Raw genomic sequence first — 55,142 nt, forward strand, 5'->3', positions numbered from 1 at the left:
GTGCGTCTGGCCAACGGCGCGGTGCTGAAGGCGAAGACGATCATCCTCGCGACCGGTGCGCGCTGGCGCGAGATCAACGTGCCGGGCGAGCGCGAGTATCGCAATCACGGTGTCGCGTACTGTCCGCACTGCGATGGCCCGCTGTTCAAGGGCAAGCGCGTCGCGGTGATCGGCGGCGGCAACTCGGGCGTCGAGGCCGCGATCGACCTCGCGGGTCTCGTGCGCGAAGTGACGTTGCTCGAATTCGGTGCGACGCTGCGTGCCGACGAAGTGCTGCAACGCAAACTGCGCAGCCTGCCGAACGTGACGGTCGTCACGCAGGCGCAGACCACAGAAATCACCGGCGACGGCAATAAGGTCAACGGTCTGGTCTACAAGGACCTCGCTTCGGGCGAAGTGAAGAACGTCGAGCTCGAAGGCGTGTTCGTGCAGATCGGTCTCGTGCCGAACACCGAATGGCTGAAGGGCACGGTCGAGCTGTCGAAGCATGGCGAGATCGTCGTCGATGCACGTGGCGCGACGTCGGTGCCGGGCGTGTTCGCCGCCGGCGACGTGACCACGGTGCCGTTCAAGCAGATCGTCATTGCCGTGGGCGAAGGCGCAAAAGCATCGCTCTCCGCATTCGACCACCTGATCCGCAACAGCGAAGAAGTCGCGGCGGCGAGCGAGGCGGAAGCGGAAGCTGAGGCAGCGGTTTGATCCGGTAGATCAGAGACTCAAACGGCGGCCCGCGGGTCGCCGTTTCGGTTTGCGCATGCAACAAGGCCCGCATTCGTGCGGGCCTTGTTCGTTAAAGGACGGAAATCGGTATCAACGCCGGTCGAACGAATATTTGCCGGGGCCGGTCACGCACAACAACAGCAAGCCGCCGATGATTCCAATGTTCTTGTAGAAATGAATCATGTTGTCGTACTGCATCGCGCCCGTCATGTTCCAGTAGTGATGGCCGATGATTGCGGTGCCGAGCGTATACAACGCTAGCAGCAGCGCGAGCGGTCGCGTGAAAAATCCCACTAGCAGCGCGACGCCCACGACCAGCTCCATCACCACTGCGATAACAGCCGACAACGCCGGCACGGGCGCGCCTGTCGATGTCATATAAGCGACGGCGCCAGAAAAGCCGATCAATTTCGACCAGCCGAACATCACGAACAGCACCATGAGCAGGATTCGAGCGACGAGAACGACGACGTCTTTCTGGTTTTCAAACAGCGTGTAGCGCATGATTTTTCCCGATAGCGTAGAGGGGCGAAGCTCGCTGGAAATCGTCGTCCAGCGAGCCGCGTTCAGATTAGCTTGTAGCGGTGCAAGCGGAGCTTATGCCCACAACGCCGAGGTTTCGATGTTGCGCAGATCGAACACCAGCACTTCCGCGTCGCGGCCTTGCGTGAACGTCAGCGCTTGTTCGCCGCGCACCCGCGCGCCGTCACCCTCGCCAAGCTCGACGCCATTCACCGTGACGCTGCCGCGCGCCACTTGAACATACGCATAGCGGTCGTTCGCGAGTTCGAGCCGCGCGGTTTCGTCGCCGTTGAACAGACCGGCGTACACGCGCGCGTCCTGCCGCAACTGCAGCGAACCGTTCGCACCGTCCGGCGACAGCACGAGCCGCAGCACCCCGCGCTTGTCGGCCGCGCCGAAGTGCTGTTGCTGATAGCGCGGCTTCGCGCCTTGCTCAGCCGGCGCGATCCAGATCTGCAGGAAGTGCACCGGCTCGCTGTTCGAATGGTTGTATTCGCTGTGCGCCACACCGGTGCCCGCGCTCATCAACTGGATGTCGCCCGGCACGATCACCGAGCCCGTGCCCATCGTGTCCTTGTGTTCGAGCGCGCCTTCGAGCACATACGAAAAAATCTCCATGTCGCGATGCGGATGCTTGCCAAAACCCTGCGCCGGCGCGACACGGTCATCGTTGATCACGAGCAGGTCGGAGAAGCCGTTCTGCTTCGGATCGTGATAGTGCGCGAACGAAAACGTATGACGCGAGCTGAGCCAGCCGTGTTCCGCGCGGCCACGTTGGTTGGCGTGTCTGACTTCGAGCATGCTGTTTCTCCTTGAGTTTTGTCGCGTGATCCGGGCCAGATGTTTGGCTGCGATCCATGAACGACAGTGTAGGTCAATCCAGATGGCTATAATCATGAAAAAACCGGAAACACTGTCGCGATGGGATGGACAATAGGATGCAACTCGATGACATGCGGATCTTCGTCGCGACCGTCGACGCCCACAATTTCACCGCCGCGGCGAACCGGCTGTCGCTGTCCAAACAGTTCGTGAGCCGCCGGGTGATGGCACTCGAGGAAGCGCTCGGCGTGCAACTGTTGATCCGCAATACGCGCAAGCTGGCGGTGACCGATCTAGGCCAGGAGTTTTACGAGCGCGCGAAGCGCATCCTCGGCGAGGTCGAGGACGCCGAGCAGGCTATGTCGCTGCGCCGCGCCGGGCCGCGCGGGCTGCTGCGCGTGAGCGCGCCGATGTCGTTCGGCATGATGCATCTGTCGCCTCTCGTCGCGGCGTTTCTGCGCGAGCATCGCGACGTGCGCTTCGACATGGAACTGAGCGACCGCGCCGTCGATGTGGTCGGCGAGGGCTTCGACATGGCGATCCGCATCGGCACGCTGGCGGACTCGTCGCTGATCGCGCAGAAGTTGATCGATGTGAAGATGGTCGCGTGTTGCAGCCCCGGTTATCTACGTCGGCGTGGCAGCCCGACCGTGCCGGCCGATCTCGCGAAACACGAGTGTCTGCTGTACGGTCACGGCGGCGCGGTGAGCTGGGAGTTCAGCATCGACGGCGCGATCAGGAGCGTCGAGGTGCGAGGGCCGTTGCGGGCCAATAACGGCGACCTGATTCGCGATGCGGCGGTGGCGGGGCTTGGAATCGTTCGGCTTCCCGATTTCATCGTCGCCGATGCGCTGGCAAACGGCCAGCTCGTGCCCGTGCTCGAAGCGTTCCTGCCGACCACGACGGGTGTCTATGCCGTCTATCCGCAGCATCGGCAAAGCTCGGTGACGATCCGGGTCTTCGTCGAGTTTCTGCGCAAGCATCTGAGGAAGAAGCTCGCGGGTTGATGTGCAAGCTGAAGTCCAGGCGGAAGTCGAACCCGAAGCCGAACCGCGGACACATGTCGTCTAAACCCCGTCAGCCATCGCGGAAAATAAAGCTGTACGCGCTCAACGCCGGCACACCGCCCAGATGCGCATACAGCACGCGCGAGCCGGCCGGAAATTCGCCGTTGCGCACCTTGTCGATCATGCCGTGCATCGACTTACCTTCGTACACCGGATCGGTCAGCATGCCTTCGAGCCGCGCGCACAGACGGATCGCCTCGAGCGTGCCGTCGTTCGGCAGACCGTACTCCGGGCCGCCGAAGCGCTCATCGAGCACGATGTCTTTCGCCGTGATGTCGCGGCCCAGTTCGACGCGCTCGGCGGTCCGCTTCGCGATGCGCGTGATCTGCTCGCGCGTCTGTGCCGGTTTCGCCGAGGCGTCGATGCCGATTACCCGATCGGCGCGGCCGTCCGCGGCAAAACCGACGACCATGCCCGCCTGCGTGCTGCCCGTCACCGAGCACACGACGATGTAGTCGAACCTGAAGCCGAGTTCGGCTTCCTGCTGACGCACCTCGTCGGCAAAGCCGACGAAGCCGAGCCCGCCCAGCGGATGATCCGAGCAGCCGGCCGGAATCGCGTACGGCTTGCCGCCGGCCGCGCGCACGCTGTCGAGCGCGTCTTCCCAGCTCTTGCGAAAGCCGATGTCGAAGCCATCCGGCACGAGCCGTACGTCGGCACCCATCATGCGCGACATCTGGATGTTGCCGACGCGGTCGTATACCGCATCCGAGTAGTTGACCCAGTTCTCCTGCACGAGCACGCATTTCAGGCCGAGATGCGCGGCAACCGCCGCGACCTGGCGCGTCTGGTTCGACTGGATGCCACCGATCGACACGAGCGTGTCGCAGCCCTGCGCGAGCGCGTCGGGGATCAGATATTCGAGCTTGCGGGTCTTGTTGCCGCCGAACGCGAGGCCGCTATTGCAGTCCTCGCGCTTCGCATAAAGCTCGACCTTGCCGCCGAGATGTTCGCTCAGACGCTTGAGCGGCTGGATCGGCGTCGGTCCGAAGGTGAGCGGGTGGCGGGGGAATCGTTGCAGGTTCATCGCGGCTCCGGTGGTGAGTGGTTTCCGTGAGTTCATGGTAAGAAAAACGGCCAGAAATGAGCTTGCGAAAAAAATGGCTTGCACGTATTTTTAGAAATCGAACGATGTCCGGTCCCTAACAAAACTTCGTAAATACTCCGATGAACGCAACAAAAGTTCGTGCTGGATCGAAACCTTCAGGCACAACCCAGACTCCTCCCGCATCGCCGGCCAATCCCCGCCACGGGCTGGACCGCATCGATCGCGCGATCCTGCGGCAGTTGCAAACCGACGCGTCGATTTCGAACGTGGCGCTCGCCGCGAAAGTGAAGCTGAGCGCGCCGGCGTGTTTGCGGCGCGTCGAACGGCTGAAGGAGTCGGGGTTGATTCGCGGCGTGGTCGCATTGCTCGATCCGAAGGCGGCCGGCGCGGGCATGCTCGTGATCATCGGCGTGGTGCTCGATCGCTCGACGCCCGAGTCGTTCGCCGAGTTCGAAAAGGCCGCGCAGAAAGTGGCCGGCTGCATGGAGTGCCACGTGGTGACCGGCGAGTTCGACTATTTCATGGTGATCCGCACGCGCGACAGCGACAGCTTCAATCGCCTGCACGCCGAGCAGTTGCTCTATCTGCCTGGCGTGCGACAGATCCGCTCGTTCATGGTGCTAAAGGAAATCCTGTCGACCACCAAATTTCCGCTGTGAGCCGCGCGGCCGCGGCCGCGCAGCCGGCGGCGAAAACGCGCATGCTGTCATAAACGCCGCGCCCGCGCGACCAAGCTTCGGCGCACCCGCATGCGGCCGTGGCAACACCGTGCGACGGCGGGCTGGCGTCGGCACTTTCCCGGAGCGACCATCATGACTCGCAACAGACGGCAATTCTTTACATCGTTCGACGACATCCCGAAACGCTCACGTGTGGCCGCGCTGTCGTTGCTGCTAGGCGTGGCCGCGCTCGCGTTGCCGCTCGCGCAGCGCGTCGCGTTCTCGGCCGAGAGCGCCGTCGCGATCGCGCCGCCCGCGCTCGACGAACCGATCCAGGCCAGCACTGCGCACGAGGAAACCGCCGTATTCGCGGGCGGCTGCTTCTGGGGCGTGCAGGGCGTGTTCCAGCATGTGCGCGGTGTCACGCGTGCGGTATCGGGCTACTCGGGCGGCTCACACGACACCGCGCAGTACGAGACCGTCAGCGGCGGCGAGACGGGGCACGCCGAATCGGTGCAAGTCACGTTCGATCCCGGCAAGGTGACGTACGGTCAACTGCTGCAGGTGTACTTTTCGGTGGTTCAGGACCCGACCGAGCTGAATCGTCAGGGGCCCGACAGCGGCACGCAATACCGCTCGGCGATCTTTCCGCTGAACGACGCGCAGCGGCGCGTCGCGCAAAGCTACATCGCGCAGCTCGACAAGTCGCACGTGTTCCCCGCGCCGATCGTCACGAAGACGGAGCCGTACAAGGGCTTCTATCCGGCCGAGTCGTATCACCAGAACTATCTGACGTTGCATCCCGATTCGGCCTATATCGTGTTCAATGACATGCCGAAAATCGCCAACCTGAAGCACCTGTTTCCCAACCTGTATCGCGACAAGCCGGTGCTCGTCGAAGCCGGGCAATGACGCCTGTGAGCGGCGGCGCCAGCCGCGCCGCTGCATCGCCCGAGCCGTCGTCGCGTTGCTCCTCGAGCGCTCGTCATCAATCCTCCACAGAGATGGCGCATATCTTGCACACCAATGCGACGTTGGCCATTGTCCGCGTCACCGCGGCGTGGTCACGCGGGCTCGCCGCGCCTCGTGCGCACCGCGCAGCCCGCGTCATTGGCTAGAAAAATTACACGCCGTAAGTAACAGTGCGGCGGTCGTCCGGGCTTTTGGGTCCGCACTGGACCCCGGACGGGAACCTACCTCTTCGCGACGAGTGAGATCGGAGGCTTCCGGTGTTGAACAGCCGTAGAAAGAAGCGGGGCGCCACGCCTCGCCACCAACAAACCGGCATCGCGGCGGGCTCGCTCGTCGCCGCGATTTTGGGAGCGATGGGCTGCGTGCCCGGTGTGGTTTTCGCGCAGACGCCATCGCCGCTCGGCGAATGGCAATACTCGGTGGGTATCCCGCTGCAGAAGATGTGGCAGCCGAACATTCCCGACTGGCAACTGCGCTTCGGCGTGGCGACGTCGTTCCAGCCGCGCTTCGAGGGATCGGACCGCTATCACGTCGTGGCCGGCCCGAGCATCGACGTGCGCTACAAGGATCTGTTCTTTCTGTCGAGCGGAGAAGGCCTCGGCGTCAATTTCGCGCAAGGCGAGAACTGGCGCATGAGTCTCGCGGCCGTCTACGACCTCGGGCGGCGCGCGCAAAACGATCCCCAGGAACTCAACGGGCTTGGCAACATCAATCCGGCGCCGGGTCTGAAACTGTCGGGCGAGTACGTCGTGTCGAAGGATTTTCCGCTCGTGCTGCGCGCCGATATCCGCCGCTATTTCGGCGGTTCGAACGGCTGGATCGGCGATCTCGGCGCCTACATGCCGATGCCCGGCAGCACGAAGCAGTTGGTCTGGTTCGCCGGCCCGAACGTGACGCTCGCGGACTCCAATTACATGAACAGCTGGTTCGGCGTCAATCAGGAGCAGGCCGCGCACTCGCAGTATCCGCGGTACCACGCGAGCGCGGGCTTCAAGTCGGTGGGGTTCGGCGTCAGCGCGATCTGGCTGCTCAGCAAGCACTGGTTCGCGACCGCCGACGGCGCGTTCGAGCAGCTCGTCGGCAGCGCGGGCAACAGTCCGATCACACGCAGCCGAGCGACCGGCGTCGCCGACGTGTCGATCAACTACCGGTTCTGACGCAACGCCGCTGCGCAGCATCTCGCCGCGACCGACGACCGACACTCATGCGGAATCGACTTGGCCCGGCAAACCCGCTTAGACTTGAGGTTTGCCCGTCGTCCCGCGCCGCGCCGACGACCGCGACAACAGGCCTGCAGAGGCCGTCTTCAAGGACCCGTCATGTTCGAGCATATTCCCGCCTATCCGGGCGACCCGATTCTGAGCCTGAACGAAGACTTCCAGCTGGACCCCCGCCCGAACAAGGTCAACCTCAGCATCGGCATCTATTTCGACGACGCCGGCAAGCTGCCGGTGATCGACGCGGTGCGCCGCGCCGAAACCGCGCTGCTCGACGCGATCGGCCCGCGCTCGTATCTGCCGATGGCGGGTCTGCCGCTCTATCGCGACACCGCGCAGGCGCTCGTGTTCGGCGCCGACAGCGCGGCGCGCGCCGAAGGCCGCATCGCGACGCTGCAAACGCTCGGCGGCTCGGGCGCGCTGAAGGTCGGCGCCGATTTCCTGAAGCGCTATTTCCCCGGCTCGCAGATGTGGATCAGCGATCCGAGCTGGGAAAACCATCGCGTCGTGTTCGAAGGCGCGGGGCTGACGGTCAACACGTATCCGTACTACGACCCGCAAACCGGCGGCTTGCGCTTCGCCGGCATGCTCGCCGCGATCGACGCGTTGCCGGAAAAGAGCGTCGTGCTGCTGCACGCGTGCTGCCATAACCCGACCGGCGTCGATCTGAGCCCGGCGCAATGGGCGGAACTGGTGCCGGTTTTGCAGCGCCGCAAGCTGATCGCGTTCGTCGACATGGCCTATCAGGGTTTCGGCGCGGGCCTCGAAGAAGACGCCGCACCGGTGCGCCTGCTCGCCGACGCGAACGTGCCGCTGATCGTCGCGAACTCGTTCTCGAAGAATTTCTCGCTGTACGGCGAGCGCGTCGGCGCGTTGAGCGTAGTCTGCAAGAGCGCCGACGAGGCGGCGCGCGTGGCGGGCCAACTGATGTCGGCGGTGCGCGCGAACTACAGCAACCCGCCGACGCACGGCGCGCGCCTGGTCGCCAACGTGCTCGCCGATGCGACGCTGCGCGCGTCGTGGGAAGCCGAGCTCGGCGCGATGCGCGAGCGCATTCTGGCAATGCGCAAGGTGATCCACGCGGGGCTCGCCGGGCGCGTCGATGAAGTGATGCGCGCGCGCTATGTCGCGCAGCGCGGCATGTTCACGTACACGGGCCTGTCCGAAAGCCAGGTCGAGCGTCTTCGCAACGAATACGCGGTGTACGTGCTGCGCTCGGGCCGCATGTGCGTCGCCGGGCTCAACGCGCGTAACGCGGACTATGTTGCGTCGTCGATCGCGGCGGTGGTGTCGGGCGCCTGAAGCCGTGCGGCGCTCCGGCCGCTGTTGCAACCCGCGTGAATAAGGGTGGGCGGCGCGCACCGGCGCGCCGTCACAACGACAATCATGGAGACAGCGACGATGGCCACGACCCTCGAAGCGCAACCGGCAAGCCCACCCAGGTCGGCCACGATGCATGCCGACGAATGGCAAGCTCGCGTGCAACTCGCCGCGTGCTACCGGATCTTCGATCTGCTCGGCTGGACCGAGATGATCTACAACCACATCACGCTGCGCGTGCGCGACAGCGTCAGCGGCGCCGGGCGCCAGTTCCTGATCAACCCGGCAATGATTGAAGCCATGCGTAAAAGAGCGCGGCAATCAACGCTGCGATAACCCCCCAACAGGCAAGGATTCAGGCGATGAAAGTAGCGATCTACGGCGCCGGCGCGATCGGCGGCTGGATAGGAGTGAAGCTCGCGCAGGCGGGGCATCAGGTCAGCGTGGTCGCGCGCGGCGCGACGCTCGACGCGGTGCGCCAGCATGGTCTGCGGCTGATCGAAGGTGGCGTGATCTACGCCGAGCAGGTGAAGGCGAGCGACAAGCCGGCCGATCTCGGTGTGCAGGAGCTCATCGTGATCGCGGTGAAGGGCCCGGCGATGGCGGCGGTGGCCGCGCAGATCAAGCCGCTGCTGGGCCCCGAGACGATCGTGCTGACGGCGATGAACGGCGTGCCGTGGTGGTTCTGTGACGGCCTCGCCGGCGAGCTCGGCGGCCAGCGCCTGAAGACGATCGATCCCGACGGCGCGATCGCTGCCGCGATCCCGGCCGCGCAGACGGTCGGCTGCGTCGTGCACGCTAGCTGCCTGACCGACGCACCCGGCGTGATCCGGCATCACCAGGGCAACGGGCTTATCGTCGGCGAGGCGTCGGGCCGGCCGAGCGAACGCGTCGAGCAGCTCGCCGCGCTGCTGCAGGCGGCGGGCTTCCATGCGACGGTCTCGGCGCAGATCCAGCGCGACGTCTGGTTCAAGCTGTGGGGCAACATGACGATGAACCCGGTCAGCGCGATCACCGGCGCAACGACCGACCGGATCCTCGCCGACGAACTCGTGCGCGGCTTTGTCACGCACATCATGCTGGAGGCGAAGGAAATCGGCGCGCGCTTCGGCATCCCGATCGACCAGCCGCCCGAGGACCGTCACGCGGTCACGCTGAAACTCGGCGCGATGAAGACGTCGATGCTGCAGGACGTGCAGGCCGGCAAGGCGGTCGAACTCGATGCGCTGGTCGGCGCGGTGCGCGAACTAGGGCAGCTGACGCGCGTGCCGACGCCCTATACGGATGCGTTGCTCGGACTCGCGCGGCTGCATGCGAGTACGTTGGGCTTGTATCCGAGGACCAGCTCGAAGGGCTGAACGATCTCGTCGCAACGTCCGTTCGGGTGCTGGCGCGTCGCGCCGATGGAGTATCTGATCCAGCGTCGCGTTCACGCGTCATGTCGGCCTGCCGCCGACGCAGTATGCTCGAGATGCAGCGGACATCGTTGCTCAATAGCGATTCAGATTCGATCCACAGACGTTTTCGCCCCGGCGCCCGCGTACGAGAGAAAGGGCAGCTTCATCATCGGTTGTGAGCAGGTTTGCTCCCACGAGCTTTTCCCTACACACGGCTGTAGCCAGGCTCTGACCTCGCTTCTGCATCAGCCATCGAATAGGCCATACCCGCGCGGTCTGATCCGCGGACGCGGTCACGACGCGCCGGCCGTCCGGGCTGAAGGCGGCGGAGAAAACCGCTCCCTGATGTCCGGTGAGCTTCGCGATCACCTCGCCGGTCGCCGCGTCCCACACCCGCGCGGTCCCGTCCGCGGACGTGGCCACCACGCGCTGGCCGTCCGGGCTGAAGGCGGAGGAGAAAACCGCTCCCTGATGCCCACCGAACTGGGCGATCTGTTTGCCCGTGGCCGCGTCCCACACCCGCGCGGTCTGATCCGCGGACGCGGTCACCACGCGCTGGCCGTCCGGGCTGAAGGCGGCGGAATAAACCAGATCCTGATGCCCGCTGAGCTGCGCGATCTGTTTGCCCGTGGTCGCGTCCCACACCCGCGCGGTCCCGTCCCAGGACGCGGTCACTACCCGCCGGCCGTCCGGGCTGCAGGCGACGGAATCAACCGGGCCCTGATGCCCGCTGAGGAGCAAGATCGGTTTGCCGGTGGCCGCGTCCCACACCCGCGCGGTCCGATCCCAGGACGCGGTCATCACCCGCTTGCTGTCCGGGCTGAAGGCGGCGGAGTAAACCCACCCCTGATGCCCGTCGAGCTGAGCGACCTGTTTGCCCGTGGCTGCGTCCCATAGCCGCGCGGTCCGATCCCCGGACGCGGTCGTCACCCGTTGGCCGTCCGGGCTGAACGCGGCGGAAAAAACTGCCCCCTGATGCCCGCTGAGCTGCGCGATCAGTTTGCCCGTGGCTGCGTCCCATACCCGCGCGGTCCTGTCCGCTGACGCAGTCACCACCCGCTGGCCGTCCGGGCTGAAGGCGGCGGAAATAACTGATCCTTGATGCCCTCCGAGCAGCAAGATGCCCATCGCCGCGTCCCATGCGCGCGCGGTCCTGTCACGGGACGCAGTCACCACCCGCTGACCGTCCTGGCTGAAGGCGACGGAATTCACCGGCCCTTTGTGTCCGGTGAGCTGCGCGATCACCTGGCCGGTGGCCGCATCCCACACCCGCGCGGTCTTGTCATCGGACACGCTCACCACGCGCTGGCCGTCCGGGCTGAAGACGGCGGAGCTCACCGGTCCGCGATGCCCAGTGAGCTGCACGATCAAGTGGCCGGTCGCCGCGTTCCACACCCGCGCGGTCCCGTCCGCGGACGCGGTCACCACGCGCTGGCCGTCCGGGCTGAAGGCGGCCGCGAAAACCGGTCCCCGATGCCCTATGAGCTGCGCGATGACCTGGCCGGTCGCCGCATCCCACAACCGCGCCGTCTTGTCATCGGACGCGGTCAGCACGCGCCGGCCGTCCGGGCTGAAGGCGGCGGAGCTTACCGGTTCCCGATGCCCGGTGAGCTGTGCGATCACGTGGCCGGTCGCCGCATCCCACACCCGCGCGGTCCTGTCCGCTGACGCAGTCACCACCCGTTGGCCGTCCGGGCTGAAGGCGGCGGAGAAAACCGGCTTCTGATGCCCGGTGAGCTGCGCAATCTGTTTGCCCGTAGCCGCGTCCCACACCCGCGCGGTCCTGTCCGCGGACGCAGTCACCACGCGCCGGCCCTGCGGGCTGAAGGCGGCGGAATAAACCAGATCCTGATGCCCGCTGAGCTGCGCAACCTGTTTGCCCGTAGCCGCGTCCCATACCCGCGCGGTCCGGTCCGCTGACGCAGTCACCACCCGTTGGCCGTCCGGGCTGAAGGCGGCGGAATAAACCAGATTTTGATGGCCACTGAGCTGCGCGATCTGTTGACCCGTGGCCGGGTCCCACACCCGCGCTGTGCCATCCCAGGACGCGGTTACGACCCGCCTATCGTCCAGGCTGAAGACGGCGGAATCAACCGCATTCTGATGCCCGCCGAGCAACGCAATTTGCATCGATGCTTGCGCGCCACGCATAAGCTCAAGCTCTGCTTCGACCGATCCCGGCAAGAGCCAACCCTTGCGCATCCCCAGCATCGCGAAGCGCATTGCGCGGTCATAAATTCCCGCGTCGTTCGCCGTCGTCGCGGCCGACGCCAACGCAAGAGAAGTCTCGCGTGCGACCGTCCGAGTCTGGTGAATGATCCACCCCGAAGTCACGATTAGAATCAATACGATTGCGCCAATCAGTATCTGGATGCGTCGCCGCGCGCCCTGTCCGTGCCTGCTGTTCCTTGACATGGGCTTGATCCTCAACGATTGGTTGCAACTGCGACTCGCCCGCCCCGGGCGATCGCGACGGCGCGCGTCCGTGGATCGCGTCCGTCGACGAGTGGCGGCACCGCGGCCGGGTGGCGGCGCGGCGCGAACGGATACGGTTTGAACGGGCGGGTCATGCGCAGGTCGCAGCAGCTTCGGACCGCCCTGGCTTCACCCCGCGCTGGCAGTCTGCGACGGCTGCCGCATGGCCAGCCCGCCGGTCGCCGCATGACATGCCTCGATCATCGAGCGGAACGTCGGCGAGGTATGCATCGCGCCGGCCGCATCGAGCTCGACGCTGGCTTCCGGCGCGCCGTCGACGCCGACGCCGACCACCAGCGTCGCGCGCGGCCGCCATTCGCGCGTGCGCCGCAGCATGTTGCGCAGATACAGCGGCGAGTCGGGCGCGTCGAGCGACACGATGCAGATGATCGACGTGTCCTTGAAGCTCGGCTCGTCGGCGCGCGCCTTGCGGTAGCCCGAGTGGGTCGCCATCAACGGCGCGAAGCCCTGGCGGTTCAGCAGTTGCACCGCGATCGCGGTCGTCACCTCGTCGAACGCGCCACGGCCGGGTACACACAGCACCGCCGCCTTGCCCGCTTCGTCCGGGTGTTGCGTGCGCGTCAGCAGGCCGCCGCCGTAGCGCTCCGTGGTACCCGCGCCCGGCGTCGTCCGATCCGGCGCCCCGGCAAGCAGCGCGCTACCCGGGTCCGCCGGATCGACAGGCGACAGCGCATCGCGCAGCCCTTCGGCAATGTCGAGGTTCTCGACGATATCGACGAGCGCGTCGTTGATCCGCTGCAACTGGTCGGGCATCAGCACGCCGCGCTGCGCGTCGTTGCGCGCGAGGCGCAGGCCTTCCAGCGCGACCTTGTCGTAGTAGTCGATCAACGACATCTCGCGCAGCAGCCGCTCGGCCTGCACGATCGCCTCGTGCGGATCGTCGGCGAGCAGGCGCTGATAGAAGTTCTGCGCGGGCGTCAGCGCTGGCTGATCGCCGAGCAGCACGGTCAGGAAGTTCAGCCGGTCCGCGTAGCGCCCGAGCGTGACGACGCACAGTGTGAGCGGCGTCGACAGCACGAGGCCGATCGGCCCCCACAGCCAGCTCCAGAAAATCGCCGCGACGACCACCGCGAGCGGCGACAGGCCCGAGCGATGACCGTACAGCAGCGGCTCGGCGATCTGGCCGGCGACCACGTCGACGACGATGAACAGGATCAGCGTGAGAACCGCCATCGTCCATTGCGGCTGGATCGCGGCGGCGAGAAACACCGCGAGGATCGCCGCGATCCAGATGCCGATGTACGGCACGAAGCGCAGCAGCGCGGCGATCACGCCGAACAGCAGCGCGCCGGGCACGCCGATGACCGCGAGCCCGATCGCGATCATGCCGCCCGCGCTCAGATTGACGCCGAGCTGCGCGACGAAATAGCGTGACAGGCGCCCGGCGGCGTCGTTGATCGCGGTGGTCGTGCGATGCAGGTCGCGCGATCCGAACAGGCTGATCAGCCGGTCGCGCAAATCCTCGCGCTGCAACAGAATGAAGATCGTTACAACGAGCACGATGAAGGTCGTCTCGATCGGCGCGATGGCCGGCGTCAGCGCGCGCTGCGCGAGTTGCACCGGCGTTGGCGCGGGCTCGTGCACCTCGACCTGTTGCGGCACCTGCGGCGCGTTGCGCGCGGCGCGGCCGGTCGGGCGCGGCGGCGCGGGGCGCGATGGCGCCACCCGCTGCAGCGCGCTGGCAGCGCTGCTCATCAGGGCATCGGCGCGGCCCACGGTCTTTTCCTGCACCGTTTCGATCTTCTGCTCGATCGCTTCCTGATACTGCGGCAGGTCGCCCGCGAGCTGCACGAGCTGCGCGCCGATCAGCGCGCCGATCGCGAGCAGCGAGGCGAGCGCGAACAGCACGGCGATGAAGATCGATGGCAACTGGCCCATGTGCAGACGCCGCAGCATCTGCACGAGCGGCGCGAGCAGGAAGCTCAGCAGCACCGACAACGTGATCGGAATCAGTACCTCCCGCCCGAAGTACAGCCCGCACACGACCACCACGCCGGTGATCAGCGACACCAGGCCATGCAGGCCCGGCGTGCCCGGCGGGTAAACGCGGTTCGGCCGCCCATGCGGCGGCGGTAGCGATATTTTCATGTGAACAGAATTCCGGTTGGGACGCGGTGACGACCGAGCGGAGCATGGTTCGTCAGCAAGACAGATGCCCGAATTGTAGGCGGTTTGGCGGGGTGGGGATGCTTTGCCACGTCGCGGCGACCGGTAAGAGGCCGATTCAGATCGCCGGCAGCGCATCGGTCGAGCGGTGGTCGTGCAGCGGTACGAGCACGCGAACACTTTGCGAGCCAATGAGCAGACCCGGCAGCGCATCGTCTGGTTCCTGGAAGGCTGGTACGACGTACGCCGCCTGCACAGTAGGATTGGCTACCGTTTGCCGCTCGAATTCGAGAACGCCAACACCCAACGGCGAGACCGTGAGCGAAGGGCGACGCATGCCAGGATCACCAAAGGCAACATGGCGTCAGCGGCTGTCGAACTTATCGACACATTCCGACATCCGACTGATGAACGCGTGCGCCGGTCACGCACCATGCATCGCGGGCTAGATCGCAATGAGCACTGCAACTAGCACAGCACAATGGTCAGAAGGCTGGAGCGGCCTTTTATTGCGTAGGCGGCAGTTCACCGGATGCGAAGGGGCGCTCGCGCTTTCGGCTATGACGCCGGTCTGCATCGAGGTCGAGCATGTCATTTAACAGGTACACGGACGACGCACAGAAAGAGAAAGAAACAAAGGCTATTGCGTCGGCGCTCAATGCCTCGACGTTGGCAAACCGGTGCGAGGCGAGAGGCGGCACGAAGATAAGGACATTCTTCACCCATTGATAGGCGAGGCGCGCATCTCTTTGATGACGAGCCAAAGGAGCGGTCTTTTGCTATCAAACACGACCGTTGCGTGATTGCCTTTGGAGGCCGCAGCCTGGATGCTTTTTCCTCCAACGACGATTGCCTTGCGGGCCTGCTTCCACACGGGCACGTCAGCGCGGGAATCGCCGCAATAGTCGAAACCCTACGCCGAACTCGACCGTCAAGGCGCCGGCTTTGCTAGCGCCTGATAGATTTCGCAGCTCGTTGCTCGCCATCACGCCTTTGAAGAAGCCGAAATGCGAAGCGATCTGCTCTGTAAAGCGTTGATCGCCTGAAGGTACAGCGGTCAGGAAACGGGTTCAGCAGACCTTACGTACTATTCTGTTTCGGTTTGTCGCGATATGAGGCGAAGCTCAGAGAATGCCTACCCGACGAACTGTGGTCCCTCGTCGAACCGTTGCTACCCGTGGGGGCGCTCGAAACAGCTTCCAAGCCGACAGAAGTTCACCGACTGAGTACCGTCACAGCGGGAAATCGCATCAGATACCAGGCGTCCTGACTGTCTCCCACATAGCGAATATCAAGCAACCTCCCCGGGCGAACAGGATCGGTCGCCACGCCGCGAGCAACCAGACGCTCCAGGACGTCATGACGCAGCCAGAAAAGCGTCCCATTGTAAATTGCGGGCAGATAGTCCGTCTGGAATTCGGCGACGGAGTATATCCCGCTGTTGCTGCTCCAAAGGCCATGTGTTTCGATGACTTCCGGACGTTCCTTGCTCAGATAGTCCGCAAACCCTGCATACCCGCGACGCGCCAGCGATGGGTTGGTCAACAGCGCCGAATCCAGAACGTCCAGATGTTCGCAGCACAGTGCGGCGCCACCAACGTCTGGCGTCATGAACTTGAGCGTCGGTTGCCCCAGATACTCGCGCAGATGATCAACCGAAGCACCCGTCATCGCGTAGTTCGCCGGCGTTATTCCGCGCCAGTCACCGGGGAAATCGTGCCACGCTCTTTTTCGGGCCGCGTCTCCCGCCGCATTCAGCGCAGCGGGCAGCACGCCACGCATCGCCGCACCAAGGATTACCGTGTCGACGTTGTCGCGCAGCAACGCAATGTTGAACAGGAAAGTCCCAGAAAGGCACAGCAAAAGCCCGCGAAATACATATGGTTGACGCATATTCGCAAAACGTTCTGCGAGAGAAAGGACGAAAAGGGGAACCACGGCCATGAACATCCGCCCGGTATAGCCCCAATTTTTTCCCGATACGAGCGCGAATACGGCAAAAGAAAATATTAGAAGTACAGACATCGGATCCAGACGGCGCTTTTTCTCTCCCTTCCGGCTCAGGTACATGCCAGCCAGAAACGCGGCATTCACGAAAAGGAAATCCTTGAGACCGCGCAGCTTTACCAATACGCCGTCCCAGCCTTTTTTACTGTAGGGCATTTGCAGCTTGGCCAGGATGGTATTCGGCAATAGCGTGCCGAAGACACGATACCTCCAGATTGTCATCAGCAGAAAGCAAAGCATGAGCCAGACGCACATTCGAATGGCATGCGGCCTATCCTGCGGGCAAAACACGACCATCCAGCCAAGCGCGAATCCCAGATAGAACACCGCCTCGAAGCGAGTCAGCATCAGAAGAGGCAACAGTGCATAGGCAAGTGTCGATCGCACGCGCCAGGAGAGCACGAACGCAAACAGCAGCAACGCAAAGACCGTCATTTCCATGCCATTGATGATCTCGGCCTGGCAGGCTGGCAGCAGTCCCAGCAAGCACACCACAATGAGGCGATGCGTTGGGCTCGGCAGGTACGCTTCAAGTGCGCGCCACACGAGCACCAGGGTAGCGCTCATTGCGATGAAGGAGAGCAACTGCGCCGTCATGATCGCATCCAGAAAGCCTGGATGCATCATCCACTGCCCTATCGCCAACATCGCCGTCATGAGCAAAGTTGACGTACCTTCTGCCGGCGCCGAAGCTGATGTCAACGCGAATACCCCGTGTCGCCCGAGTGTATGCGCATAGGCAATAGTGATGGCGCCGTCGTCCCAGCCATAAGGGCCGACCAACGCTATCGCTGTCAACGAAAGCGCCGCATACGCGACGACGAAGAGGAACCCGGTGGCTCCAACTCTTCCCTCGGCACTGTGTGTAAGGTTCTCGGACATAGCCAGTCGACGTAAGTAGGATGGCTGATAATACATCGGGCAAGCGGCGAGGGAACGTGGCCCAGACTACATGGACGCCGGTTGGTTCGACTTAATACGGCACGTCGGAAGATGAATGAGTTCCGTTTTGTACAGACCATTGTCCGATTTGCGCGTGACGAAATGCGAAATGATTTCCGAACGCGGCATGCACGAGTCAGAGAATTGCTCGATGCTTACTCCTTGATCGAAACTGGGATCGAAACCGCATCAGTGAAAAAGTACGACGTCCTTCGGCCGATCGACGGCATGGGAGACTACCGGTAGGGACCGCCAATCCGCACGCTAGCCCGCATGCACCCGCACCATCTCCAGCAACAGCGAGCTCACATACAGCAACAAGCCGATAAATCCACCGACGATCGTGCCATTGATCCGGATGTACTGCAGATCCTTGCCGATATTCAACTCGACCTGCCGCGACATCTCGTGCGCGTCCCAGTTCTTCACGGTATCGCTGATATGGCGCGTGAGGAATTGCGCGAAGTCCGGCGCCATCGCGCGCGCCGCTTCCTCGAGGTGGTCGTTCAGCGATTGCCGCAACGCCGGATCCTGCGCGAGTTCGCGGCCGACCCACGCGCCCATCGCAGCGACCCGCGCATGCAGCGCTGAGTCGGCGCTTTGCAGATCGCGCTTGAGCCATGCGCGCAGATCGCCCCACATATCCTTCACGTAGCTGCTGAACGCATCGCCCTCGACCAGATAGCGCTTCAGCGCTTCGCCTTGCTGCAGGAAAACCGGATCGGTCTTCAGCCGCACGATCAGCCTCTGCACCGCCTCGTCGAACTTGTCGCGCAGCTCGTGCGTCGGGTTCTGCGCGATCTGTTCGAGCATCCGGTTCGCGGCGCTCGCGATCGCTTCGGCGCCCTTGTCGCCGAGCCACGCTGATGGCAGGAACTTCTCCATCGTCGGATACTCGCCCTTCACCCAATCGACGATGCGCGCTGCGATGAACTCGCGCGCCGGCGCCTCGCGCAGCACTGTGATCAGCTGATCGATCGCGGTGTCGAGCAGTTCCTGATGACGGCCGCCGCGCGTCAGCGTGTCGAGAATCGCGCCGAGCGATTGCGACAGATCGACCTTCGCGAGCACGTCGCGCAACGCGTCCCTGATGAAGCTCTGGATGCGCGCGTCGTCGGCCACGTCGAGGATGCCGCCGGTGAGCCGCACCACGTAGTCGCCGAGGCGCGCGGTGTTGGCCGGCTCGCTGAGCCACGCGGTGATGGTCTGCGCCGGATCATGCCGGCGGATCAGACCGATCAGCGACGGCACGTCGAGAAACTTGTCCTGCACGAAGTGCGCGAGGTTATCGGCGATCTTGTACTTGTTGCGCGGGATGATCGCGGTATGCGACGACACCAGCGGAATCGGCACGCGGCGAAACAGCGCCGCGACCGCGAACCAGTCGGCGAGCGCGCCGACCATCGCGGCCTCGGCGACGGCCTTGATGCCGTCGACCCACAGGCCGCGCGGCAGGAACGCGGTGACGACGAAAACGCAGGCGGCCGCAGCCAGCAGCAGTAAAGGCGTGCGCTTGGCCTTCTTCAGATCGGTGGTCTTGTCCATCGGCTCGGTTGATCCTGTCGGGCGGCGGCTGCAGGGCGGCGGGTCAGCCGGTTCGATTGCAATGATGCGATACGGCCGGCGCGCGCGTCCAGCCTGGATACGCGCGAGCGCAATACGCGCCGGCGCAATACGCGCCGACGCTTCGGCAAGGTAACATTCGCGCTTGGACGCCTCGTCGAACCCGACGCGAGACGACGCAACGCAACGCAATAGCAATGGAGGCACAGTGATCAGGTTTCTGCACACCGCGGACTGGCAGATCGGCACGCAATTCGGTCAGTTCGAAGCGGACGAGGCCGCGCATCTCGCCCAGGCGCGCTTCGACACGGTGCGCCGCATCGCCGAAGCAGCGGCCGCGCGCAACGTCGACGCGGTGCTCGTCGCAGGCGACGTGTTCGATCTGCAGACGGTGTCGGACACCGTGATCCGGCGTTTGTTCGCCGCGCTGCAAGCGTTTTCCGGACCGTGGATCATGCTGCCGGGCAATCACGACGCGGCGCTCGTCGAAAGCGTGTGGACTCGCGCGCAGCGGCTCAATTGCGTGCCGCCGAACGTGCGCTTGGTGCTCGAATCCGGCGTCGTGCTGCTCGACGCATGCCGTTGCGCGCTGCTGTGCGCGCCGCTTACGCAGCGCATCACCTACGACGACACCACCGCGTTCTTCGATTCCACCGATACCCCCGCCGGCTATCACCGGGTCGGGCTCGCGCATGGCAGCGTCGGCGGCATTCTGCAGGAGGGCATCGATTCGTCGAATCCGATCGCGCCGACGCGCGCCGCCTGCGCGCGACTCGACTACCTGGCGCTCGGCGACTGGCACGGCCATCTGCGTGTCGATGAACGCACGTGGTACGCGGGCACGCACGAGCAGGACCGTTTCCGCGCGAATCAGCCGGGCTTCGTGCTCGACGTCAGCATCGGCGAGCCGGGCGCCGCGCCGCGGGTCGACGCGGTACGGGTCGGGCAATATCGTTGGCATCGCTGGGACGAGACGATTTCGGTGCCGACCGACGTCGACGCGTTGAAAACCCGCCTCGCCGAACTCGGCGCGCATGACGTGCTGCGCATCGAGGTTCGCGGCACGGCGGCGCTTGCCGATGCCGAAGCGCTGCATGTCGCGCTCGAAGAGGCCCGCGCCCGCGTGCGTGCGTTGCGTGCCGATCTGGGCAGCCTGCACGTGCTGCCCACCGCCGACGATCTCGCCGAACTCGGCGCGCAAAGCGGCTATCTCGCGAAGGTGGTCGCGCGGCTGCGCGCCTTGCAGGAAGACGCGCAGGCCGATCCGCAACAGGCGCGACGCGCGGCGGAGGCGTTGCTGCTGCTGGCGCGTTTCGCGCGCGAACAGCGGCAACGCGATTCTGATGCCGCACCCGCCGCGCAGGCGCGCGAACGGCAACAACCGGAACTGCCGCAAGAAGGAGCCTGCGCATGAAGCTGCAACGTATCGCGATTCGGGAATTCAGGCAGTTCGGCGGGCAGCTCGTGATCGACGATCTGCAGCCCGGCCTCAATCTGTTCATCGGCCCGAACGAGGCCGGCAAGAGCACGATCGCCGAAGCGGTGCGCACGGTGTTCCTCGAACGCTACAAGGCCTCGCATCTGAAGGACCTGTTGCCTTGGGGGCTCGCGAGCGGGCAGCCGTCGGTCGAGGTCGGCTTCGAGCTCGATGGTGTGGCGTGCCGTCTGTCGAAGCAGTTCGTATCGCGGCAGCGCTGCGAGCTGAGAATCGGCCAGACCGTATATAGCGAGGACGAAGCCGAAGACAAGCTCGCGGCGCTGCTCGGCTTCTCGCGCGCGGCGCGCGGTCCAATGAAAGCCGAGAACGCCGGCGTGCCGGGTCTGTTGTGGGTGCAGCAGGGTGGCACGCAGGAGATGCGCGATTCGACCGGGCACGCGGCGCAGTATCTGCGCGACGCGCTTACGCAACTGTCGGGCGGCCGCGAAGCCGGTGGCGAGGACGCGTTGATCGCGGCCGTGCAGCGCGAGCTGCGGCAACTGCTGACAGCGCGCACGCAGAAGTCGACCGGGCCGCTCGCGGAGGCGGAGCAGAAGCTCGCCGCGCTGGGCACGAGCCGCGACGAGCTGCAACTGCAACGCCAGCAGTTCGACGACAACATCGCGCGCCTCGCCACCCAACAGCAGGCCTTCGACGACGCCGAGCGCCGGCGTCCGTGGGAGCTTCACGAGCACAAGGCCGCGCTCGCGCAGCAACGCGCTGCAGAGGTCGAGCAACTCGAACGTGGTCTCGAAGGGCTCGCGCAGTCGTTGAAGATCGGTGAGGCCGAACTCGCGTTGTCGGTACAGCAGGAGCAGGGCGCGCTCGAACTGGAGGCGGCGATCGCGCGCGAGCGCGAGCAACTCGACGCGGCGCGCGCCGAGGTCGCGGCCGCGCAGACCGCGCACGCGCAGGCGGAAAGCCGGGTGGCGCAATTCGAGCAGGCAGCGGCCGAGGCGAACCGCGCGCTCGAACTCTCGAACGCGGCCGTCACCGCCGCCGATCTACGCAGCCAGGTCGATTTCTACCGGACTGAGAGCCAGCGGCTCGAAGCAACGATCGTCGAGGCGGACAAGGCGAGCGCGGCGGTGCTGCAGGCTGCGCGCGACGCGGCGGCGCTCGAACTCGACGACGCGCAGTTCAAGCGTCTCGTCGCGCTCGACGGCGAATTGACCGTGCTGCGCGCGCGGACCGAAGCGGCGATGACGCGCATCGAGTACCGGTTGAATCGCGAATTGAACGTCGGCGATCAGACGATCAGCGGCACCGGCGTGCTGCGCGTCGACGAAGAAAAGCGCATCGGCCTCGGCGAGCTCGGCGAATTGCGCGTGATCCCGGGCGTCTCGGATCTGTCCGCGCAGTTGTCGGAGCTGGCGTCGCTCGAAGCGAAGCACGCGCAACTGCTGCGGTCGCTAGGCGTCGCATCGGTGGGCGATGCGCAGGCGCGTCATGAGCAATGGAAAGCGCTGGTCGTGCAGCAGAAGAGCCAAGCCAGGATTCTCGAGGTGCACGCGCCGCAAGGCATCGATGCGTTGCGGGCGGCGCTGGCGTCGACGGCGGCGCGCTTGCAGGCGTCGAGCGAGCGCCTGGCGAGCCTGCCCGATGTCTCCGCGGCGGCGCCGCTCGACGACGCGCGCCGCAACGCCGATATCGCGCGCGACGCGTTGGAGGCCGCGCGCAAGGTGCTCGCGCAGGCGGCTGGCGCGCAATCCACCGGCGTCGCGAAGGCCGATTCGCTCGCGGCGCAACTGCAGCGCAAAGAAGCGCAGTTGAACGATGAAGCGTTTCGGCGCAACCGCGCGCAGTGGCAGACGCACAGCGTCGAGCAGCGCATGAAGGTCGACGCGTTGAAGAACCAGCGCGGCGAGCGCGAGCGCGAACTCGATGCGGCGCGCCTCGACGATCCCGTGGCTCAGGCGAAGCGCTATCGCGCATCGGCGGAACTCGCGCGCAATGAGCAGCGCGAGCGTCAGTTGCGGATCGCGGAGCTGCGTAGCCAGCTTCAAACGATGGGGGCATCGGGCCTCGGCGAACGGCTTGCCGCGATAGAAGCGCAGCTCGAGCAGGCCACGCGCCGCAAGGACGAACTGAGCCTGCGCGCGAGCGCGCTGAGTCTGCTCGACGAAGTGCTGGTGGACGAACGCGACGCGGCGCTCGCGCAACTGCGCGCACCGTTGACCGAGCGGCTGGGTCACTATCTGAAGCGGATTTTTCCGCAGTCGAGTCTCGCGCTCGGCGACGATCTGATTCCGGCGCTGCTCGATCGCGACGGCCGCGCGGAACTGCTCGACGCGCTGAGCTTCGGCACGCGCGAACAGCTCGGCATCCTGACGCGGCTCGCGTACGCGGACCTGCTGCAGGCCTCGGGCCGGCCAACCTTGCTGATGCTCGACGATGCCGCGGTACACAGCGATGCCGCGCGTCGCGACGCGCTCAAACGCGCATTGATCGACGCGGCGACGCGGCATCAGATTCTGGTGTTCACGTGTCATCCGGAGTTGTGGGACGACCTGGGCGTCAGGCAGCGGGCGGTGGAAGACCTGAAGGTGGTGTGAGCGCAGCGGGCTGCTACGGTACGGCCCGCTTACTCGTACCAGCGCGGCGTGTAAACCCACTGCGTGCCGTTATCGCCGCAAGCGAATCTTCGCGTCAGCGACGACCCGACGATCACCATCGTGCGCATATCCACGTCGGCCGAGCGAAGCTCGCCGAGCGTCAGTGTGCGCAGCGTGCCGCCGGGCCGGCCGATGTCGCGCCCCAGCACCACTTGCGTCGATGGCGCGCGATACTCCCGCACGATGTCGAGCGCCTTGTCGAGTTGCCACGGACGCGCGCGCGAAACCGGGTTGTAGAACGCCATCACGAGGTCGGCTTGCGCGGCATGGCGCAGGCGGGCTTCGATAATGGTCCACGGCTTCAGGTTGTCCGACAGCGACAGCATGCAGAAGTCGTGGCCGAGCGGCGCGCCGGCCTGCGCGGCGGTCGCGAGCGCGGCCGACACGCCCGGCACGATCGTTAGTTCGACGGCGGCCCATGCGTCGTTCCGGGAAGCGTCGAGCGCTTCGAGCACCGCGGCCGCCATCGCGAACACGCCTGGGTCGCCCGAGGACACCATCACGACCGAGCGGCCTTCGCTCGCTAGCTCGAACGCGTGGCGCGCGCGCTGCATTTCCTCGCGATTGTCGGTGCCGTGCACACGCTGATCGGCGCGCAGCGGGCCGGCCATTTTCACGTAGGTGTCGTAGCCGAGAATGTCGGTCGCTTCGCTCAACGCGGTGCGCGCGGCCGGCACCATCAGTTCGGCGCGGCCGGGGCCGAGGCCGATCACGCTCAGACGACCGCGGGCACGGCCGATCGTCGCGGGGTCGATGGCGAGCGGGCAGAGGGCGAGCGCGACGCTCGCGTGCGCTCCGTCGTGCAGCGTCTCGTGGGGGATGCGCAGCGCGGCGCGCAGGAGCGCCGCCGCGCCCGGTCCGCCATTTTCGGCGCTGGCATCGGCGAAGCGCAGCGGCACCCCGAGAAGCGTTGCCGCTTGCGCGAGCGCCGGGGCGGCCATGCTTGCCGATGGCGCGAGCAACGCCGCGAGCGAAAGCGCTGCGAAACCGCGAGCGTTCAGTGCCGCGCGCACGCGTGCGACGATCGTGTCGGCGGCAGTGGCGTTGGCTCGAGCGCACGCATCGTCGATGACCACCGCCGCCACCACACTGCGCGGATGGATCACGAGCTCGTCTTGCCGCCCATCCCACGCGCGCGGCGTCACGCGAATCGCGAGACGCGCCGATGCCGAGCGTGGCAGTTGCGCGTCGTCGAGCCACGGCGCGTCGCCTTCGATGCGCGTGCTTTCGCCCGCGAGCAGATCCGACACGAAGCGCTTGCCCTGGCCGAGGTCGGCGAGCGCATAGCCGTCGGGCGGATTGAGCACGCAGGTGCCGAAGCGCAGTTCGCCGCTGGTCGTGATCGCGGGCTGCACGGCCAACGCGGCGGCGATGTCGCGTGCCATCAGGTTGACGCCCGCGAGCCCGCCTAGCAGCGGCACGACCGCGCTGCCGTCCTCGGCGACCGCGAGCACCGGCGGCTCGGCGCCTTTGTTCGACAGCAGCGGCGCAAGGCAGCGAATCACGATGCCGGCCGCGCACAACGCGACGATCGGCGTGCCGCGCGCGTACAGCTCGCGCAGATGCGCGCCGAGTTCGGTGTACGAGACATCGGCCTCGACGCGGCCTTGCAATGCATGCACCCGGCAGTGCGCGGCAACGCCCGCCGCGACGTGCTCGCCACGTTCGACATACAGCGTCTGAATTCGCCGCGCGGTCGCGAGCGCGCCCGCGCCGAGAATCACAATGGCGGGCGGGTTCATCCTTGCCATTTTTGCCCCGGCACGACCAGCAACGAAAAATACGGCGACGCCATCGGATCGACTTCGGTGAGCGGCACGATGCGCTGATTGCGCATCGTCGCGCGTTCGACGTACAGCGCGCGCTGCGCGAGTCCGAGTTCGTCGAGCACGCGCCGCACCTTGTCGAAATTGCGGCCGAGTTTCATGATGACCGCCGCGTCGGCATCGGCGAGACGGCGGCGCAATTCGTCTTCGGGCAGCACGCCCGACAGCACCGACAAGCTCTGGTTGCGATACACGAGCGGCGCCCCGAGCACCGCCGCGCCGCCGAGCATCGAGCACACGCCGGGCACGACTTCACTGTCGTAGCGCGCCGCGAGCCGGTCGTGCAGATACATGTACGAGCCGTAGAAAAACGGATCGCCTTCGCAGATCACGGCGACGTCGCGGCCCGCGTCGAGATGGCCCGCGACGATCTCGGCGGCGGTGTCGTAGAAGTCCGCGATGATCGCTTCATACGACAGCGGCGGTTCGAGCGCTTCGGTCGTGACCGGATACACGAGCGGCAGTTGCTGCTGCGCGTCGTGCAGATGCGCCTCGACGATGCCGAACGCGTTGCCTTTCTTGCCCTTCGCGACGAAATACGCGACCACCGGCGCGGCCTTTAGCAGACGCAGCGCCTTCAACGTGATCAGTTCAGGGTCCCCGGGACCGACGCCGATGCCGTATAGCCGGGCGCGACGGGTTAGCTGGCTCGCCATTTATTCGACCTCCGTCGCGAGCGCATTGACCGCGGCGGCGGCCATCGCGCTGCCGCCGCGCCGCCCGTGCACGACCACGTACGGCACGCCACGGCTGTCTTGCGCAAGCGCCGCTTTCGATTCGGCCGCGCCGACGAAGCCGACCGGAAAGCCGAGAATCAGCGCGGGCTTCGGCGCGCCGGCGTCGAGCATGTCGAGCAGATGAAACAGCGCGGTCGGCGCATTGCCGATCACGACGACGCTGCCCGCCAGATGCGGACGCCACAATTCGAGCGCTGCGGCCGAGCGCGTGTTGCCGATTTCGCGCGCGAGCGCGGGCACGTCCGGGTGCGCGAGCGTGCAGATCACTTCGTTGTTCGCGGGCAGTCGCGCGCGCGTGATGCCTTGCGCGACCATGCCCGCGTCGCACAGGATCGGCGCGCCTTGCGCGAGCGCGCGGCGGCCCGCGCTACCGGCGCCGTCGCGGAACGCGAGGTCGTCGATCACATCGACCATGCCGCACGCGTGGATCACGCGCACCGCGAGTTTTTCGAGGTCGGCGGGGATGCGCGCGAGGTCGGCTTCCGCGCGAATCGTCGCGAACGATTGGCGATAGATCTGCTGACCGTCGCGAATGTAATCAAGCATGTGGAGTACTCCGGGCGAGGCGCGCGAGCAGCGCGGCGGCCTCGTCGATCGTCAGTTGCGGCGCGACGCATTGGCCGAAGCCGGGGCGGCCGTCGCGTCGATAAAGGTCGTAGCGGCCGGGCGCGACGGCGAGCAGCGTGTAGGGCGCGCGATGCGCGGCCGCGCACGAGCGCGGGCAGCCGCTCAGATGCACGTCGACGCCGGCGGGTAAGCACTCGGCGAGTCGCAGCGCGTCGCTCCTGGTGTCGGCGAGGCCCTTCGCGCAGCCGGCCGAACCGGCGCAGGCGATCACATGCGTGATGGCCTGGGCGGGATCGCAGGCGAGCTCGAGCGCGCTCAGCTTCGCGAGCACCGCGGGCACCGCTGTCGTCGCGATGTCGGGCAGCAGCACGCTTTGCCACGGCGTGGCGTGCAGCATGCCGTTGCCGTGTTGTTGCGCGAGCGCGGCCAGCTGGCGCAGCGTGGCCGCGTCGATACGGCCGAGCGACGGTTGGCCGCCGACGTGCCACGTGCCGTCGTCGCGCTGCGCGTGCGCGCCGAGCCGCAGCGACGCGTCGGCGGCGATGTGGCGCTGCCAGTGGCTCAGCGATGCGTCGCGCGCGAGCGGAAAATCGACGTAGCGTTGCGCGTGCCGCAGCAGCGCGTCGGCGGAGCGCGTGGCGAGCAGGTCGCGCATGCGGGTCGCGTCGGCGGCGGCGAGGTCGAGGAACGTGTGCAGCAACGCGCGCACGAGCTCGGGCACGCGCGACGGCGGCACGGCCGCAAGCGCGCCCGTGCCGTTGGCCTCGCGATGCTCGCCGACGCTTGCGTTGGTGCTGTTGGTTGCGGTCGCGCCAGCCGAACCCGGACACCCCGCGAGGCCGAATACGAAGCGCACACCCGCTTCGTCAGGCGACGCCGCGAACCACACGTCATGCGGATGATCGACTCGCGCGAGTTGTTCGCCGCCGTCGAGCAGCAGCGCGAATTTCGGCGACAACGCGACGAAGCGCGGGTCGCTTTGCAGCAGCGTGAGCAATGCTCCGCACAGCGGCGTCGTGTCGATCAGCGCGTGCGGATCGCGGCCGGCGGCGGGGCTGATCATCACGTTGCGCACGTCGTCGGCGCAACTGAGTGCGGTGGGGTCGGTGGTATGTGGGTGGTTCGCGGTGGCGTGTGCGGAAGAAAGCTCGGCAGCCGGCCCAAGCCCGGCGCGAATCAACGCCGCGCTCAACGCCGCTTCGTGTCCGCTGCGCACGCCGCGCAGTTGCAGGTTCGCGCGATTGGTTAGCTCGGCGGCGCCGTTCGCGTGCCGTGTGCTGGCATCGGCGATCGCGCGTGCCTGTGTCGCGCTTAGCACGCCGCCGGGCAGTTTGATGCGGCAGATGCCGCCGTCGCGCGCGGGGACGATGCGCAGCAGCCCCGGACATGCCGAGGACCGCGGTGCCGTGACCGCGTGGGCCAAAACGGTGGGAGGCGAAGCTCGATTCAAGAGGACACCGGGTTTAGTGTCGCGCGACGGCATGGCTGCGGCCTCGCTTCATGCTGCCCGATGAGGGCCGGCGCGAACCGGGCGGCCGAACAGCGCTTCGGGCTGACCGTGAGCAAAGAAAGCGGCCATTATATCTTCAGGCTGCGGCCGCGGCGCCTGATTGTCGGCCATCGCGGGATGCCGCCGAGCCCGACGACATTGCGCCGCGCCGCGAACCCGCGGGGCGCATGGCGGCGGTATCATGCGGACTTTCGCAACCCGCCGTTCGACCCTGCGCGCAGCCGCATGCGTGACGCGGCGTGGCGCAATCGCTAAAGAATCGACGCAACCGATGAGGATGGATAGATGCCGGCATGGCTGACCGTAGTGGGCATTGGCGACGACGGCTTCGCCGGTCTGGGGCGGCCCGCGCGGCGTGCTTTGCTGGGCGCGGCGGTCGTGTACGGCGGCGAGCGCCATCTGGCGATGCTGCCCGCGCGGCTCGCCGCGCGCCGCGCCGCGTGGCCGCGTCCGTTCGATCTGGCGCCGTTGCTCGCCGAGCGTCCGCACGCGGTGTGCGTGCTCGCGAGCGGCGACCCGATGCTGTTCGGCGTCGGCGCGACGCTCGCGCGGCAGTTACCGGCCGGCGAGCTGCGCGTGCTGCCCGCGCCGTCGTCGTTGTCGCTGGCGGCCGCGCGGCTCGGCTGGCCGTTGCAGGATGTCGCGACCGTGTCGCTGGTCGGCCGGCCGCTCGCCGCGCTGAATGCGCATCTGCATGACGGCGCGCGCCTGTTCGTGTTGAGCGCGGATGGAGGTACGCCGGCGGCGTTGGCGGCGTCGCTCGCTGCGCGCGGTTTCGGCGCGACCTGCATGACCGTGCTCGAACATCTGGGTGGCGAACGCGAACGGCGTGTCGATGGCCGCGCGGATCGATGGCCGGCCGGCGAGATGGCCGCGCTCAATCTGATCGCGCTCGACTGCCGCGCGTCCGCGCACGCGCCGCGTCTGCCGCTGACCTGCGGCTTACCCGACGACGCCTTCATCCACGACGGCCAGTTGACCAAGCGCGACGTGCGCGCGATCACGCTCGCGCGCCTCGCGCCCGCGCCCGGCGAATTGCTGTGGGACGTCGGCGCGGGCAGCGGTTCGATCGGTATCGAATGGATGCGCGCGCATCCCACGTGTCGCGCGATCGCGATCGAAGCGCACGAAGCGCGGCAGCGCTTCATCGAACAGAACCGCGATGCTTTGGGCGTGCCCGGGCTGCAACTCGTGGCCGGCCGCGCGCCGGACGCGTTACGTGGGCTGCCGGCGCCGCACGCGGTGTTTATCGGCGGTGGGGTGACGCAGCCGGACCTGCTCGACATCTGTTGGGCCCAACTGCGCGACGGCGGCCGGCTCATCGCGAACGCGGTGACGCTGCAAGGCGAGGCGGTGCTCGCCGCGTGGCGCGAGCGGCATGGCGGCACGTTGACGCGCATCGCGCTCGCGCACGCGCAAGCTCTCGGCGGCTTCGATACGTGGCGCCAGGCGTTGCCGATCACGCTGCTCGAAGTGACGAAACCCGCGCAACTGTCGACCGATTCGTGATGCGTGACGAGACCCCCGAACAACCGGCGCCGCTGCGCAGCGGCTATACGACCGGCAGTTGCGCGACCGCGACCTCGCTGGCGGCCGCGCGTCTGCTGCTGGCGGGCGAGCTCAGCGGGGTCGCGGAGATCGTGTTGCCGAAGGGCCAGCATGTGACCATGCGGCTCGCGTTCTGTCGTCTCGCCCCCATCGATGGCGAACGGGTTGCCGAAGCCGGCACGATCAAGGATGCCGGGGACGATCCCGACGTGACGCACGGCGCGCTCGTGTTCGCGCGCGTGCGCCTCGTGCCCGAGCCCGGTGTGAGCTTTCGCGCGGGGCCGGGCGTCGGCACGGTCACGCGCGCGGGTCTCACGCTGCCGGTCGGCGAGCCCGCGATCAACCCGGTCCCGCGCCAGATGATGACGCAGCACCTCGTCGAACTCGCCGCGCGCCACGCGTATCGCGGCGGCTTCGAAGTGACGATCGGCGTCGAAGGCGGCGAAGCGCTCGCGCTGAAAACGATGAACCCGCGACTCGGCATTGTCGGCGGACTGTCGATCCTCGGCACCACCGGCATCGTGCGGCCGTTTTCGTGCTCGGCGTATATCGCGTCGATCCATCAGGGCATCGACGTCGCGCGCGCGAACGGCTATACGCATGTGGCCGCCTGCACCGGCAACGCGAGCGAGGACGCGATGCGCGCGCACTACGGCCTGCCCGATATCGCGCTGATCGAAATGGGCGATTTTGTCGGCGCGGTGCTCAAGCATATGAAGCGCGCGCCGGTCGAGCGTCTGAGCATTTGCGGCGGCTTCGGCAAGCTCAGCAAGCTCGCGGCCGGCCATCTCGATCTGCATAGCCGCAACTCGAGCATCGATCTCGAACAGCTCGCCGGCTGGGCCGCCGCGCATGGCGCCGACGCCGCGCTGCAAGCGGCGATGCGCGCGGCCAACACGAGCCAGCAGGCGCTCGCGCTCGCTCACGCGCGGCAGGTGCCGCTCGGCGATATCGTCTGTCAGCACGCTTTGGCCGTTGCTCGCGATATCGTGCCGCCGCAGGTCAGCGTCGAAATCTTCGCGATCGACCGGCAGGGCAACATCGTCGGAGTCGCGCGATGACGCGCATCCTGCTGCTCGGCGGCACCGGCGACGCGCTGAAGATCGCGCGTCAACTCGGCCCCGCGCATGTGTACAGTCTCGCGGGACTGGGTAAGGTGCCCGACGACCTGGCGTGCGCGGTGCGTGTCGGCGGCTTCGGCGGCAGCGAGGGCCTTGCGCGTTACCTCGCGAGCGAAGCGATCGGCCTCGTGATCGACGCGACGCATCCGTACGCGGCGCGGATCAGCGCGAATGCGGCACAGGCATGCCGCCTGGCGAGTGTCCGTTGCTGGGCGCTGCGGCGTCCAGCGTGGCAGCCGCAAACCGGCGACGACTGGCGCATGGTCGGCGACTGGCACGAGCTGATCGACGCGCTCGCGCCGTTCAGGCGGCCGCTTTTCACGCTCGGTCGCGAACCGCTCGCGCATCTCGATGAGATTCCGCCGCATCAATTTTGGACCGTGCGCGTGCTCGATTCGCATCCGGACACGGCGCGCTCGCGCGTCCTCTCGGCGCGCGGACCGTTCACGCTCGACGGCGAACGCGCGCTGTTCGCGCTGCAGGCGTTCGACGTGGTCGTCAGCAAGAACAGCGGCGGCGGCGCGACCGAGGCGAAGCTCGAGGTCGCGCGCGAGCGTGGCTTGCCGGTGATCATGTTGCGACGGCCGCGGTTGCCCGCTGTCGATCGCGACTTCGCCACCGTTGCCGATCTTGTCGATGCGTTGCGCCCAGGGGCGCATACCGATTCAGATAATTGAGCCAATCTCGGAGTGCTGAATGACAGTGTTTTTTATCGGCGCGGGTCCGGGCGACCCGGAGCTGATCACGGTGAAAGGGCAGCGCCTCGTGCGCAGTAGCCCGGTGATCCTGTATGCGGGGTCGCTGGTGCCGGCGGCGGTGCTCGAAGGGCACAGCGCCGAACAGCTAATCAACACCGCGGAACTCGATCTCGACCAGATCGTCGCGTTGCTCGCGGCGGCGCACGCGAACGGGCAGCACGTCGCGCGCGTGCATTCGGGCGATCCGTCGCTGTACGGTGCGATCGGCGAGCAGATCCGCCGCTTGCGCGAACTGGGCATTCCGTATGAAATCGTGCCCGGCGTGACTGCGACGGCCGCGTGCGCGGCGGCGCTCGGTTGCGAGCTGACGCTGCCAGGCGTGTCGCAGACGCTGATCCTCACGCGCTATGCGAGCAAAACGTCGATGCCCGACGGCGAACGGTTGGCCGATCTCGCGCGGCATCGCGCGACGCTGGCGATTCACCTCGGCGTGCGGCATCTCACACGCATCGTCGATGAATTGCGGCCGCATTACGGCGGCGCGTGTCCGATCGCGGTGATTTATCGCGCGAGCTGGCCCGACGAGGAGAAGATCACCGGCACGCTCGACGATATCGTCGCGAAAGTGCAGGGCAGCGCGATCGAGCGCACCGCGCTGATTCTGGTCGGGCAGGTGCTGGCAGCCGAAGGGTTCGCCGATTCGACGCTGTATGGGAAGGGCGGTTGACCGCGCCGTGAAAGCCTGCCAACTGTCAGTCAGCCGCGTGCGTTGTCGATCATAGTGTGACGCAGCGCGCGAACGGGCCGCCCGCCTGCTGGCAAAACGCGAAGGCGCGAACACGCAAAAGTCCGCAAGTTCTGCACCGCCCCGCGCCGCGCAGACCGCTATCGTGGCGCTTGACGGTGTCGACGACGCTCTCGCCCATGGAGCGCTTCTGCACGTCGCCCGAAGCCGATGCGATCTGCTCGCCGCCCGAAGCCGCGAGTCTCGCGCACGAAGCGGGCGCGCCGGCGCTGACGGTGGAGAGGCTATCGGCCGAAGCGAACGCATCGCGTGCGCATTCGGGCGACTCGTATCGCGATCCGCGCATCAAGGCCGCGTTCGCGATTGCGCCGGCGCTCGGCGAGGCATTCAACAGCTCGTCGTTCAGGGAAGTGACGATTCCGGTCGCGCTGCTCGCGGGCGAGGCCGATACGACCGCGCCGGTCAACACCAACATTCACCGCATCGCGGGCTTCATGCCGCAAGCGACGGTGACGATGGTGTCGGGCGCGTCGCACTATACGTTCATGGATGTGTGCGAGCCGGCGGCCGTCGAGCGTCTGGCGCCGATCTGCAAGGACGGGCCCGGTGTCGACCGCGCCGCGATTCATGCGCGAACCGCCGCACAGGTGCGCGATTTCTTCGTGGCGACGCTGCCGGCAAGCGGGTCGTACCGCTCGCACACGCGCGCCGCTCACTACGCCGCGCGACTCGAACGCGTGAAGACAAGGCCGCGGGACATGAAGAGCGTAGTATCGGTATGTTGAGCGCGTCGGCGGCCCGCTGGAGGCTGTGCCGCGACGCATCAACGCGGCCGCGCGTGGCGGCCGGTCAGGCGTATGCACCTTGCGGAGAATGCGTGCTCGCGCCCGGGCAGTTGGCCAGCCGGCCAGTATGGGCACGACCATTGCGTATTCTGGTTTCCCTTTGACACATGGAGGACCATTATGAGGATCGAATTCACCGGACGCCGGGAAGCGGTGGCTGCTGCGCGCGTCGCTTTCGAAGCCAATGTGGACGGGACGGACGTATGGTGCAGCGTGTCGCTCGACGCGCTCAATGACCATTTCGGCAACGGCAACCTCGGCAACGGCAGCCCCTCGGCTCACGATCTGGTGGGAGCGTTCGAGGCGAACCGCGCCCGCATTGAAAATGCTACGCGGCGGGTGCTCGAACGAAATGGGGGACGGTCCGTGGAACTCGAGACGCGCGACTTCGATTGAGCGACCCGCTCGATTTCATCGGGTAAAGCCATTGCGGTCGCGGCGGAAAGGACTCTTCCACCGTGGCGTCTGTATTCGCCGCGCCGGCGCGCCTACAGTTGTGCTGCACGCACCGATTCAGGTGAGTGAGCGAGAGAGTTGGACCCGGCTGCCGGCAGCCGGGTCTTTTTTATGGCGCGTGCAAGCACGCCATGATTGCGCTGGCAATTCGCCGCAGGCGCGTCCGGCGCTTAGCACGGTGATTCGCGCGACGATTGAAAGGCTGCGGTATAGTCGCGGCAATTTAAATCCGTCTCTTCGATTCTCTGGAGAATATCGTGCAGGAAATCATCGAAGGTCTGATCCGCTTTCAACGCGAGGTCTTTCCGCAGCAAAGCGCGCTCTTCAAGCGTTTGTCGACCGCGCAGAATCCCAGCACGCTGTTCGTGACCTGTTCGGACAGCCGCGTGGTGCCCGAACTGCTGACGCAGTCCGAGCCGGGCTCGTTGTTCGTGATTCGCAACGCGGGCAACATCGTGCCGTCGTACGGCCCGGAACCGGGTGGCGTGTCGGCGACCGTCGAATATGCGATCGCCGTACTCGGCGTGACCAACATCGTGATCTGCGGCCATTCGAACTGCGGCGCGATGACCGCGATCTCGGCCTGCACGAATCTCGAGCACATGCCGGCGGTCGCGAGCTGGCTGCGTCACGCGGATGCGGCGAAGGCGATCAACGCGTCGCGCCACTATGGCTCGGATGCGGAGCGTCTCGCGGCGCTGGTCGAGGACAACGTGATCGCGCAGCTCGCCAATATCCGCACGCATCCGTCGGTGGCGGTCGGGCTCGCGAACAGGACGCTGCGGCTGCATGGGTGGATCTTCAATATCGAAAGCGGCGACATGCTCGCGCTCGATGGGAAGACGGGGAAGTTTTTGTCGATTACGGCTAATCCGGAAATATATGCGGTTTGAAGCGGGATCAAAGCGGGTTTTCAGGGGTATCCGTATTCTATTTCCCGGTTGACAGGCTAACTGTCCGGGTAATTTGGTGGAAAGGGTTAAGCCGCCATTGGCGATATACGGTTAGCGTAATGGACCTTAGTTCGAGAGAGGAATGTCGAATCAAACTGTCGCGCTGCTGTTGACGATTGACGCTGACAAGGCGACGCTCGAGGCCGCGCGCCCGCTGCCGACCCACACCGTTGCGTCACTGCGCGAGAAGCTGACGCTGGAGTGGACGTATCACTCGAACGCGATCGAAGGCAACACACTGACGCTGCGCGAAACCAAGGTGGTGTTGGAAGGCATTACGGTCGGCGGAAAGTCCCTTCGCGAGCACTTCGAGGCGACGAATCACCGTGACGCGATCCTTTACGTTGAGGAAATCGTCGCGAAGCATGAGGCGCTGAGCGAGTGGCAGATTCGCAATCTGCACTCGCTTGTCCGACCAGACGCCGACATTACCTGGGCGCCATTACGCGCAGCACGGGATGTCCGTCAACGTTCTTCAGCGGGAAAAATGCGTGATGGGTGGCGGGGTCGATAGCGACCACGTGCGCGTTCGGCCCGAGCCGGCCTTCGCCGATTTTGGTGACATTCGAGCCTTTGACACTGAAGATGGAAACGATGCCGGCTTCCCCGGCCACATACAGCCTGCCCAGTGCCGGATCGAACGCGAGCACGTCCGGGTCTTTGCCGATGTCGAACGACTGCACGACCCGCCGTGCTCCCATATCGAACACGAGCAGCTTGTGGTTGCCCTGACAGGCGACGAAGGCAAGCCGGTCAGGTGAATCGATCAACAGTCCATGGTTCTGTTGGGCTCCCGGGAGCGCATGACGGGCAACGATCCTGTCGATCGTCGGGTCGATTTCAACGAGTTCGTTGCGTGTCTGAACACTGACGAAGATGTGATGCGATTGCGAATCGTATTGCGTATTGCCAACCTCGCCACCAAGCGGAATGGTCGCGACACGCTGGTTGCTCTGGACGTCAACGACTGTCTCGGTGCCACCGGTCTCGTCTGATGCGTAGAGTTTATGCACGTCGGGCGCGTAAGCCATCCCGTCGGGGTAGTGTCCGCCAGGCATGCGTGCGACTATCTTGAGCGTTGCCTCGTCGATTGCGACGATCTCGTCCGTTCCAGTCGCCGAAGCGTATATGCGCGACATGCCGGGAATGGCGAGCAGGCCGTGAACCGATGAAACGTCAGGAATTCGCCCGATCACGCTCGATGCATTCACATCAACGACAATCACCTCCCCGTCGCCGAGGTGTGCGATGAACAGCAGGTGGCGATCGGGATCGTAGCTTTCGTAGTCCAGCCGAGTCGCGCGACCCGGCAACGGGATATCGGCGACGTGCGCCAGCGGCAGGTTATTGATTCCCTCGTCCGCGGCAGCGTGCGGCACCGGATGGACCAGCCCGCCTGCAACGGCAGATAAAACGAGAAGGACGAGGTACGTCAGGACGGCCGGGTGAAATCGGCTGCGTTGCAAGGTTTTCATGAAACCCTCCCACGACATGATCGCCACCGCTACGCCGAGCCGCCGGCATCCTCGCCGCTACGTGTCGCGGCGCAGCAGGCGACAAAGTGATTGGATTCCCGGATTTGCCAGAGCAGGGCGCGCGAGTCACATGCGAGAGCGTGCGCGAGCGCGGGCATGATCCTGTTTCCAATTACCCATGCTCGCAGCACCCTCCATGCCGCCCGTCGTCGCCGTCCGCCCGAGCGCCGTACCTTTGCGCAGCGTCGCGCTGGTCCTGTTTGAACAGAACAATGCCCGTCGATTTCGGACACATCCCCGACCAGATCCGCCGATTCCTCGGATGTTGGGTCTAAAAGGAAAACACTGTGATTCGGATCGCCCACAATTTGATCCATGGGTCGGTCGGATGCGCGTGCGTGTTGGAATGGGGAGCGTGCCTTGTATAGCGAACCGAGAATGATCGTGTTGACGGGCCTCGTCTTCGGCGCGGTGACGATTGGGGCCTATGTGTCGCAGCTCGACAACGACTGGTCGTCCGGCCAGGGCGCGAGCTTCGCCGCCGACACAGAGCGCGGCGTCAGCACCACGGACGGGGCGGCGGGACAGAGCGAAGGCCGGGCCGGCGCGCAGGCCACGCGCCGCCATGCGCTGCGCGATGACGTGACCGCCTTGCGGGCTCAGCCGGCCGCGTCGATTGGAGCACAGGCGGGCGACGCGCTGGCCATCGCGGCGCTACAGTTCGCGCGGGAGGCGAACAAGGCGCAAGTGCAGCCGCGGCCGCAGCCACAGCAGACGAATTTGCCGCCGCAGCCCGCGGTGACGGCGAACCGCACACAGGCGCCGGTCCCGACAACGACCGGCCACGCCCACCCTGGCCGCGTGGCGTCGGGCGAGCATGGCAAAGGCGCGTCGGGCGCCACGACGAAACCGCGCTCAGCGCAAAGCATTGCGACCACATCGGGTACACATCATGCGCGCGGCGGCAGTCACCGCAAAAGTTCCACCGCCGACCGGTCCGCGAAAAAAGCGGCCGGCGTCACGCCACACGCATGGCCGTTGCCGCAGTACGCCACGCAAGGCGTCGAGTCGCCATGGTCGATGCAGCGCTCGGACCAGGCGACGCAAACCGCGACCGCGGTTTCCAGCAACGCCCCCAAGTCCCGCGCCGAGGTAGAGGCCGAACTCGTGCGCGCGCGTGAGAACGGTACGATGCCCGCGTTCGGCAGACCCGAGCCAGCGGGATCAGGGGCGCACTGAATCAGGGCCTCGCGCCGCGTCTCCAGCAGCCGTCAGCTCAACGACGCGGCGAGCCGCGCGAAGGTGGCTTCATCGGTGCGATCGAACGCGAGCGGCGTGACCGATACGCGACCCGCCGCGACCGTTGCCGTTTCGCTGTCGGCATCGTTGTCGCGGGGGCCGCGTTCGAAGCGCAGCCAGTGATACGGGATGCCGCGCGGATCGACTTCCGCCAGCACCTCGATGTCCCTGACGAGCCCGACGCCTTGGCGCGTCGGCGTCAGCGGACCGGCGTCGGCGGCATCGACGTCCGGAAAGTTGATGTTCAGGCAGGTCGGCGCCGCATGCTCGATCGCGAGCAACTTGCGGATCACGCCGGGCGCGAGCGTGCGCGCGGTGTCCCAGCGCACCCGCTCACGATCGCTGAACGCCTGGCTCAGCGCGAACGACGGCAGCCCGAGCAGCAGACCCGTCATCGCCGCGCCGACCGTGCCCGAGAACATCGTTTCGATGCCGAGGTTGCCGCCGCGATTGACGCCGGACAATACGAGCGACGGCGGCGCCTCGCGCATCAGATGACGCACGCCCATCACGACGCAATCGCCGGGCGTGCCGGTCACGCCGAAACGGCGCTCGCCCTGGCGGCTCACGCGCAGCGGCGAATGCAGGCTGATCGAATGCGACGTACCGCTCTGGTCGTGCTCGGGCGCGACCACCCAGACTTCGTGCGCGAGCTCGGCGGCAACGGCTTCGAGCACGGCGAGGCCGGGCGCGTCGATACCGTCGTCGTTCGTCAGCAGCACTCGCGGCACCTTGGATTCGTAAGCGGACATCGCGTCAATCTCCTGTGGGTCGGGGAATCAATCGTACGGAACGGACGCCCATTATCCGGTTTTCGTTCGACGCGCGTACGATGACGGTGAACCGCCCACTGAGCCAGGACGCCTCATGCAGATCCACCCGTTTGAGATTGCGATCGCCGATCAGGACATCGACGAACTGCGCCGCCGCATCCGCGCCACGCGCTGGACACCCGCGACGCCCGCGCCCGCGTGGCAGCAGGGCGCCGACCCGGCCTGGCTGCGCGAACTCGCGACCTATTGGGCCGGGCAATTCGACTGGCGCGCGGCCGAACGCAGGTTGAACCAGCTGCCGCAATTTCTCGCCGACGTGGACGGCCAGACCGTGCACTTCGCGCATCGGCGGGCCGCCAGTGTCGTGCCAGGCTTCCAGGCTTATCCGCTCGTGATCACGCACGGCTGGCCCGGCTCATTCTTCGAGTTTCACGCGCTGCTCGATCAGTTGTGCGATCCGGCCGCGTTCGGCGCCGATCCCGCCGATGCGTTCGACGTCGTCACGCCGTCGCTGCCGGGCTTCGCGTTTTCGCCTGCGCCCGCGCAGGCCGGCACGTCCGCGTTCCAGGTCGCGGACCTGTGGGTGGCGCTGATGCGCGGGCTCGGCTACGAGCGCTTCGGCGCGCAGGGCGGCGATCTCGGCGCGGGCGTGTCGATCGCATTGGCCTCGCATCATCCGCAGGCGGTCGACGGCATCCATCTGAACTTCCTGCCGAGTTCCTACGAGCCCGCGATCGGCGCGGCGCAGCTGGAGCTGACGTCGGCCGAGCAGGACTATCTGCGCGAGAAGAACGACTGGGCAGCACTCGAAGGCGGCTACGCGCATCAGCACAGCACCAGGCCGCTGACCATCGCCGCATCGCTGAACGATTCGCCGGTGGGACTCGCCGCATGGATCGGCGAGAAGTTTCGCGCGTGGAGCGACTGCGGTGGCGACGTGGAAAGCGTGTTCTCGAAAGACGATCTGCTGACCAATATCTCGCTGTACTGGTTCACGCAGTGCATCGGCCCGGCGATGCAGATGTATTGGGAAAACCGCCTGCAGCCGATGCGTTTCTCCGACGGCCAGCGCATCGACACGCCAGTCGGCTTCGCGCTGTTTCCGAAGGAGATCAATCATCCGCCGCGCAGCTGGCTCGAAAGAACCTTCAACGTCGCGCAGTGGAGCGAAATGCCGGGCGGCGGGCATTTCGCGGCGATGGAAAAGCCCGCGTTGCTCGCGGCCGAGATCCGCAAGTTCTTCAGGCCGTTGCGACAGAAAACGCGCTAGGCGCGCAGCGCAACGCGTCACGCTGCTTCTCTTCGAGCTGGAAGGTGTGCTGTCGCACGGCGATCGCGTCGCGCGGCGTTCCACAACGCGAGCGACCCTATGGCTCAGCTAAGGCAGCCTCGTCAGACTGACGGCAATCCCTTTCACTTCGGCACGAGAACACCATGAACAAATTGCCCGCGCCCCGATTGGATGACTGGCTCAACAAAGTCCCGGAAGTCACACTGTCGTTCTGGATCATCAAAATCATGTCCACAACGGTGGGCGAAACGGGGGCCGACTTCCTGGCGGTCAATGCGGGGTGGGGCCAGGGAATCACCCGCTCGGTCATGGCCGCCCTGCTGGCGGTCGCCTTGCTCACGCAGGTGCGCACCCGCCGCTACACCGCGTGGATCTACTGGCTGACGGTCGTGCTGGTCAGCGTAGTCGGCACCCAGATCACTGACCTGCTAACCGACGGCCTGGGGGTCAGTCTGTATGTCAGCACCTTCGTGTTCGCGGTGGCGCTCGTCGCGATCTTTTCCGTCTGGTATCGGGTCGAACGCACGCTGTCGATGCACGACATCGTGACGCGCAGCAGGGAGCTGTTTTACTGGGCCGCCATCCTATGTACCTTCGCGCTGGGGACAGCGGCCGGTGATCTGGCGACCGAGGCGTTGGGCCTGGGCTTCAGCTGGGGCGCGGTCGCGTTCGGTGCGTTGATCGGCGTTGCCTTTGCCGCCTGGCGCATGGGGGGCAACGCTGTGCTGACCTTCTGGATCGCCTACATCCTGACTCGTCCGTTCGGTGCCGCGCTGGGCGATCTACTGACCCAGGCCAGGACCTACGGCGGCCTCGGCATGGGCGCCATGTGGACCAGCGCCCTGTTCCTGATGGTGATCGTCGTGCTGGTGGCCGTCGCGCAGTTCGGCATGACTGCAGGCCGATCGGCACCAGCGGCCGACTAACCCTCGTTCCACTTCTCCAGGAGAAACCATGCGCAGTGCGCACCCCATCGCCCGTCGTGTCGCCGTCGTATCGGCGGCCGTTCTCGTCGCCCTGGCAGCCGGTTGTTCCAGGTCTGCCGACCACGTTGGCCCGGGCACAGCGCCGGCCACATCCGCGCAGGCCGCCACGGCATCGCAGGACAAACTCGTCTCCAGGCTCGGCGACCTGTCGGCGTTCCGCAACATCGCCAGCGACGTGGCAACCATCGTGGACAATGGCGATCTGCCCGCAGCCAAGGCCCGCATCAAGGATCTGGAGGTGAGCTGGGACTCGGCCGAGGCTGGGCTGAAACCACGGGCTGCCGATGACTGGCACGTGCTCGACAAGGCCATCGACAAGGCCTTGGCAGCACTGCGCGCGGATACGCCGAACCAGCAGGATTGCAAGGCAGCCATCGGCAACCTGGTGAAAACCTTTGACACACTCCAAGGCAAGGTCTGACCAGCGAACCTGTCCGATGAAAACATCCTCTGAACGCGCGCTGGCCAAAGTCCCCGAAGTAACGCTGGGGTTCTGGCTCATCAAGATCGCCGCTACTACGCTCGGCGAAACCGGCGGCGATGCCGTCTCGATGTCCATGAATCTGGGCTATCTGGTCGGAACCGGCATCTTCGCGGCAATTTTCCTGGTCGCCGTGATCGCGCAGATCAAGGCCAAAGGATTCCATCCCTTCCTTTACTGGACCACCATCGTCGCCACCACCACGGTCGGCACGACGCTAGCCGATTTTGCGGATCGCTCGCTCGGAATCGGATACGCTGGCGGCGCGAGTTTGCTGCTGGCCATGCTGCTCGGATCGCTGTTTGTTTGGCATCGCACGCTAGGCTCCGTGTCGGTGAGCACGATCAGTTCGCCCAAAGCCGAAGCCTTCTACTGGGTGACGATCATGTTCTCCCAGACCCTAGGTACGGCGCTGGGCGACTGGACGGCCGATACGGCGGGTCTGGGCTACAGCGGCGCGGCCATCGTATTCGGCGGGCTGCTCGCCCTGGTCGCGGCCGCTTACTACCGGACCAGCGTGTCCCGCACGCTGTTGTTCTGGGCGGCGTTCATCCTGACCCGCCCGTTGGGCGCCGTGGTCGGTGATTTTCTGGACAAGCCGCCGAGCGCAGGTGGTCTGGCCTTGAGTCGCTATTCGGCGTCGGCCGCGCTGCTTGGCTTGATGCTGACGGCTATCCTGCTCTTCAGACAGCGGGCAGCCAGGACCGCACATTGAACGACGATTGAACGGAGGGGGAATGCGGGTATTGCTGGTCGAAGACGACCCCATGATCGGTGAAGCGATCCAGGGTGCGTTGAAAGATGCGTGCTATGCGGCGGACTGGGTGAAGAACGGGCGGACTGCGCTCACGACGCTGGCTTGCCAGCACTATGACCTGGTGTTGCTCGACCTGGGCCTACCCGGCAAGGATGGACTGGACGTACTGACCAGCATCCGCGCCAGCGACAACCCGGTTTGCCTGCTCATCATCACGGCGCGCGATGGCCTGGATGACCGCCTGCGCGGCCTGGACGGCGGGGCCGATGACTACGTGCTCAAACCCTTCGAGATGGCTGAACTGTTGGCCAGGATGCGTGCCGTGCTACGACGCAAGGCAGGCAGCGCAGCGCCCGTTCTTAGCAACGGCGTGGTGTCGCTCGATCCGGCCACGAGAGAGGCCAGCGTCAACGGCGGTTCTACAGTGCAACTGTCCAACCGCGAATTCTCGTTACTGCAAGCGCTGCTGGTTCGGCCGGGCGCTATTTTGTCACGCAGCGAGCTGGAAGATCGCATCTACGGGTGGGGAGAAGAAGTCGAAAGCAATGCTGTCGAATTTCTGATCCATGCGCTGCGGCGCAAGCTGGGCAGCGAAATGATCAAAAACATCAGAGGGGTTGGATGGATGATTTCAAAAGGCGCCTGAACGAGTCGGTTCAGCTCAAGCTGTCGGTTGCCCTGTCGGTGGGCATTCTTTTCGTGGCTTTGGTAGCGGGCGTTTTTTCGTTCCTGTCGGCCTTCGATGAAGCGCACGAACTGCAAGACGATGTGTTGCGCCAGGTGGCGCAGCTCATGGATCGGCAGCGCCTGTCGCCATCCCCTCCGGATTCCGGTACCCGCAGCAAAGACGGCGATGAAGAATCGCGCGTGATCGTTCAACACCTGGGCGACGCTAATCCGACCTCGGTAGCCGTGGATGACGGTGGACTGCTTGCCTTGCCTGCAACGCTGGCTGATGGTCTGCACACGCTGGATGTCGGCGGCGAGACATTCCGCGTGCTGGTCAAGACGATGGCTGCTGGCGAGCGCATCGCCGTGGCCCAGGAGTCTGGTTTCCGCAATGAAATTGCTCGCGTTGGTGCGCTGCGCACCGTGATGCCTTTCCTGATCCTGGTCCCGGTGCTGCTGCTGATCGTCGCCGACCTGGTGCGCAAGATGTTTCGGCCCATCGCGGCACTCTCCGAGGAAATCGATCAGCGCGCCGAGCAGGCGTTGCATCCCATCGAAGATCGCCACCTTCCCGTCGAGGTACGGCCGTTCGTCGTGGCGATCAATCGCCTGCTCACGCGTGTGGGTCAGTCCATGGAGTCTCAGCGCCGTTTCGTCGCGGATGCCGCGCACGAGCTTCGCTCGCCGCTGACCGCCCTGTCCCTACAAGCGGAGCGCCTCGCAGACACGGAAATGTCCGTCCCGGCGCGCGAACGGCTGACTGTTCTATGCCAGGGAATCGAACGAGGCAGAAACCTGCTGGATCAACTCCTGACGTTGGCCCGCGCGCAGTCGGTGGCCGAATCGCCGAAGTCGCCGATATCCGTCCAAGGTATCTACCGCCGCGTGCTTGAAGACCTGATGCCGTTGGCCGAGGCCAGGCACATCGACATTGGGGTCGAGGGAACTCAGGACGCGCACGTGTGGGTCGGTGAGCTGGACATGATCGCCGTAGTCAAGAACCTCGTCGATAACGCCATTCGCTACACGCCTGAAGGAGGACGGGTCGATCTTTCGGTGAGTATGGAGGAGAGGCGTGCTGGGCTGCACATCAAGGACACGGGCCCTGGTATTCCGTTGGCGGAACGGGGCCGGGTTTTTGATCCGTTCTACCGCACTCTGGGCAGCGAGCAGATTGGTTCGGGGTTGGGCCTTTCTATCGTCCAAACCATTGCCGATCGCATCGGTGCCGAAATCCTGTTCGACTTCTCCGATCAGCAGAAGCAAACCGGCCTGGACGTCACCGTCCTCTTTCCAGTGACTGTCCCGGCCCATGCAACCCAACAGTAGCCCGCGGGAATAAAACCCGCCGCACGCCAGTCATGCCTCACGAACCGGGTTCGGTTCGGCGAATCCCTATCGTGAGGTCATCATGTCGTCACAACATTCATTCGATCCGGCGCGTCGCGGCGCGCTGAAGTGTCTTGCGTTCGGTGGCCTTGGCACCGTGTTCATGATGTCGGGCGGCGTGCTGACGCCGGTCGAGCTCGCGCTCGCGGCCGACTCGAACACCGCGCCATCCGCGGCCGGCGTGCCGCTTTTCCTGCAGATCAGCGATACGCATATCGGCTTCAACAAGGAAGCGAATCCCGATGTCGCGGGCACGCTGAAACAGACGATCGACTACGTCAACGCGATGCCGGCGCGGCCGCCGCTCGCGATTCACACCGGCGACATCACGCATCTGTCGAAGCCGTCGGAGTTCGATCTCGCCGCGCAGCTGATGTCGGGACTGAAGATCACCGAGCTGCATACGGTGCCCGGCGAGCATGACGTCACCGATGGCCCCGGCACCGAGTACTTCAGCCGCTTCGGCAAGGCGTCGGATAACCGCGGCTATTACAGCTTCGACCACGAGGGTGTGCATTTCGTCGGCCTCGTCAACGTGATGCATTTCAAGCCGAACGGCCTCGGCGGTCTCGGCGACGAGCAGCTCGAATGGCTCGAAAACGATCTGAAGGGCCGCTCGTCGAGCACACCGGTCGTCGTGTTCGCGCACATGCCGATGTGGACGATCTACGAGCCGTGGGGCTGGGGCACCGGCGACGCGGGACAGGCGATGAGCTATCTGAAGCGCTTCGGTTCCGTGACGGTGTTGAACGGTCACATTCATCAGATCGTGACGAAGGTCGAAGGCAACATCACGTTCCACACGGCGCGCTCGACCGCTTATCCGCAGCCGACCGCCGGCAACGGCGATGCCCCGGGGCCGCTGAAGGTCGCGAGCGACCAGCTGCCGAAGATGCTCGGCGTGACGAGCGTCAGCATCGCGCGTCATCCGCTGAAGGCGACGCTCGACGACACGACGCTCGCCTGACGGCACGCGCTACTTTTACGCTTCAGGAGATCAGTGATGTTGACCAATACGATGGGCCGCGCGCTCGCGATTCTGTTCGGCAGTCTCGCGATGCTGGCGGTGTCGGCGGGGCTCGGCTTCGCGCAAACGACGACGCCGATGCAGATGCCGATGAAGGCGCAGCAACAGACCGTCGCGTCGACCCCTAACGCGATCGTCATCAAGAACTTCATGTTCACGCCGATGGAGCTGACCATCAAGGCCGGCACGACGGTCACGTGGAAAAATCTCGACGGCGAGCCGCACACCGTGGTCAACGACGCGGGCCTGTTCCGCTCGGCCGCGCTCGATCAGGACGACACCTATCAGTACAGGTTCGATAAACCGGGCGTGTACAAGATCTTTTGCGGCATCCATCCGAACATGAAGGCGACCATTACCGTGCAATGAGTCGTCCAATGAGCCACGCAGTGAACGGCGCAACCGCGCCGCTCACGCGGTATGCAGCTCGCTCAACCGGCACAACAGAATTCCGTAGCCGGTCAGATGCCCGAGGTACACGCTCGTAAATATGTTCGACGCGGGCAGGTCCCCGGTCAGCTGACGCAGGTCCTCCAACTGCAACGGCGGCGCCGCGAGCGGCGCTCGCTCGCGGCGCAGGTCCGCCGCCTCGGCCAACTGCCGGTGCGCATTCACGAGCTTCGCGAGCCGCGCGAGAAACGCTTCGCGCCACGCGGCGTCGAGCGCGGCGAACTGATCGTGAAACGTGTCCATCGTTTCGAGAAAATTGACCAGCGAATCGAAGGTCTCCTGATAGCTCGCGAACAGCGGCAGCCGTGCCGCGTTGCGCTTCAGATGCGGCGACACCCACGCCTGCTCGATGTCGGTCTTCAGCAGCAGGTGCGCCTGCTTCAGGTTCGTGCTGAGCGTGCGCAGCTTCGAGGCCGCCGGCTTGATCTGCGCTTTATCGAGCCGACCCGCGGCCAGTTGCGCGACGACGTCGGTGGCCTGTTCGTTGCCATCGTTGACGAGAGCGACGGCCGCAGCGCGACGATGCTGAAGATCACGAGCGGCAGCAGCGCCGCGCCCATCCACAGGTGCGGCGCGGTCAGCCAGATCAGCAGCGTGCCGATCGGCATCGCCACCACGTTCGAAAACACGCGCTAGTGGAAGTAGCTTCTGGCCGCCGAAATCGAGCTACCGAGCGCCAGTGTCAGCATCGTCGAACCGGCGAGCGGCACGGCAGCGTCCGGGTAGCCGAGCAGATACGGGAGACCGAAACCGATCCACAGGCCGAGCGTCAGCTTCGTGTACTTGGCGGTTTCCGAAAGAGAAAAGCGCGCGAGCGCGCGGCGCAACGGCGTGAGTGGCTTGTGCTGATACCTGTTCGACATGGTTTCTATGCTGGCGGATAACAGTAGGCCCGGCCCCGCGCGGCGGTCGCGACATGCGCGGACCTGACCTTACCGGTCCACCGCCAGGCGCGGTTATTGCGTGCGAGACAGCGACCGCGTTGGCGCGTTTTGCAGGACCCGCGTCGCATCGAGCGTAGCGGCCGACGTCAGGCGCATGGCTGCCTGTCTGGGGTTCTAGCTGGGTGGGCGTTTTTTACCAGCTTTGCACACTTTTTTTGCCAACTCGCGCAGTATCGGGCGGCGTTTGTCTGGAGCACCACGGAAGCGAGGCGGAAACGCAACGCTGCTGTGTTGTCGCGCGTACGCGACAGGATTACATTCGATGAGAAGTGCGTGCAAGCGACAGCCCGCGAGCGCGGCCTATCCGCGCGCTCGTCGATTGGTCAGCTTGTAGCAGGAAGTGGCATACCCGGAGCGTATTTCGATGGCTACCGATCCCGACGATACCGACTTGCGTGATTTCGCAGCGGACGGCCGGTACTCCGGCTTCAATCTCGACGGCCCCAACGAATCGGGCGCGCCACCGCCGCGCTTCGGCCGCCTCGCGCTGTGCCTCGCGGCAGCGGGCGCGCTGACCTTCGGCGTGATGGGCACCGTCGCCTACGGCGTGTGGTTCAATCAGGATCAGCAGACCTATGCGGATGCCATCGCCGGCGCGCGCCAGGCGCTCGGCTCGTCGGCATCGGGCGGGGTGCCGACGGTCGCCGTCGCGCACGCGCCGCAGGACGTCGCCGCGCCGTCGGCCACGCCGCCAGCTATACAGTCGGTCACAAAGTCAGCCGCGCAGCCCAACGCGCCGGATGCTGCGCTCGAAGCGGCCGGCGTGAAAGGCGGTTTCGAGGACACCAACCCGGCCGTCTGGTCCGGGCAGATTCGCCCGATTGCGCCTGACCCGAGTCTCAACGCCACGCTGGCCGATACGCCGGTCGATACCTCGGTCGATCCGTCGGTCGATAGTTCGGCCGACCCGCCCGCGACCCCGATTGCTCCCGCGTCACCCTCGCGCTCCACCCGGCACATCAGCAGTGCCGCCGGTTCCACCGCGGCCGGTTCCACCGCGGCCGGTTCCACCGCGCAGCCCGCGGCCGGCCACGGCGCGAAAGAAACGCGGCTCGCGCAGCAGGAGCGGCGCGCGTCGTCGAAGCACAAGAGCAGCAGTCTGTTTGCGCGGATCGGACAGTTCTTTCGACGCGTGAGCTATCGTCAAAATGACAACGGCCGACAGCAACGAGATACCTACTCCCATCCCTGAGGGAGCGGCCGTCGGGGCGGCAGCGCCAGCCGGGCCGCGCGGCGGCGCACTCGCGCGCATGCCGGTGCGGCCCTTCCGGCCGGGGCCCGCGAGCATCGCCGTGGCCGCGCTGTTGTGTCTGCTGTTCGGCTTGCTGTACGTGGCGATGCAGATCCGCACGGTGTTTTCCGATCAGTTGAAGCAGGAGTACGCGGGCCTCGTGCTCGAAGCCGCCGGGCGCGTCGACAGCGCGCGCGAACAGTTGGCCGTGTGGCAGCGCATGGCCAATGCTCCAGCGAATCACGACGCGTCGTTCGTGCCGGCCTATGACGCGGCGCGCGCCGAACTCGCGCGGCGTTTCGCATCGCTCGCGGCGCTCGTCAACGCGAGTCCGTCGCCGGCGCCGCCCATTCCGTCGATGTCACCGACGCAGGCGGCGCCCGAAGCCGTCGCGACCGTGCTCGGCAGCGTGTCCGCCTACTGGCGCGCGCAACGCGACGCCGCGAGCGCCGACGTGCGGCTGCGCGTCGCGCACGTCGCGCGCACGCTGATCGCGCTCGCCGCGCTGCTGTTCTGCATGCTGATCACGGCGCTCGGCATGTACGCGAAGCGCAACCGGCAGCTTGCGGGGCAGTCGCACGAGTTCGAGCACGCGTCGCTGCACGATCCGCTGACCGGCCTGTCGAACCGCCGCAAGCTGCTGGCCGCGCTCGACTCCGCCGCGAAGAACGCGCGGACTTCGGTCGCCGAGCAGCGGCTCGCCGTGCTGTATATCGACCTCGACGGCTTCAAGCAGGTCAACGATTCGTTCGGGCATCGCACCGGCGACGAATTCCTCGCCGCGGTGTCCGCGCGGTTTCGCGCGTCGGTGCGCAAAGGCGATCTGGTCGCGCGCATCGGTGGCGACGAGTTCGCGGTGCTGGTGCGCACATTCGCGGGCGATGACGAACTGGCCGAGATCGGGCGCCGGCTGATGGCCTGCGTGGTCGACACCGACGAGCAGATGGGAATCGGTGGCGTGCGCGCGAGCGTGGGCATCGCGAGCTATCCCGACGACGTCGACGATCACCGCCGTCTGGTCGCCGCTGCCGATGCCGCGATGTATCGGATCAAGCGCACCGGCAAGAACGGCTTCGCGTTCGCGGCGCGGACGGGCAGGGAAGCGACGTTGTGAACCCGCGCGAGCGTCACTGATCGTCGTTGCGCCACTCGGTCAGCTTCTCCCGCTCATTGAGTTCGATAAACGCGGGCCGTGCGCGCAGCCTGCGGATATAGCTCGCGAGATGCGGCCAGCCCTCTGTCGCCGGGCGCGGCATGTTGCGGGTCCAGCGCATCAGCACGAGCGCGAGCAGGTCGGCGGTGCTGAGCTTGCCGCCCGCGAGGTAGCCGTGGCCGTCGGCGAAATGCGTGTCGAGCCGCGCGCACGCCTGCTCGATGCGGTGCCGCGCGAGCGCGCGCACCGCGTCGGCGCCAGCCGGGTCGCCGTCGCTGCCGGCGTAGAACCAGTCGCGCATCGCGGGCAGCAGCGTGTTCGCGAGGTAGATCATCCATTCGAGCCATTCCGCGCGTGCGACCGACCCCGGCGCGGGCGCAAGGCCGGCCTCGGCGTGGCGCTCCGCGAGCAGCATCAGCAGCGCGGCCGATTCATGCCGCGGCTCGCCATCGACGATCAGCGTCGGCACGCGGCCGGCCGGATTCAGACGCAGATACTCGGGATCGTGCTGCTGGCCGGCGTCGATATCGACGAGCCGCGCTTCGAACGGCACGCCGATTTCGAGCAGCATCCAATGCACGGCCATACTGGCCGCGCCGGGCGAGTAGTACAGAACGTAGGACATTCAATGCACCGACGCGTGCTTTTCCTGCTCGGCCGCGCTCGGCTGTGTAACCGCGCTGACGATCGCGAACACGATCACGTTCACCGCGAGCGCGACGAAGCCGATGTTGACGTCCTTCAACGCATCGGGCAGGAACGGCATCAGTTGGCCGACGCTCCAGTGCAGCGTCGTGCTCAGCGTAACCACCGCGACACCCGCGACGATGCCGCAGAACGCGCCTTGTTTGGTCGCGCGGTTGCGTGGAAACAGGCTGCAAATCACCGCCGGGAAAAGCTGCGTGACGAAGCTGTAGCCCATCAGCAGTAGCGCGACGATGGTTTCGCCGCCGTTCAGGGTGAAGCCGACCGCAACCAGCGCCACGACCGGCACGAGGACGCGCGCGATCGTCGCGACCGACGCATCCGACGCGTTGCGGTTCACCATGCCGCGATAGACGTCGTTGGCGAGCAGCGTCGATGCCGCAGTCAGGATCATCGAGCCCGGCACCAGCGCGGTCAGGATACCGGCCGCGCCGATCACGCCGATGAACCATGGATCGAAGGTCTGCAGCGACAGGCGGAACAGCGACAGGTCGATGTCGGCGCCCTTCAGGCCCGGCACGCGCAGCGTCGCCGCGAAGCCGACGAAGAACACGAACAGCAGGATCAACTGATAGAGCGGCAGGATCGCGGCATTGCGGCGGAAGATCCGCTCGTCCTTCGCCGTGAAGATCGAGCCGAACGTGTGTGGCCACATGAAGAAGCCGAGCGCGGTCAGCAGCACCGTGGACTGGAACCACACGACGCTTGAGCCACGCGCCGGGAAGGTCAGGAAGCCAGGACGCGCGGCGTCGATCGTGCGGAACATCTCGCCGAAGCCGCCGTAGTAATGCAGCGGCAGATAGATGCCGAGGAACAGCACGATCGCGAGAATCAGCAGGTCCTTGACCACCGAGTTCCACGCGGAGCCGCGCACGCCCGACACGATCACGTAAGAGGTCACGACGATCGCGCCGATCCAGATCGCCGCTGTCGACGTGATCACACCGTACGACGCGGTCGCAACGATGATGCCGAGGCCCTTCAGTTGCAGCACCAGATACGGAATCAGCGCGGTCACGCCGACCAGCGCGACCAGCGTGCCGAGCGCCGGACTATCGTATTTGCGCGTGAAGAAGTGCGGCTGCGACACGAGGTGGTGCGTTTTCGCGTAGCGCCAGATCGGCGGCAGCATCCAGTACGACAGGATGTACGCGAGCGTGCCGTAGGCGAGGATGTAGTAGACCGGCGCGCCCTTGCCGTACGCGAAGCCGCTGCCGCCGAGGAACGTGAAGGTCGTATAGATTTCGCCGGCCATCAGCAGGAACACGAACGCGGTGCCGAAGCTGCGGCCGCCCACGCTCCACTGCTCGAGGTTCATGTCGTGGCCGCGCCTTGCGCGCACGCCGAGGAACAGCGCGAACAGCGTGACCGCGGCGATGATGACGAGTGCGCTCATGAGCGAGCCTCCTCGGCAGCGGTGGCGACGTGTCGGTTGGTCGGATCGAGGTGGTAGATGATCGCCATGATGATCGCGCTCAACACTACCCACATGACGATCCAGGCCAGCACGAACGGCATGCCGAGCACGAGCGGCTCGACCCGATTGACAAACGCAATGCCGACCAGCATGCCGATGAACGGCAGTGCGGCAAGAACTCGAAGCAGCATGTGGGCAACTCCTCGAACCAGTAGGTATGTGTCGTTGAAATTCCGGGCTTCGCTGACGACTGTATGCCGGATACTTCGGTCCCGTAAAGCAGGTCAAAATAAATGTCAGGACTTCGACCGTTGCAGATGCATCTTCCCGGCCCGGGTTGCTGCACCGCAAGGCAGGACGCGCGGCGGCGCGCAAGTTGCGGCGCGGCCTTTTTGCAAGGATGACGGGCGCGCCGCGATATCATCTGCGAGCATTGCAGCATTCCCGGACCGCGCGATGGGTGCCGGCTTCATCACTGTTAGCGCGAACCCGCGCAAGCGCACGCAGACGCACGCAGACAAACACAGACGCACGGACACGCACATGGTCGAAAGTCTGATCTCGGACATTCTGTTTGGCTTCACCGGCTTGATCAGCATCATCAATCCGTTCGGCGGCGCGTTTGTGTTTCTGGACCGAACCGCGTCGTTGACCCTCGACGAGCGCAACGCGCTCGCCCGCAAGATCGCGATCAACGCCGCCTGCGTGCTGCTGGTGGCGTTCTTCATCGGCACGCCGATCCTGCATTTCTTCGGTATTTCAATGGAAGCGCTGCGCATCGGCGGCGGGCTCGCGCTTGCGGTGGGCGGCTGGCAGATGCTCAATGCGCCCGATACGCCAGCGCTCGAGCAAACGGGTGTCAAGCGCGTCGACGCCGAGAACGCGATGTCGCGTGCTTTCTTTCCGCTGACCGTGCCGCTGACCACCGGGCCCGGTTCGATCGCGACCGCGATCGCGCTTTCCGCGAATCGCACGCACAAGCTGTCGGCGTTCGTGATGTCGAGCATCGCGTCGGTCGCGATCACGTTCGCGGTGGCCGTCACCGTGTATCTGATCTATAGCCGCGCGACCGTGTTGGCGCGCTATCTCGGCGTCGAGGGCACCAAGGTCGCCTTGCGGGTGTCGGCGTTCCTGCTGCTGTGCATCGGTGTGCAGATCATCCTGACCGGCGTGTCGGAATTCCTGATTCCGATCGCGACGATGCCGCGGGCGGCGCGCTAGCGCCGCGTCGTCCGGGCGCGCTCCATGTATCGCGCACCTTCCTGTACGGCACGTTCGGCTACGTGCGCAACGGCAGCAACTCGAACTTTTCGCTCGAGGCCGCACCGCGCGATTCGACGACCAACCAATACGAATCCGCCCGTCGGTGAATCGCAGACCGGCGCTTATGTCGGGATGATGCATCAGTTCTGACGAGGCGCCGTTTCGCGACGCCGATCGTCTCGCGATTTCAGCGCTTGATATTCGACGCGCGGCGCACGCCGGCGTCATGCGCGCACCGGCGGCGGCGCCTCTGGCGGATCGCCTTCGGGTGGCGGGTCGGGATTGCCGGGCGGATCGTCGGGGACCGGATCGGGGTCGATGTTCGGCGGCGGCGTCTTCGGCGGGATGTCGGGGTCGACTTCGGGCGGCATCGGCGTGTGCAGATGCAAGGTCGTGTCAGGTAAATCCATCAAGCTCTCCATCGGGTCTTCGTTGATACGCGCAACGCTCGTGCCGCGGCGTAACGGGCGTCGTACGCGTGGAACGGCAATTGCTGACAGCGGGCACGCGCGCCGCATCGCGATGACCGCGCGCGCGCCGCTCACACCGGACATCGCCCCCGCAAAGCACAGCACGAGGAACGCATATGGCCCGACACAAGGCCGACGTTGCTGACGACGAGTTCGAGATTTTCGCCAGCTATCACGGAACAGGCGACGGCCGCTACATAGGTGGATTGAAGGTAGTGAGGAAAGCGGACAGGAGGATCCTTTTTCCGTTCGACGGTGCTCCGCAGATCGGCCCCTACGCGACCGCCGACGAAGCACGGCGCGCCGCGATCGCGTACGGCCGTGGGATCGTCGCGGCCGATCGCGCGGCGCCGGAAAGCTGAGCCGGCAGAGCCGGCCTCGCGCTTCTCGTGCGAGGCGCGCGGGCGTCATCAAGGCATGCCGCCGAGCGACGGCGAATTCGTGCTGCCGCGCGCAGGATCGTCCGGATGTTCGTCGGACACGCGAATAGTCGCGATGCTCATGAAGTTCTCCTTTCGGTTCTCCTTTTTTACAAAGACACCATGCGATGCGCCTGCATTCGACGTCGCAACGGCCGTGCCCGTCGCGTCGTGTGCGCGCTTCGCGGCTGAGGCGCGATTGTTGCTGCATGAACCAGATGCCCGTTCGACGCAGCGTGCAACGACGCGAATCGACGGCGGAACCAACGAGGAGGGCGTCATGCAGAATCCCCGATCGACAGACTCCCGGCAGCAGGGCGTGGCGGCAGGCGGCAAGCAGCCCGCGCCGTCGGACAACCGCGGCGGGCCTCCGATGTCCGACGAAGTCAAAGCCCGCAACAAGCCGAGCGGCACGCACTACGTCGAGCCGAGTCCGCTCGGCATCGAACCGGTCGAGCAGACCGGCGTGGACAAAGCGACCAATCCGCCCCGTTCGAGCGAGCGGCCGCGGCACGGCGCCGAAGTGCCGCTCGGCACGGGCGAGCACGCCGAGCCGCCGGGCGGCGGCGGGCGCGAATCGCATCGCAAGCAGCCGGGCGAGCAATGACGCGCCGCGTTGCGTGGCAGCCCGTGAATGAAATCCATCAACACGTAACCGGAGAAAGCGCATGCAACCGGACAATCCTACCGAACCGATGAACCCCGGCGACGAAGCGCCACCCAACACGCCGGGCGCTGGCGAAGACCTGTGCCGCGCGTGCCACGGCACCGGCAAGGTCGAGGGAAGCCGCTGCACACTATGCGGCGGCACGGGCAAAGTGCTGCAGGGCATCGGCGGAGGCTAGCCGTGCGGTCGACGGCAAATTCGCGGCAAGCGCATCACAGGCGAGGAGCCAACCATGTTCAATGAGTCCAGGCACGGCTTCGACGCCGCCAAGACCGAATTCGAAGCGTTCATGCTGGAGCCGCACGACTGGGTACCGAACAACAGCAAGTTGCCGGTCGTGCTGTACCGGCGCGCGCTGTCACCCGGCAGCGGCAATCTGGCCGCCGCGTTCGAAATCCTGTTCGAGCGCAATGCATGGCCCCCGCAATGGCGCAACAGCATCTTCGACTTCCATCACTTTCACGCGACGGCCCACGAGGTGCTCGGCGTCACCGAGGCCAGCGCCGAGGTGATCGTCGGCGGGCCGCGCGGACGCGTCGTGACGGTGCGCGCGGGCGACGTGCTGCTGCTGCCGGCCGGCACCGGCCATTGTCTGCAATCGTTCGAACGGCATTTTCAGGTGGTGGCGGGCTATCCGTTAGGGCAGCAGTGGGACATTCGCCGCGAAGCGCTGACGCAGCAGGAAACCGCCGAGATGCTGGCGTTGCCGTTTCCGCCGCTCGATCCGATCGACGGCAAGCATGGTCCCGTGGTCGAGCTTTGGCTGCATGCGGCCTGAACTTCGTCGTTCGCGAAGCAACTTTCTGGTGGCGGCGCTGCGTGCAGAGTTGCGCGGTTAGGCGCATCATCGGTGGGCTTCGCCGCGTTTTTCCCTCGCGCTTTCGTCCGCGCGCCACGCGGCGCGTGCCGGCCGTCTTCCGAATCGCCGAACAAGGAGCGTCCCATGCAAAACGATCCCGCCCTCGATCAGTTGTGCATCAACACGATCCGCACGCTGTCGATGGACGCCGTGCAGAAAGCCAATTCCGGCCACCCCGGCACGCCGATGGCGCTCGCGCCGCTCGCCTATCACCTGTGGCAAAACCATCTACGTTACGACCCGGACGAGCCGTTGTGGCCGAATCGCGATCGCTTCGTGCTGTCGGTCGGGCATGCGTCGATGCTGCTGTATTCGCTGCTGCATCTGGCCAATGTGAAGGCGGTCGACGAACATGGCAAGCCGACCGGCGCGCCGGCCGTATCGCTCGACGACATCGAGCATTTCCGCCAGATCGACAGCAGGACGCCTGGCCACCCCGAGTACCGGATGACGACCGGCGTCGAAACCACCACGGGACCGCTAGGGCAAGGGCTCGGCAACAGCGTCGGCATGGCGATGGCCGGGCGCTGGCACGAGAGCCACTTCAACCGCGCGGACGCGCCGCTGTTCGACTACCGCGTGTACGCGCTGTGCGGCGACGGCGACCTGATGGAAGGCGTCTCGCACGAAGCGGCCTCGCTCGCCGGGCATCTGAAGCTGTCGAACCTGATCTGGATTTACGACAGCAATCGCGTGACGATCGAAGGCCATACCGACCTCGCGTATAGCGACGATGTGGAAAGCCGCTTTCGCGGCTACAACTGGCACACGCTGCACGTCGACGATGCCAACGACGCCGCCGCGCTGGAAAAGGCGCTGGTCGAAGCGAAGAGCGTGACCGACCGGCCGACGCTGATCGTGGTCCGCAGCGTGATCGCCTGGGGCTCGCCGAACAAGCAGGACTCGGCATCCGCGCATGGCGAAGCGCTCGGCGTCGAGGAAGTCGCGCTGACCAAGAAGGTGTACGGCTGGCCGGAGGACAACTTTTTCTACGTGCCCGACGGCGTGCACGAACGCTTCGCGCAAGGCATCGGCGCACGCGGCAAGGCGGCGCGCGAACAATGGCAGACGAAGTTCGACAGCTATCAAAAGCGGTATGCGGATCTCGCGCGCGAGTTCGCGCAGATGCAGGCGCACGAATTGCCGCAGGGCTGGGACAGCGACATCCCGAGCTTCGACGCGGACCCGAAGGGCATCGCAACGCGCGAATCGTCGGGCAAGGTGCTCAATGCGATTGCCGCGCGCGTGCCGTGGATGATCGGCGGCGCGGCGGACCTGTCGCCGTCGACGAAAACCAACCTGAAGTTCGAAGGAGCCGGCAGCTTCGAGGCGGATAACTACGGCGGCCGCAATCTGCATTTCGGCATTCGCGAACATGGGATGGGCGCGGTGGTCAACGGTCTCGTGCTATCGAATCTGCGCGCGTACGGCTCGACGTTCCTGCTCTTCAGCGACTACATG

The 55,142-nt window shown here is 65.8% G+C and carries 54 protein-coding genes and 3 pseudogenes (2 of these 57 cut by a window edge); 36 read left to right on the top strand and 21 right to left on the bottom strand.

Annotated features, from left to right (window positions below):
- Positions 1-699, top strand: partial view of an alkyl hydroperoxide reductase subunit F gene (gene ahpF, locus F6X42_RS10625; RefSeq protein WP_187634168.1) — the final stretch only. Its footprint begins 900 nt before the window's first position; only the last 699 of its 1,599 coding nucleotides appear in the window; its start codon lies beyond the left edge, outside the window; it ends in the stop codon at positions 697-699.
- A 111-nt stretch (positions 700-810) separates the two neighbouring features.
- On the opposite strand, the gene F6X42_RS10630 is transcribed toward ahpF, so the two are convergent.
- Positions 811-1,224 (bottom strand): DoxX family protein, encoded by a 414-nt coding sequence (locus F6X42_RS10630; protein WP_187634169.1) that lies wholly within the window; start codon positions 1,222-1,224, stop codon positions 811-813.
- 93 nt (positions 1,225-1,317) lie between these two features.
- Positions 1,318-2,043: a pirin family protein gene (locus tag F6X42_RS10635; RefSeq protein WP_187634170.1), complete on the bottom strand. Its 726-nt coding sequence runs from the start codon at positions 2,041-2,043 to the stop codon at positions 1,318-1,320.
- A gap of 137 nt (positions 2,044-2,180) precedes the next feature.
- On the opposite strand from F6X42_RS10635, the gene F6X42_RS10640 reads away from it, so the two are divergent.
- Positions 2,181-3,071 (top strand): LysR family transcriptional regulator, encoded by an 891-nt coding sequence (locus F6X42_RS10640; RefSeq protein WP_187634171.1) that lies wholly within the window; start codon positions 2,181-2,183, stop codon positions 3,069-3,071.
- A 70-nt stretch (positions 3,072-3,141) separates the two neighbouring features.
- On the opposite strand, the gene F6X42_RS10645 is transcribed toward F6X42_RS10640, so the two are convergent.
- On the bottom strand, positions 3,142-4,158 hold the full coding sequence (locus tag F6X42_RS10645; RefSeq protein ID WP_187634172.1) for a 1-aminocyclopropane-1-carboxylate deaminase: 1,017 nt from the start codon (positions 4,156-4,158) through the stop codon (positions 3,142-3,144).
- 140 nt (positions 4,159-4,298) lie between these two features.
- On the opposite strand from F6X42_RS10645, the gene F6X42_RS10650 reads away from it, so the two are divergent.
- The 6 genes and pseudogenes from F6X42_RS10650 to F6X42_RS10675 all read left to right on the top strand — a co-directional run bounded on the left by F6X42_RS10650 (position 4,299) and on the right by F6X42_RS10675 (position 9,705).
- The gene (locus tag F6X42_RS10650; RefSeq protein WP_187634173.1) at positions 4,299-4,838 is read left to right on the top strand and encodes an Lrp/AsnC family transcriptional regulator; all 540 of its coding nucleotides are present in this window, start codon (positions 4,299-4,301) and stop codon (positions 4,836-4,838) included.
- 153 nt (positions 4,839-4,991) lie between these two features.
- A complete protein-coding gene (msrA, locus tag F6X42_RS10655) occupies positions 4,992-5,750 on the top strand; it encodes a peptide-methionine (S)-S-oxide reductase MsrA (RefSeq protein ID WP_187634174.1) in 759 nt (252 codons plus the stop codon).
- Between the two features lie 317 nt (positions 5,751-6,067).
- Positions 6,068-6,967 (top strand): MipA/OmpV family protein, encoded by a 900-nt coding sequence (locus F6X42_RS10660; RefSeq protein ID WP_187634175.1) that lies wholly within the window; start codon positions 6,068-6,070, stop codon positions 6,965-6,967.
- 162 nt (positions 6,968-7,129) lie between these two features.
- Positions 7,130-8,329 (top strand): amino acid aminotransferase, encoded by a 1,200-nt coding sequence (locus F6X42_RS10665; protein ID WP_187634176.1) that lies wholly within the window; start codon positions 7,130-7,132, stop codon positions 8,327-8,329.
- A 99-nt stretch (positions 8,330-8,428) separates the two neighbouring features.
- Positions 8,429-8,632, top strand: a pseudogene (locus F6X42_RS10670) (class II aldolase/adducin family protein); the annotation flags it as partial.
- A gap of 77 nt (positions 8,633-8,709) precedes the next feature.
- Positions 8,710-9,705: a 2-dehydropantoate 2-reductase gene (locus F6X42_RS10675; protein ID WP_187634177.1), complete on the top strand. Its 996-nt coding sequence runs from the start codon at positions 8,710-8,712 to the stop codon at positions 9,703-9,705.
- Positions 9,706-9,837: 132 nt separating this feature from the next.
- Here the strand turns inward: F6X42_RS10675 and F6X42_RS10680 are convergent, their stop codons facing one another.
- The 6 genes from F6X42_RS10680 to F6X42_RS10705 all read right to left on the bottom strand — a co-directional run bounded on the left by F6X42_RS10680 (position 9,838) and on the right by F6X42_RS10705 (position 18,840).
- On the bottom strand, positions 9,838-12,159 hold the full coding sequence (locus F6X42_RS10680; protein ID WP_246530037.1) for a WD40 repeat domain-containing protein: 2,322 nt from the start codon (positions 12,157-12,159) through the stop codon (positions 9,838-9,840).
- A gap of 189 nt (positions 12,160-12,348) precedes the next feature.
- A complete protein-coding gene (locus F6X42_RS10685; protein ID WP_187634178.1) occupies positions 12,349-14,328 on the bottom strand; it encodes an AI-2E family transporter in 1,980 nt (659 codons plus the stop codon).
- A gap of 136 nt (positions 14,329-14,464) precedes the next feature.
- A complete protein-coding gene (locus tag F6X42_RS10690; protein WP_187634179.1) occupies positions 14,465-14,683 on the bottom strand; it encodes a hypothetical protein in 219 nt (72 codons plus the stop codon).
- A gap of 169 nt (positions 14,684-14,852) precedes the next feature.
- On the bottom strand, positions 14,853-15,110 hold the full coding sequence (locus tag F6X42_RS45565; RefSeq protein WP_312892609.1) for a UbiA family prenyltransferase: 258 nt from the start codon (positions 15,108-15,110) through the stop codon (positions 14,853-14,855).
- A gap of 451 nt (positions 15,111-15,561) precedes the next feature.
- Entirely contained in the window at positions 15,562-17,235 is a 1,674-nt protein-coding gene (locus tag F6X42_RS10700) for a hypothetical protein (protein ID WP_187634180.1), read from the bottom strand.
- A 324-nt stretch (positions 17,236-17,559) separates the two neighbouring features.
- A complete protein-coding gene (locus F6X42_RS10705; protein ID WP_187634181.1) occupies positions 17,560-18,840 on the bottom strand; it encodes a DUF445 domain-containing protein in 1,281 nt (426 codons plus the stop codon).
- 226 nt (positions 18,841-19,066) lie between these two features.
- Between F6X42_RS10705 and F6X42_RS10710 the strand changes: the two genes are divergently transcribed.
- Complete coding sequence (locus tag F6X42_RS10710) at positions 19,067-20,272, top strand: metallophosphoesterase family protein (protein ID WP_187634182.1); 1,206 nt, start codon at positions 19,067-19,069, stop codon at positions 20,270-20,272.
- The gene (locus F6X42_RS10715) at positions 20,269-22,890 is read left to right on the top strand and encodes an AAA family ATPase (protein WP_187634183.1); all 2,622 of its coding nucleotides are present in this window, start codon (positions 20,269-20,271) and stop codon (positions 22,888-22,890) included. Before F6X42_RS10710 ends, F6X42_RS10715 begins: the two co-directional genes overlap by 4 nt.
- 29 nt (positions 22,891-22,919) lie before the next feature.
- On the opposite strand, the gene cobJ is transcribed toward F6X42_RS10715, so the two are convergent.
- From cobJ to cobG, 4 genes are read right to left on the bottom strand one after another with little or no spacing between them, the layout of a single operon-like run.
- The gene (gene cobJ / locus F6X42_RS10720; protein ID WP_187634273.1) at positions 22,920-24,692 is read right to left on the bottom strand and encodes a precorrin-3B C(17)-methyltransferase; all 1,773 of its coding nucleotides are present in this window, start codon (positions 24,690-24,692) and stop codon (positions 22,920-22,922) included.
- Positions 24,689-25,432 carry a precorrin-2 C(20)-methyltransferase gene (locus tag F6X42_RS10725; protein ID WP_187634184.1) on the bottom strand — a complete coding sequence of 248 codons (744 nt, stop codon included), beginning with the start codon at positions 25,430-25,432 and terminating at the stop codon, positions 24,689-24,691. The genes cobJ and F6X42_RS10725 overlap by 4 nt, the downstream gene beginning before the upstream one ends.
- Entirely contained in the window at positions 25,433-26,059 is a 627-nt protein-coding gene (locus tag F6X42_RS10730; RefSeq protein ID WP_187634185.1) for a precorrin-8X methylmutase, read from the bottom strand. It lies immediately after the preceding gene.
- Positions 26,052-27,563: a precorrin-3B synthase gene (cobG, locus tag F6X42_RS10735; protein WP_187634186.1), complete on the bottom strand. Its 1,512-nt coding sequence runs from the start codon at positions 27,561-27,563 to the stop codon at positions 26,052-26,054. Before cobG ends, F6X42_RS10730 begins: the two co-directional genes overlap by 8 nt.
- Before the next feature lie 312 nt (positions 27,564-27,875).
- Between cobG and cbiE the strand changes: the two genes are divergently transcribed.
- The 8 genes and pseudogenes from cbiE to F6X42_RS10775 all read left to right on the top strand — a co-directional run.
- On the top strand, positions 27,876-29,099 hold the full coding sequence (gene cbiE / locus F6X42_RS10740) for a precorrin-6y C5,15-methyltransferase (decarboxylating) subunit CbiE (RefSeq protein WP_187634187.1): 1,224 nt from the start codon (positions 27,876-27,878) through the stop codon (positions 29,097-29,099).
- Positions 29,099-30,199 carry a cobalt-precorrin-5B (C(1))-methyltransferase gene (locus tag F6X42_RS10745; protein WP_187634188.1) on the top strand — a complete coding sequence of 367 codons (1,101 nt, stop codon included), beginning with the start codon at positions 29,099-29,101 and terminating at the stop codon, positions 30,197-30,199. The genes cbiE and F6X42_RS10745 overlap by 1 nt, the downstream gene beginning before the upstream one ends.
- On the top strand, positions 30,196-30,936 hold the full coding sequence (locus F6X42_RS10750; RefSeq protein ID WP_187634189.1) for a cobalt-precorrin-6A reductase: 741 nt from the start codon (positions 30,196-30,198) through the stop codon (positions 30,934-30,936). The genes F6X42_RS10745 and F6X42_RS10750 overlap by 4 nt, the downstream gene beginning before the upstream one ends.
- Positions 30,937-30,955: 19 nt before the next feature.
- Entirely contained in the window at positions 30,956-31,684 is a 729-nt protein-coding gene (gene cobM / locus F6X42_RS10755) for a precorrin-4 C(11)-methyltransferase (protein WP_187634190.1), read from the top strand.
- Positions 31,685-31,860: 176 nt separating this feature from the next.
- Positions 31,861-32,487 (top strand): alpha/beta hydrolase family protein, encoded by a 627-nt coding sequence (locus F6X42_RS10760; RefSeq protein ID WP_246530038.1) that lies wholly within the window; start codon positions 31,861-31,863, stop codon positions 32,485-32,487.
- Positions 32,488-32,667: 180 nt separating this feature from the next.
- The gene (locus tag F6X42_RS10765) at positions 32,668-32,943 is read left to right on the top strand and encodes a DUF1488 family protein (protein WP_187634191.1); all 276 of its coding nucleotides are present in this window, start codon (positions 32,668-32,670) and stop codon (positions 32,941-32,943) included.
- A gap of 317 nt (positions 32,944-33,260) precedes the next feature.
- Positions 33,261-33,896, top strand: coding sequence for a carbonic anhydrase (locus tag F6X42_RS10770; RefSeq protein WP_187634192.1), 636 nt, complete (start codon positions 33,261-33,263; stop codon positions 33,894-33,896).
- A 142-nt stretch (positions 33,897-34,038) separates the two neighbouring features.
- A pseudogene (locus F6X42_RS10775) lies at positions 34,039-34,383 on the top strand (Fic family protein); the annotation flags it as partial.
- Position 34,384: 1 nt separating this feature from the next.
- Here F6X42_RS10775 and F6X42_RS10780 read toward each other — a convergent pair.
- On the bottom strand, positions 34,385-35,431 hold the full coding sequence (locus tag F6X42_RS10780) for a YncE family protein (RefSeq protein WP_187634193.1): 1,047 nt from the start codon (positions 35,429-35,431) through the stop codon (positions 34,385-34,387).
- A 438-nt stretch (positions 35,432-35,869) separates the two neighbouring features.
- On the opposite strand from F6X42_RS10780, the gene F6X42_RS10785 reads away from it, so the two are divergent.
- Positions 35,870-36,670: a DUF4148 domain-containing protein gene (locus tag F6X42_RS10785; protein ID WP_187634194.1), complete on the top strand. Its 801-nt coding sequence runs from the start codon at positions 35,870-35,872 to the stop codon at positions 36,668-36,670.
- Between the two features lie 32 nt (positions 36,671-36,702).
- Here F6X42_RS10785 and surE read toward each other — a convergent pair whose 3' ends face one another.
- Positions 36,703-37,482, bottom strand: coding sequence for a 5'/3'-nucleotidase SurE (gene surE / locus F6X42_RS10790; RefSeq protein WP_187634195.1), 780 nt, complete (start codon positions 37,480-37,482; stop codon positions 36,703-36,705).
- 115 nt (positions 37,483-37,597) lie between these two features.
- Between surE and F6X42_RS10795 the strand changes: the two genes are divergently transcribed.
- The 8 genes from F6X42_RS10795 to F6X42_RS10830 all read left to right on the top strand — a co-directional run bounded on the left by F6X42_RS10795 (position 37,598) and on the right by F6X42_RS10830 (position 44,472).
- Positions 37,598-38,773, top strand: coding sequence for an epoxide hydrolase family protein (locus F6X42_RS10795; RefSeq protein ID WP_187634196.1), 1,176 nt, complete (start codon positions 37,598-37,600; stop codon positions 38,771-38,773).
- A 164-nt stretch (positions 38,774-38,937) separates the two neighbouring features.
- Positions 38,938-39,720, top strand: a complete 783-nt coding sequence (locus F6X42_RS10800; protein ID WP_187634197.1) for a COG4705 family protein — start codon at positions 38,938-38,940, stop codon at positions 39,718-39,720.
- Positions 39,721-39,748: 28 nt separating this feature from the next.
- Positions 39,749-40,201, top strand: a complete 453-nt coding sequence (locus tag F6X42_RS10805; protein WP_187634198.1) for a hypothetical protein — start codon at positions 39,749-39,751, stop codon at positions 40,199-40,201.
- Between the two features lie 16 nt (positions 40,202-40,217).
- The gene (locus tag F6X42_RS10810) at positions 40,218-40,976 is read left to right on the top strand and encodes a COG4705 family protein (RefSeq protein WP_187634199.1); all 759 of its coding nucleotides are present in this window, start codon (positions 40,218-40,220) and stop codon (positions 40,974-40,976) included.
- A gap of 22 nt (positions 40,977-40,998) precedes the next feature.
- Positions 40,999-41,664: a response regulator transcription factor gene (locus tag F6X42_RS10815; protein ID WP_187634200.1), complete on the top strand. Its 666-nt coding sequence runs from the start codon at positions 40,999-41,001 to the stop codon at positions 41,662-41,664.
- On the top strand, positions 41,640-43,016 hold the full coding sequence (locus tag F6X42_RS10820; RefSeq protein ID WP_187634201.1) for an ATP-binding protein: 1,377 nt from the start codon (positions 41,640-41,642) through the stop codon (positions 43,014-43,016). The genes F6X42_RS10815 and F6X42_RS10820 overlap by 25 nt, the downstream gene beginning before the upstream one ends.
- 82 nt (positions 43,017-43,098) lie before the next feature.
- Positions 43,099-44,043 (top strand): metallophosphoesterase family protein, encoded by a 945-nt coding sequence (locus F6X42_RS10825; protein WP_187634202.1) that lies wholly within the window; start codon positions 43,099-43,101, stop codon positions 44,041-44,043.
- A gap of 138 nt (positions 44,044-44,181) precedes the next feature.
- The gene (locus tag F6X42_RS10830; RefSeq protein ID WP_246530048.1) at positions 44,182-44,472 is read left to right on the top strand and encodes a cupredoxin domain-containing protein; all 291 of its coding nucleotides are present in this window, start codon (positions 44,182-44,184) and stop codon (positions 44,470-44,472) included.
- A 42-nt stretch (positions 44,473-44,514) separates the two neighbouring features.
- On the opposite strand, the gene F6X42_RS10835 is transcribed toward F6X42_RS10830, so the two are convergent.
- Positions 44,515-45,117, bottom strand: coding sequence for a hypothetical protein (locus F6X42_RS10835; protein WP_246530039.1), 603 nt, complete (start codon positions 45,115-45,117; stop codon positions 44,515-44,517).
- Between the two features lie 68 nt (positions 45,118-45,185).
- On the bottom strand, positions 45,186-45,416 hold the full coding sequence (locus tag F6X42_RS43935) for a hypothetical protein (protein ID WP_246530040.1): 231 nt from the start codon (positions 45,414-45,416) through the stop codon (positions 45,186-45,188).
- 445 nt (positions 45,417-45,861) lie between these two features.
- Between F6X42_RS43935 and F6X42_RS10840 the strand changes: the two genes are divergently transcribed.
- Both F6X42_RS10840 and F6X42_RS10845 read left to right on the top strand, forming a co-directional pair.
- On the top strand, positions 45,862-46,689 hold the full coding sequence (locus F6X42_RS10840) for a hypothetical protein (RefSeq protein ID WP_187634204.1): 828 nt from the start codon (positions 45,862-45,864) through the stop codon (positions 46,687-46,689).
- Positions 46,646-47,842, top strand: coding sequence for a GGDEF domain-containing protein (locus F6X42_RS10845; RefSeq protein WP_246530041.1), 1,197 nt, complete (start codon positions 46,646-46,648; stop codon positions 47,840-47,842). Before F6X42_RS10840 ends, F6X42_RS10845 begins: the two co-directional genes overlap by 44 nt.
- 13 nt (positions 47,843-47,855) lie before the next feature.
- On the opposite strand, the gene F6X42_RS10850 is transcribed toward F6X42_RS10845, so the two are convergent.
- From F6X42_RS10850 to F6X42_RS10860, 3 genes are read right to left on the bottom strand one after another with little or no spacing between them, the layout of a single operon-like run.
- A complete protein-coding gene (locus F6X42_RS10850; protein WP_187634205.1) occupies positions 47,856-48,506 on the bottom strand; it encodes a glutathione S-transferase family protein in 651 nt (216 codons plus the stop codon).
- Entirely contained in the window at positions 48,507-49,982 is a 1,476-nt protein-coding gene (locus F6X42_RS10855) for a sodium:solute symporter family protein (RefSeq protein ID WP_187634206.1), read from the bottom strand.
- Positions 49,979-50,194 (bottom strand): DUF3311 domain-containing protein, encoded by a 216-nt coding sequence (locus F6X42_RS10860; protein WP_187634207.1) that lies wholly within the window; start codon positions 50,192-50,194, stop codon positions 49,979-49,981. The genes F6X42_RS10855 and F6X42_RS10860 overlap by 4 nt, the downstream gene beginning before the upstream one ends.
- 352 nt (positions 50,195-50,546) lie before the next feature.
- On the opposite strand from F6X42_RS10860, the gene F6X42_RS10865 reads away from it, so the two are divergent.
- Both F6X42_RS10865 and F6X42_RS10870 read left to right on the top strand, forming a co-directional pair.
- On the top strand, positions 50,547-51,224 hold the full coding sequence (locus F6X42_RS10865) for a MarC family protein (protein WP_187634208.1): 678 nt from the start codon (positions 50,547-50,549) through the stop codon (positions 51,222-51,224).
- A 32-nt stretch (positions 51,225-51,256) separates the two neighbouring features.
- A pseudogene (locus tag F6X42_RS10870) lies at positions 51,257-51,416 on the top strand (porin); the annotation flags it as partial.
- Between the two features lie 74 nt (positions 51,417-51,490).
- On the opposite strand, the gene F6X42_RS10875 reads toward F6X42_RS10870, so the two are convergent.
- Positions 51,491-51,676 (bottom strand): hypothetical protein, encoded by a 186-nt coding sequence (locus F6X42_RS10875; RefSeq protein WP_187634209.1) that lies wholly within the window; start codon positions 51,674-51,676, stop codon positions 51,491-51,493.
- 176 nt (positions 51,677-51,852) lie between these two features.
- Between F6X42_RS10875 and F6X42_RS10880 the strand changes: the two genes are divergently transcribed.
- The 5 genes from F6X42_RS10880 to tkt all read left to right on the top strand — a co-directional run.
- Positions 51,853-52,098, top strand: a complete 246-nt coding sequence (locus F6X42_RS10880; RefSeq protein WP_187634210.1) for a DUF6723 family protein — start codon at positions 51,853-51,855, stop codon at positions 52,096-52,098.
- Between the two features lie 337 nt (positions 52,099-52,435).
- Positions 52,436-52,762, top strand: coding sequence for a hypothetical protein (locus F6X42_RS10885; protein ID WP_187634211.1), 327 nt, complete (start codon positions 52,436-52,438; stop codon positions 52,760-52,762).
- Positions 52,763-52,823: 61 nt separating this feature from the next.
- Positions 52,824-53,000 (top strand): hypothetical protein, encoded by a 177-nt coding sequence (locus tag F6X42_RS10890; protein ID WP_187634212.1) that lies wholly within the window; start codon positions 52,824-52,826, stop codon positions 52,998-53,000.
- Between the two features lie 54 nt (positions 53,001-53,054).
- Positions 53,055-53,600, top strand: coding sequence for a cupin (locus F6X42_RS10895; RefSeq protein ID WP_187634213.1), 546 nt, complete (start codon positions 53,055-53,057; stop codon positions 53,598-53,600).
- A gap of 165 nt (positions 53,601-53,765) precedes the next feature.
- Positions 53,766-55,142, top strand: partial view of a transketolase gene (gene tkt, locus F6X42_RS10900; RefSeq protein ID WP_187634214.1) — the 5' portion only. The gene runs 708 nt beyond the window's last position; the window shows 1,377 of its 2,085 coding nt (coding positions 1-1,377); the start codon lies at positions 53,766-53,768; its stop codon lies beyond the right edge, outside the window.

The organism is Paraburkholderia podalyriae, from assembly GCF_014397785.1.
GTDB lineage: Bacteria > Pseudomonadota > Gammaproteobacteria > Burkholderiales > Burkholderiaceae > Paraburkholderia > Paraburkholderia podalyriae.

What these genes read in the sequence shown, in the direction of transcription:
- F6X42_RS10810 (WP_187634199.1), top strand. Translation starts at nt 40,218, where the DNA reads ATGAAAACATCCTCTGAACGCGCGCTGGCCAAAGTCCCCGAAGTAACG.
- F6X42_RS10750 (WP_187634189.1), top strand. Translation starts at nt 30,196, where the DNA reads ATGACGCGCATCCTGCTGCTCGGCGGCACCGGCGACGCGCTGAAGATC.
- F6X42_RS10675 (WP_187634177.1), top strand. Translation starts at nt 8,710, where the DNA reads ATGAAAGTAGCGATCTACGGCGCCGGCGCGATCGGCGGCTGGATAGGA.
- F6X42_RS10840 (WP_187634204.1), top strand. Translation starts at nt 45,862, where the DNA reads ATGGCTACCGATCCCGACGATACCGACTTGCGTGATTTCGCAGCGGAC.
- F6X42_RS10795 (WP_187634196.1), top strand. Translation starts at nt 37,598, where the DNA reads ATGCAGATCCACCCGTTTGAGATTGCGATCGCCGATCAGGACATCGAC.
- F6X42_RS10815 (WP_187634200.1), top strand. Translation starts at nt 40,999, where the DNA reads ATGCGGGTATTGCTGGTCGAAGACGACCCCATGATCGGTGAAGCGATC.
- F6X42_RS10715 (WP_187634183.1), top strand. Translation starts at nt 20,269, where the DNA reads ATGAAGCTGCAACGTATCGCGATTCGGGAATTCAGGCAGTTCGGCGGG.
- F6X42_RS10830 (WP_246530048.1), top strand. Translation starts at nt 44,182, where the DNA reads ATGCAGATGCCGATGAAGGCGCAGCAACAGACCGTCGCGTCGACCCCT.
- F6X42_RS10705 (WP_187634181.1), bottom strand. Translation starts at nt 18,840, where the DNA reads ATGGACAAGACCACCGATCTGAAGAAGGCCAAGCGCACGCCTTTACTG.
- F6X42_RS10665 (WP_187634176.1), top strand. Translation starts at nt 7,130, where the DNA reads ATGTTCGAGCATATTCCCGCCTATCCGGGCGACCCGATTCTGAGCCTG.
- F6X42_RS10780 (WP_187634193.1), bottom strand. Translation starts at nt 35,431, where the DNA reads ATGAAAACCTTGCAACGCAGCCGATTTCACCCGGCCGTCCTGACGTAC.
- cbiE (WP_187634187.1), top strand. Translation starts at nt 27,876, where the DNA reads ATGCCGGCATGGCTGACCGTAGTGGGCATTGGCGACGACGGCTTCGCC.
- F6X42_RS10680 (WP_246530037.1), bottom strand. Translation starts at nt 12,159, where the DNA reads ATGTCAAGGAACAGCAGGCACGGACAGGGCGCGCGGCGACGCATCCAG.
- F6X42_RS10725 (WP_187634184.1), bottom strand. Translation starts at nt 25,432, where the DNA reads ATGGCGAGCCAGCTAACCCGTCGCGCCCGGCTATACGGCATCGGCGTC.
- F6X42_RS10685 (WP_187634178.1), bottom strand. Translation starts at nt 14,328, where the DNA reads ATGAAAATATCGCTACCGCCGCCGCATGGGCGGCCGAACCGCGTTTAC.
- F6X42_RS10765 (WP_187634191.1), top strand. Translation starts at nt 32,668, where the DNA reads ATGAGGATCGAATTCACCGGACGCCGGGAAGCGGTGGCTGCTGCGCGC.
- F6X42_RS10645 (WP_187634172.1), bottom strand. Translation starts at nt 4,158, where the DNA reads ATGAACCTGCAACGATTCCCCCGCCACCCGCTCACCTTCGGACCGACG.
- F6X42_RS10875 (WP_187634209.1), bottom strand. Translation starts at nt 51,676, where the DNA reads ATGGATTTACCTGACACGACCTTGCATCTGCACACGCCGATGCCGCCC.
- F6X42_RS10880 (WP_187634210.1), top strand. Translation starts at nt 51,853, where the DNA reads ATGGCCCGACACAAGGCCGACGTTGCTGACGACGAGTTCGAGATTTTC.
- F6X42_RS10820 (WP_187634201.1), top strand. Translation starts at nt 41,640, where the DNA reads ATGGATGATTTCAAAAGGCGCCTGAACGAGTCGGTTCAGCTCAAGCTG.
- msrA (WP_187634174.1), top strand. Translation starts at nt 4,992, where the DNA reads ATGACTCGCAACAGACGGCAATTCTTTACATCGTTCGACGACATCCCG.
- F6X42_RS10800 (WP_187634197.1), top strand. Translation starts at nt 38,938, where the DNA reads ATGAACAAATTGCCCGCGCCCCGATTGGATGACTGGCTCAACAAAGTC.
- surE (WP_187634195.1), bottom strand. Translation starts at nt 37,482, where the DNA reads ATGTCCGCTTACGAATCCAAGGTGCCGCGAGTGCTGCTGACGAACGAC.
- F6X42_RS10895 (WP_187634213.1), top strand. Translation starts at nt 53,055, where the DNA reads ATGTTCAATGAGTCCAGGCACGGCTTCGACGCCGCCAAGACCGAATTC.
- F6X42_RS10730 (WP_187634185.1), bottom strand. Translation starts at nt 26,059, where the DNA reads ATGCTTGATTACATTCGCGACGGTCAGCAGATCTATCGCCAATCGTTC.
- F6X42_RS10630 (WP_187634169.1), bottom strand. Translation starts at nt 1,224, where the DNA reads ATGCGCTACACGCTGTTTGAAAACCAGAAAGACGTCGTCGTTCTCGTC.
- F6X42_RS43935 (WP_246530040.1), bottom strand. Translation starts at nt 45,416, where the DNA reads ATGTCGAACAGGTATCAGCACAAGCCACTCACGCCGTTGCGCCGCGCG.
- F6X42_RS10635 (WP_187634170.1), bottom strand. Translation starts at nt 2,043, where the DNA reads ATGCTCGAAGTCAGACACGCCAACCAACGTGGCCGCGCGGAACACGGC.
- F6X42_RS10885 (WP_187634211.1), top strand. Translation starts at nt 52,436, where the DNA reads ATGCAGAATCCCCGATCGACAGACTCCCGGCAGCAGGGCGTGGCGGCA.
- F6X42_RS10805 (WP_187634198.1), top strand. Translation starts at nt 39,749, where the DNA reads ATGCGCAGTGCGCACCCCATCGCCCGTCGTGTCGCCGTCGTATCGGCG.
- F6X42_RS10650 (WP_187634173.1), top strand. Translation starts at nt 4,299, where the DNA reads ATGAACGCAACAAAAGTTCGTGCTGGATCGAAACCTTCAGGCACAACC.
- F6X42_RS10825 (WP_187634202.1), top strand. Translation starts at nt 43,099, where the DNA reads ATGTCGTCACAACATTCATTCGATCCGGCGCGTCGCGGCGCGCTGAAG.
- F6X42_RS10745 (WP_187634188.1), top strand. Translation starts at nt 29,099, where the DNA reads ATGCGTGACGAGACCCCCGAACAACCGGCGCCGCTGCGCAGCGGCTAT.
- F6X42_RS10640 (WP_187634171.1), top strand. Translation starts at nt 2,181, where the DNA reads ATGCAACTCGATGACATGCGGATCTTCGTCGCGACCGTCGACGCCCAC.
- cobJ (WP_187634273.1), bottom strand. Translation starts at nt 24,692, where the DNA reads ATGAACCCGCCCGCCATTGTGATTCTCGGCGCGGGCGCGCTCGCGACC.
- F6X42_RS10855 (WP_187634206.1), bottom strand. Translation starts at nt 49,982, where the DNA reads ATGAGCGCACTCGTCATCATCGCCGCGGTCACGCTGTTCGCGCTGTTC.
- F6X42_RS10865 (WP_187634208.1), top strand. Translation starts at nt 50,547, where the DNA reads ATGGTCGAAAGTCTGATCTCGGACATTCTGTTTGGCTTCACCGGCTTG.
- F6X42_RS10690 (WP_187634179.1), bottom strand. Translation starts at nt 14,683, where the DNA reads ATGCGTCGCCCTTCGCTCACGGTCTCGCCGTTGGGTGTTGGCGTTCTC.
- cobG (WP_187634186.1), bottom strand. Translation starts at nt 27,563, where the DNA reads ATGCCGTCGCGCGACACTAAACCCGGTGTCCTCTTGAATCGAGCTTCG.
- F6X42_RS10785 (WP_187634194.1), top strand. Translation starts at nt 35,870, where the DNA reads ATGATCGTGTTGACGGGCCTCGTCTTCGGCGCGGTGACGATTGGGGCC.
- cobM (WP_187634190.1), top strand. Translation starts at nt 30,956, where the DNA reads ATGACAGTGTTTTTTATCGGCGCGGGTCCGGGCGACCCGGAGCTGATC.
- F6X42_RS10850 (WP_187634205.1), bottom strand. Translation starts at nt 48,506, where the DNA reads ATGTCCTACGTTCTGTACTACTCGCCCGGCGCGGCCAGTATGGCCGTG.
- F6X42_RS10845 (WP_246530041.1), top strand. Translation starts at nt 46,646, where the DNA reads ATGACAACGGCCGACAGCAACGAGATACCTACTCCCATCCCTGAGGGA.
- F6X42_RS10860 (WP_187634207.1), bottom strand. Translation starts at nt 50,194, where the DNA reads ATGCTGCTTCGAGTTCTTGCCGCACTGCCGTTCATCGGCATGCTGGTC.
- F6X42_RS10890 (WP_187634212.1), top strand. Translation starts at nt 52,824, where the DNA reads ATGCAACCGGACAATCCTACCGAACCGATGAACCCCGGCGACGAAGCG.
- F6X42_RS10700 (WP_187634180.1), bottom strand. Translation starts at nt 17,235, where the DNA reads ATGTCCGAGAACCTTACACACAGTGCCGAGGGAAGAGTTGGAGCCACC.